The 57,671-nt window shown below is 49.5% G+C and carries 48 protein-coding genes; 17 read left to right on the top strand and 31 right to left on the bottom strand.

From position 1 onward, the window contains the following. Positions 1-114: 114 nt before the first annotated feature. The 4 genes from E0E16_RS08300 to E0E16_RS08285 form a co-directional block, all read right to left on the bottom strand. Positions 115-2,475, bottom strand: a complete 2,361-nt coding sequence (locus E0E16_RS08300; protein ID WP_130829936.1) for a bifunctional dihydroorotate dehydrogenase B NAD binding subunit/NADPH-dependent glutamate synthase — start codon at positions 2,473-2,475, stop codon at positions 115-117. A gap of 98 nt (positions 2,476-2,573) precedes the next feature. Then, positions 2,574-3,860 carry a serine--tRNA ligase gene (gene serS / locus E0E16_RS08295; RefSeq protein WP_130829935.1) on the bottom strand — a complete coding sequence of 429 codons (1,287 nt, stop codon included), beginning with the start codon at positions 3,858-3,860 and terminating at the stop codon, positions 2,574-2,576. A 282-nt stretch (positions 3,861-4,142) separates the two neighbouring features. Beyond that, positions 4,143-4,796, bottom strand: a complete 654-nt coding sequence (rbr, locus tag E0E16_RS08290; protein ID WP_130829934.1) for a rubrerythrin — start codon at positions 4,794-4,796, stop codon at positions 4,143-4,145. 888 nt (positions 4,797-5,684) lie between these two features. Next, a complete protein-coding gene (locus E0E16_RS08285; RefSeq protein WP_130829933.1) occupies positions 5,685-6,482 on the bottom strand; it encodes a YaaA family protein in 798 nt (265 codons plus the stop codon). A 607-nt stretch (positions 6,483-7,089) separates the two neighbouring features. On the opposite strand from E0E16_RS08285, the gene E0E16_RS08280 reads away from it, so the two are divergent. After that, positions 7,090-9,897, top strand: coding sequence for a TonB-dependent receptor (locus E0E16_RS08280; protein WP_130829932.1), 2,808 nt, complete (start codon positions 7,090-7,092; stop codon positions 9,895-9,897). Positions 9,898-9,993: 96 nt separating this feature from the next. After that, positions 9,994-11,511 (top strand): beta-helix domain-containing protein, encoded by a 1,518-nt coding sequence (locus E0E16_RS08275; protein WP_130829931.1) that lies wholly within the window; start codon positions 9,994-9,996, stop codon positions 11,509-11,511. Between the two features lie 76 nt (positions 11,512-11,587). Here the strand turns inward: E0E16_RS08275 and E0E16_RS08270 are convergent, their stop codons facing one another. The 5 genes from E0E16_RS08270 to E0E16_RS08250 all read right to left on the bottom strand — a co-directional run bounded on the left by E0E16_RS08270 (position 11,588) and on the right by E0E16_RS08250 (position 15,857). Beyond that, positions 11,588-11,854: a hypothetical protein gene (locus E0E16_RS08270; protein WP_130829930.1), complete on the bottom strand. Its 267-nt coding sequence runs from the start codon at positions 11,852-11,854 to the stop codon at positions 11,588-11,590. 56 nt (positions 11,855-11,910) lie between these two features. After that, the gene (locus tag E0E16_RS08265; RefSeq protein WP_130829929.1) at positions 11,911-12,645 is read right to left on the bottom strand and encodes a hypothetical protein; all 735 of its coding nucleotides are present in this window, start codon (positions 12,643-12,645) and stop codon (positions 11,911-11,913) included. Between the two features lie 271 nt (positions 12,646-12,916). Then, positions 12,917-14,197 carry a serine hydroxymethyltransferase gene (gene glyA, locus E0E16_RS08260; RefSeq protein ID WP_130829928.1) on the bottom strand — a complete coding sequence of 427 codons (1,281 nt, stop codon included), beginning with the start codon at positions 14,195-14,197 and terminating at the stop codon, positions 12,917-12,919. A 226-nt stretch (positions 14,198-14,423) separates the two neighbouring features. Beyond that, complete coding sequence (locus tag E0E16_RS08255; protein ID WP_130829927.1) at positions 14,424-14,630, bottom strand: hypothetical protein; 207 nt, start codon at positions 14,628-14,630, stop codon at positions 14,424-14,426. A gap of 123 nt (positions 14,631-14,753) precedes the next feature. Then, positions 14,754-15,857, bottom strand: a complete 1,104-nt coding sequence (locus E0E16_RS08250; RefSeq protein WP_130829926.1) for an Mrp/NBP35 family ATP-binding protein — start codon at positions 15,855-15,857, stop codon at positions 14,754-14,756. Between the two features lie 351 nt (positions 15,858-16,208). Here E0E16_RS08250 and E0E16_RS08245 point away from each other — a divergent pair, with 351 nt between their 5' ends. Next, positions 16,209-19,124 carry a C10 family peptidase gene (locus E0E16_RS08245; RefSeq protein ID WP_130829925.1) on the top strand — a complete coding sequence of 972 codons (2,916 nt, stop codon included), beginning with the start codon at positions 16,209-16,211 and terminating at the stop codon, positions 19,122-19,124. Between the two features lie 546 nt (positions 19,125-19,670). After that, positions 19,671-20,639 carry a glucosaminidase domain-containing protein gene (locus tag E0E16_RS08240; RefSeq protein ID WP_130829924.1) on the top strand — a complete coding sequence of 323 codons (969 nt, stop codon included), beginning with the start codon at positions 19,671-19,673 and terminating at the stop codon, positions 20,637-20,639. Between the two features lie 27 nt (positions 20,640-20,666). Here the strand turns inward: E0E16_RS08240 and E0E16_RS08235 are convergent, their stop codons facing one another. Then, positions 20,667-21,368 carry a peptidylprolyl isomerase gene (locus E0E16_RS08235; RefSeq protein WP_130829923.1) on the bottom strand — a complete coding sequence of 234 codons (702 nt, stop codon included), beginning with the start codon at positions 21,366-21,368 and terminating at the stop codon, positions 20,667-20,669. Positions 21,369-21,518: 150 nt separating this feature from the next. Here E0E16_RS08235 and E0E16_RS08230 point away from each other — a divergent pair, with 150 nt between their 5' ends. The 5 genes from E0E16_RS08230 (at position 21,519) to E0E16_RS08210 (ending at position 26,743) form a co-directional block, all read left to right on the top strand. Further along, positions 21,519-22,028, top strand: coding sequence for a gamma carbonic anhydrase family protein (locus E0E16_RS08230; protein WP_130829922.1), 510 nt, complete (start codon positions 21,519-21,521; stop codon positions 22,026-22,028). A gap of 154 nt (positions 22,029-22,182) precedes the next feature. After that, the gene (locus tag E0E16_RS08225; RefSeq protein ID WP_130829921.1) at positions 22,183-22,962 is read left to right on the top strand and encodes a ZIP family metal transporter; all 780 of its coding nucleotides are present in this window, start codon (positions 22,183-22,185) and stop codon (positions 22,960-22,962) included. Positions 22,963-23,232: 270 nt separating this feature from the next. Then, positions 23,233-24,597 carry a dipeptidase gene (locus E0E16_RS08220; protein WP_130829920.1) on the top strand — a complete coding sequence of 455 codons (1,365 nt, stop codon included), beginning with the start codon at positions 23,233-23,235 and terminating at the stop codon, positions 24,595-24,597. Positions 24,598-24,745: 148 nt separating this feature from the next. Further along, positions 24,746-25,657 (top strand): nucleotidyltransferase family protein, encoded by a 912-nt coding sequence (locus tag E0E16_RS08215; protein ID WP_130829919.1) that lies wholly within the window; start codon positions 24,746-24,748, stop codon positions 25,655-25,657. Between the two features lie 48 nt (positions 25,658-25,705). Next, entirely contained in the window at positions 25,706-26,743 is a 1,038-nt protein-coding gene (locus E0E16_RS08210; protein WP_130829918.1) for a DHH family phosphoesterase, read from the top strand. Positions 26,744-27,529: 786 nt separating this feature from the next. Here the strand turns inward: E0E16_RS08210 and mnmE are convergent. The 5 genes from mnmE to bamK form a co-directional block, all read right to left on the bottom strand. Then, positions 27,530-28,942, bottom strand: coding sequence for a tRNA uridine-5-carboxymethylaminomethyl(34) synthesis GTPase MnmE (gene mnmE / locus E0E16_RS08205; RefSeq protein WP_130829917.1), 1,413 nt, complete (start codon positions 28,940-28,942; stop codon positions 27,530-27,532). Between the two features lie 64 nt (positions 28,943-29,006). Further along, positions 29,007-29,879: a nucleoside phosphorylase gene (locus E0E16_RS08200; protein WP_130829916.1), complete on the bottom strand. Its 873-nt coding sequence runs from the start codon at positions 29,877-29,879 to the stop codon at positions 29,007-29,009. A gap of 180 nt (positions 29,880-30,059) precedes the next feature. Continuing rightward, complete coding sequence (locus tag E0E16_RS08195; protein WP_130829915.1) at positions 30,060-30,668, bottom strand: HAD family hydrolase; 609 nt, start codon at positions 30,666-30,668, stop codon at positions 30,060-30,062. Positions 30,669-30,836: 168 nt separating this feature from the next. After that, complete coding sequence (glmM, locus tag E0E16_RS08190; RefSeq protein WP_130829914.1) at positions 30,837-32,228, bottom strand: phosphoglucosamine mutase; 1,392 nt, start codon at positions 32,226-32,228, stop codon at positions 30,837-30,839. 27 nt (positions 32,229-32,255) lie between these two features. Then, complete coding sequence (gene bamK / locus E0E16_RS08185) at positions 32,256-32,894, bottom strand: BamK family beta-barrel-assembly machinery protein (protein ID WP_130829913.1); 639 nt, start codon at positions 32,892-32,894, stop codon at positions 32,256-32,258. A gap of 202 nt (positions 32,895-33,096) precedes the next feature. Between bamK and E0E16_RS13955 the strand changes: the two genes are divergently transcribed. After that, complete coding sequence (locus tag E0E16_RS13955; protein ID WP_223177188.1) at positions 33,097-33,246, top strand: hypothetical protein; 150 nt, start codon at positions 33,097-33,099, stop codon at positions 33,244-33,246. A 179-nt stretch (positions 33,247-33,425) separates the two neighbouring features. Here E0E16_RS13955 and E0E16_RS08180 read toward each other — a convergent pair whose 3' ends face one another. From E0E16_RS08180 to E0E16_RS08150, 7 genes are all read right to left on the bottom strand, one after another. Next, a complete protein-coding gene (locus E0E16_RS08180) occupies positions 33,426-34,154 on the bottom strand; it encodes a nitroreductase family protein (RefSeq protein ID WP_130829912.1) in 729 nt (242 codons plus the stop codon). Positions 34,155-34,186: 32 nt separating this feature from the next. Next, positions 34,187-35,434, bottom strand: coding sequence for a phosphoserine phosphatase SerB (serB, locus tag E0E16_RS08175; protein ID WP_130829911.1), 1,248 nt, complete (start codon positions 35,432-35,434; stop codon positions 34,187-34,189). A gap of 147 nt (positions 35,435-35,581) precedes the next feature. Then, on the bottom strand, positions 35,582-36,613 hold the full coding sequence (locus E0E16_RS08170) for a YeiH family protein (protein WP_130829910.1): 1,032 nt from the start codon (positions 36,611-36,613) through the stop codon (positions 35,582-35,584). A gap of 29 nt (positions 36,614-36,642) precedes the next feature. After that, positions 36,643-37,983, bottom strand: a complete 1,341-nt coding sequence (locus E0E16_RS08165; RefSeq protein ID WP_130829909.1) for an ABC transporter permease — start codon at positions 37,981-37,983, stop codon at positions 36,643-36,645. Between the two features lie 3 nt (positions 37,984-37,986). Continuing rightward, the gene (locus E0E16_RS08160) at positions 37,987-39,150 is read right to left on the bottom strand and encodes an ABC transporter permease (RefSeq protein ID WP_130829908.1); all 1,164 of its coding nucleotides are present in this window, start codon (positions 39,148-39,150) and stop codon (positions 37,987-37,989) included. A 21-nt stretch (positions 39,151-39,171) separates the two neighbouring features. Beyond that, positions 39,172-40,155 carry an HlyD family secretion protein gene (locus tag E0E16_RS08155; protein ID WP_130829907.1) on the bottom strand — a complete coding sequence of 328 codons (984 nt, stop codon included), beginning with the start codon at positions 40,153-40,155 and terminating at the stop codon, positions 39,172-39,174. A gap of 63 nt (positions 40,156-40,218) precedes the next feature. After that, positions 40,219-41,706 carry a TolC family protein gene (locus E0E16_RS08150; RefSeq protein ID WP_255418151.1) on the bottom strand — a complete coding sequence of 496 codons (1,488 nt, stop codon included), beginning with the start codon at positions 41,704-41,706 and terminating at the stop codon, positions 40,219-40,221. Positions 41,707-41,772: 66 nt separating this feature from the next. Between E0E16_RS08150 and E0E16_RS08145 the strand changes: the two genes are divergently transcribed. Next, a complete protein-coding gene (locus E0E16_RS08145) occupies positions 41,773-42,171 on the top strand; it encodes a hypothetical protein (protein WP_130829905.1) in 399 nt (132 codons plus the stop codon). A 74-nt stretch (positions 42,172-42,245) separates the two neighbouring features. On the opposite strand, the gene E0E16_RS08140 is transcribed toward E0E16_RS08145, so the two are convergent. Beyond that, positions 42,246-44,534: an NADP-dependent malic enzyme gene (locus E0E16_RS08140; RefSeq protein WP_130829904.1), complete on the bottom strand. Its 2,289-nt coding sequence runs from the start codon at positions 44,532-44,534 to the stop codon at positions 42,246-42,248. Between the two features lie 142 nt (positions 44,535-44,676). Here E0E16_RS08140 and E0E16_RS08135 point away from each other — a divergent pair, with 142 nt between their 5' ends. From E0E16_RS08135 to E0E16_RS14360, 4 genes are all read left to right on the top strand, one after another. Then, entirely contained in the window at positions 44,677-45,297 is a 621-nt protein-coding gene (locus tag E0E16_RS08135) for a TetR/AcrR family transcriptional regulator (RefSeq protein ID WP_130829903.1), read from the top strand. Between the two features lie 80 nt (positions 45,298-45,377). Then, positions 45,378-46,772: a GDSL-type esterase/lipase family protein gene (locus tag E0E16_RS08130; RefSeq protein ID WP_130829902.1), complete on the top strand. Its 1,395-nt coding sequence runs from the start codon at positions 45,378-45,380 to the stop codon at positions 46,770-46,772. A gap of 17 nt (positions 46,773-46,789) precedes the next feature. Further along, complete coding sequence (locus E0E16_RS08125) at positions 46,790-48,325, top strand: MBOAT family O-acyltransferase (RefSeq protein ID WP_130829901.1); 1,536 nt, start codon at positions 46,790-46,792, stop codon at positions 48,323-48,325. A 137-nt stretch (positions 48,326-48,462) separates the two neighbouring features. Continuing rightward, positions 48,463-48,585 carry a hypothetical protein gene (locus E0E16_RS14360; RefSeq protein ID WP_255418150.1) on the top strand — a complete coding sequence of 41 codons (123 nt, stop codon included), beginning with the start codon at positions 48,463-48,465 and terminating at the stop codon, positions 48,583-48,585. Positions 48,586-48,799: 214 nt separating this feature from the next. Here the strand turns inward: E0E16_RS14360 and E0E16_RS08120 are convergent, their stop codons facing one another. The 8 genes from E0E16_RS08120 to E0E16_RS14750 form a co-directional block, all read right to left on the bottom strand. After that, entirely contained in the window at positions 48,800-49,180 is a 381-nt protein-coding gene (locus E0E16_RS08120; protein WP_130829900.1) for a hypothetical protein, read from the bottom strand. A 61-nt stretch (positions 49,181-49,241) separates the two neighbouring features. Further along, entirely contained in the window at positions 49,242-49,718 is a 477-nt protein-coding gene (gene ribH / locus E0E16_RS08115; RefSeq protein ID WP_130829899.1) for a 6,7-dimethyl-8-ribityllumazine synthase, read from the bottom strand. 2 nt (positions 49,719-49,720) lie between these two features. Then, positions 49,721-50,395 carry a tetratricopeptide repeat protein gene (locus E0E16_RS08110; protein ID WP_130829898.1) on the bottom strand — a complete coding sequence of 225 codons (675 nt, stop codon included), beginning with the start codon at positions 50,393-50,395 and terminating at the stop codon, positions 49,721-49,723. Positions 50,396-50,504: 109 nt separating this feature from the next. Then, a complete protein-coding gene (locus tag E0E16_RS14645; RefSeq protein WP_317131322.1) occupies positions 50,505-51,530 on the bottom strand; it encodes a 2-amino-4-hydroxy-6-hydroxymethyldihydropteridine diphosphokinase in 1,026 nt (341 codons plus the stop codon). 827 nt (positions 51,531-52,357) lie between these two features. Further along, positions 52,358-53,116 carry an SDR family oxidoreductase gene (locus E0E16_RS08100; RefSeq protein WP_130829897.1) on the bottom strand — a complete coding sequence of 253 codons (759 nt, stop codon included), beginning with the start codon at positions 53,114-53,116 and terminating at the stop codon, positions 52,358-52,360. A gap of 20 nt (positions 53,117-53,136) precedes the next feature. After that, a complete protein-coding gene (gene trxA, locus E0E16_RS08095; RefSeq protein WP_130829896.1) occupies positions 53,137-53,625 on the bottom strand; it encodes a thioredoxin in 489 nt (162 codons plus the stop codon). A gap of 269 nt (positions 53,626-53,894) precedes the next feature. Further along, on the bottom strand, positions 53,895-54,410 hold the full coding sequence (locus E0E16_RS15090; RefSeq protein ID WP_130829895.1) for a DUF6377 domain-containing protein: 516 nt from the start codon (positions 54,408-54,410) through the stop codon (positions 53,895-53,897). A 15-nt stretch (positions 54,411-54,425) separates the two neighbouring features. Beyond that, positions 54,426-55,520, bottom strand: a complete 1,095-nt coding sequence (locus E0E16_RS14750) for a SusR-related protein (RefSeq protein WP_130829894.1) — start codon at positions 55,518-55,520, stop codon at positions 54,426-54,428. A gap of 732 nt (positions 55,521-56,252) precedes the next feature. On the opposite strand from E0E16_RS14750, the gene E0E16_RS14345 reads away from it, so the two are divergent. Beyond that, entirely contained in the window at positions 56,253-56,633 is a 381-nt protein-coding gene (locus E0E16_RS14345; protein WP_130828438.1) for a hypothetical protein, read from the top strand. A gap of 32 nt (positions 56,634-56,665) precedes the next feature. Then, entirely contained in the window at positions 56,666-57,511 is an 846-nt protein-coding gene (locus tag E0E16_RS08075) for an IS3 family transposase (RefSeq protein WP_240048166.1), read from the top strand. The last annotated feature ends 160 nt before the right edge of the window (positions 57,512-57,671 follow it).

Here is a 57,671-nt window from a genome sequence, read left to right as displayed (position 1 = left end):
AAGCAGCAGTATATAACGAAGAAACGAGCGGACGCAATGCGCCTGCTCGTTTCTTTTGAGGAATGATGGCAGGGAGAATCGCCTGCCATCGTATGTTTGCCAATCGGCTTTTGCCTATTTTCCTTTTTGCAGAAGGCTTTCCGCCATGTTCTTCGCTGCGCGTCTGCCATCGCCCATGGCAAGGATGACGGTGGCACCGCCACGCACGATGTCTCCACCGGCATAGATGTCGGCTTGCGAACTCTGCATGCTCTCGTTCACGACGATAGTGTTCTTTCTGCCCAATTCCAAGCCCTTGATGGATTTCGGAACCAGCGGATTGGGCGATACACCCACTGCCACCACCACCTGATCGCAGTCGATGGTAATTGTCTTGCCCGTGGTTTCCGGACGGCGCCGACCACTCTCGTCGGGTTCGCCAAGCTGCATTACGTCGAGGATTGCACCGCTGACGCGCCCATTCTCATCGGCGAGATACTCCTTTGGGTTGTGGAGCGTGAGGAAGTTGATGCCTTCCTCCTGAGCGTGCTTCACCTCTTCGGCTCTTGCCGGCATTTCTTCGATGGAACGGCGATAAACCAGCGTAACGTCGGCACCCAGCCGTTTTGCCGTGCGACAGGAGTCCATGGCGGTGTTGCCACCTCCCACGACGAGCACTTTCTTGCCAATGATGATGGGAGTGTCGGTATCGGGGTTGGCAGCATCCATGAGATTGACACGTGTGAGATATTCGTTGCTCGAAAGAATGTTGATGCTGTTCTCGCCGGGTATGCCCATGAAGTTGGGAAGTCCGGCTCCCGACCCCACGAAAATGCCTTTGAATCCGTTTCGTTCCAATTCCTCCACGCTGATGGTTTTTCCAATGATGGTGTCGGTTTGGAAGTGTACGCCGAGTTTTCTGAGGTTCTCCACCTCCACTTCTACGATTTTGTTGGGCAGTCGGAACTCCGGTATGCCGTATTTCAATACGCCTCCCACCTCGTGGAGTGCCTCGAAGACATATACTTGGAAACCTCTTTTCACCATGTCGCCGGCAAAACTCAGTCCGGCGGGTCCTGACCCGATGACTGCCACTTTGATGCCATTCGATGGTTCAAGATCGGGCAGGGTGATGTTTCCACTCTCGCGTTCGTAGTCGGCAGCGAAACGTTCCAAATAACCTATGGCAACGGCAGGCTCGTTCATCTTCAGGTGGATGCAACGGCTCTCGCACTGTTTCTCCTGCGGACAGACGCGACCGCAGACTGCCGGCAAAGCGGAAGTATCTTTCAGCACACGGGCGGCATTGAGGAACTGTCCGCGCTCAATGTTCTTGATGAAACTTGGGATGTTGATGCTCACCGGGCAACCTTCCATGCAGGTGGGCTTGGCACAATCCAAACAACGTTGAGCCTCGCGCATTGCCATTTCCGTTGTCAGTCCTTTGTTCACCTCCTCGGTGCGTGTCGTGGCGCGATAGATTGGGTCAAGCTCCGGCATTCGCACACGCTCTATTGCTGTTCGCTCCTTGGGTTTCATACTCTTGCGCAGCTCCTTTCGCCATTCAGCATCGCGGTTGGTAAGTTCGGCGAGTGGCACTTTCGTTTCTTCCGCAGGGTGCAAGTTGTCCGTCCCGGCAGGTGCTGCGTTCTCGTCTTTCTTTTCCGTGTGTTCGATGACAGCGGATTTGCGTTCCATCTCTTCGCGTTCCACTCCCTTGAACGTTCCCATTCGTTTGAACATCTCGTCCCAATCCACGAGGTCGCCGTTGAATTCCGGTCCATCTATGCAGACGAATTTCGTCTTTCCGCCAATCGTCAGTCGGCAAGCGCCGCACATTCCCGTTCCGTCCACCATGATGGTGTTGAGCGATACATCGTTGGGGATGCCGTATTTCTTGGCGAGCAGCGATGTGAACTTCATCATCATGGGTGGACCGATGGCAAGCACCTTGTCCACATGCTCGCGTTGTATGACTTCTTCCACACCTACGGTTACGACACCTTTCTTCCCATAAGATCCATCATCTGTCATGATGATGACTTCATCGGAATATTTTGCCACGTCGTCCACCATGATTACCAGTTCTTTGGTGCGTCCGGCGAGTACGGATATGACGCGGTTGCCGGCTTTTTTCAGTGCCGTGAGGATGGGCAGGATGGCTGCGATGCCGATACCTCCGCCTGCACAGACCACGGTACCGTAGTTCTCGATGTGCGAGGCGTTGCCCAACGGACCTACGATGTCGAGTACTTCATCGCCGGGTGCTAATTTACACAACTTGGTGGAGGAGAGTCCCACTTCCTGAATGACCATGGTGAGTGTTCCTTTGTCAGGGTCGGATTTGGCAATGGTGTAAGGCACTCGCTCGCTGTTCTTGTCCACGCGAACGATGATGAAGTTTCCCGGTTTGCAACTTCGTGCAATGAGGGGTGCTTCCACAACGATGCAATACACCTTCTCTGAGAATTGTTCTTTGCTGATAATCTTGTTCATGATATTTTCTTTGTCCTTTTCGCTCCCGGTTGGCATTTTTGGTGCTAATCGTGGAGTGGGGTTGATGTTTTTGTGGAAAGGGAATGTCCTCAGAAGGGTCAGTTCTTGTCGTCAAGCAACTCGAATCCGCAGTAGGGTACGAGTACTTTCGGCACTCGAATGCCTTCAGCTGTCTGGTTGTTCTCAATGATGGCTGCCACGATGCGGGGCAATGCCAATGCCGAACCATTGAGGGTGTGACAGAGTTCTATCTTTTTGTCTGCCGAGCGGCGGTAACGACAGTGCAGGCGGTTGGCCTGATAGTTTTCGAAGTTGGACACGGAACTTACTTCCAGCCAGCGTTCTTGTGCCGCGCTCCATACTTCGAAGTCGTAGCAGATGGCTGAAGTGAAGCTCATGTCGCCGCCGCAAAGTCGCAGGATGTGATAGGGGAGTTCCAATTTTTGGAGCAGTCTTTCCACGTGGTCGAGCATTTCGGCGAGCGATTGGTAGGAATGTTGTGGTGTGTCGATGCGTACAATCTCCACTTTATCGAACTGATGCAGCCTGTTCAGTCCGCGTACGTCTTTGCCGTAGCTACCTGCTTCGCGTCGGAAGCACGACGAATAGGCGCAACGTTTCACGGGAAGCTGTTCTTCTTCGAGGATTTCGTCGCGGAAGATGTTGGTAACGGGTACTTCTGCGGTGGGAATGAGGTAGAGGTCGTCGGTCTGTGCGTGATACATCTGTCCTTCTTTGTCGGGCAATTGTCCCGTGCCGAGTCCTGATGCCTGATTGACGAGTAGCGGGGGTTGTATTTCCAAGTATCCGCTCTTGCGTGCTTCATCGAGGAAGAATGCTTCCAGCGCACGTTGCAGTCGTGCCATCTTACCTATATATATGGGGAATCCCGCTCCGGTGATTTTCACTCCGAGGTCGAAGTCCACGAGATTGAACTTCTTGCACAAGTCCCAGTGGCACAATGCCTTTTCGTTGAAGATGGGTTTTGTGCCTCCTTCTTTCACCACCACGTTGTCGGAAGCGTCTTTTCCCTCCGGTACGTCATCGTTGGGGATGTTCGGAATGGTGAGCAGCACTTCGTTTAGGGCATTTTGTGCCTTTTCCATTTCCTCGCGAAGTGTCTTGTCAGTGGCTTTCAGTTCTGCCACTTTGTTTTTTATTTCTTCTGCTTCGTTTTTCTTTCCTTCCTTCATCAATCCGCCAATCTGCCTTGAGAGTTGGTTTTGTTGTTGTTTTCCGCTGTCGAGTTGTTGTTGGTTGGTGCGACGAAGTCTGTCGAGTTCCAATACTTTTTCTATGGTTTTGCGCGCGTTGGTAAAGTGCTTTTTTTCAAGCCCTTTTATCACACGTTCCGTTTCCTCACTGATGAGCTTTAATGTAAGCATGTTTCTTTTTATGTTATGATTTCCTATTTGGGAAACAAAGTTACGAAAAATATATTTGAAATGCACGAAAATTTCGCGTAATCTTTTTTTCTCGGTTGTCGGACTTTGCGAACCGGGTTAAATTCCGTGTTTCGACGTTGTGTTTTCCGGTACAAGCGGCATTGCGTTTCGGCACTTGATTTCGGGTCATTGCCGTTCGGTGTTGGTTTGTCTGATGAGCGAAAAAAGCCGCGTCCAGACGGGACGCGGCAAGATTGATGTTCATGTTTCAACACTGATGGATTAGAAGTTTTCCGGAGCTACTTGGAAGAAGCTCTGTGGATGGTCGCAAACGGGGCATACTTCCGGTGCTTGTTTGCCCACTACGATATGTCCGCAGTTGATGCACTGCCATACGGCGGAGCCGTCCTTTGCGAATACTGCTTTGTCGGCGATGTTTTTCAACAGTTTGCGGTAGCGTTCCTCATGTTTTCTCTCTATGTCGCCTACCTTTCGGAACTTCACGGCGATTTCGGGGAAGCCTTCTTCCATGGCTTCTTTTGCCATGCGCTCATACATATCGGTCCATTCGTAGTTCTCGCCTGCTGCTGCGTCGCTCAGGTTGCGGTCGGTGGAGGGGATATCGCCCTCGTGCAGGAACTTGAACCAGAGTTTTGCGTGTTCTTTCTCGTTGCGAGCGGTCTCCATGAAGATGTCCGACATCTGTACGTAGCCGTCTTTGCGAGCTTTCGAAGCGTAGTATTGGTATTTGGTGTGAGCCTGACTCTCACCGGCGAATGCTGCTTGGAGGTTGGCTTCTGTCTTTGTTCCTTTCAGGGCAGATGGGTTGAACTCCTTGAACTTGTCTGCCTTAGCGTGGCAAACGGGACATTCTGCGGGTGCTTCGGCACCTTCGTACATGTATCCGCAAGCGGTGCAAATAAATTTTTTCTTCATAATGTTTTTGTATTTGAATGAGTTTGTTGTTTCTTGTTTTTTGCCTTTCTCCTCTCTCGCGGGGAGCGTGGCTTCATTGTTGGGTGATTGTCGGGCGCGCGAGGCGGAGCGATAAATCTGCCTCAGGCAACTTCAGCGTGTTGCGTCTCGATATTTGTAATCTTTACAATGTTTTTTCATCTGCAAATTTACGATATTTCTTTCACATTTCATAATTATTTTGGTTTCTTTTCGGTCTTTCTTCTCAATATAGACGGAAACTAAATAATTTCTTTTTTCTTCCCTTTTCCCGGTTGTGTGCGCTGTGTTCTTTGTGTGGATGCGGAAAAAGAATATGGGAGGACTCGCCGGTTGCGTGTCCTCCCACATTAATTAATCCATATATATGGATGTTTATCTGTCGAAATTGTCCTTCTTTGACATGATGATGACTTCGGCAACTACGGCTGCCAATGTGGTTAAAACTCCAAATGTAAACATGATTGTTGTCCTTTCTTCTTTTCTGTGCGCGTCCCTTTGACACGCGGTTATTTTTTATTCACTTATTAACTCGGTGCAAAGGTAATGAAATAAAGGCAGTCGGGCAATGATTTTGCGTTTGCGCATGGCTGTCATGCTGTTTTTCTTGATGTAGGTCAAATGTATTGACGCACATCAAAAAAACAGTGGTGAAAGGCTGAAAACCGTCTGAAATGCTTGTCGGCAAATCCAATCCGGGCTATCTTTGCGAACGTTTGGAAGAATAAAAAAAAGGAAAAGCAATGGAAAAGTTAATTACCAAGAATCAAGAGGTGGGCACCACGCTCACCCTGCGTTTGCAGCAGATACGCGACACTCGGCGCAAGGCTCTCGAGGCGAAGCGCAAGCAGGCGTAACGTTTCGCGTGGCTCATCCCTGTGCCGTCCACAGCCATTCCACCGGTCCGCTTTTCGGCAGGGTCTCGCCCACGCTGCGTGGCACGATGCGGAAGCCGTTGTATTCAAAGTCGGTGAGTTGTTCCGGCAGTGTGGCGCGATTTCTGATGATGTGGCGCGTCATGGCTCCCCGACAGCTCTTCGCATAGACGGTAATATTCTTCAGTTCGTCGCCTTTTTGCACGTAGAAGCGTGGCTGAACGACACACACCTCGCTCAGCACGCGTTTCCAATCGAAGAGTTGTTGATATTCCGCCGTGGCAAGATGCACCAAGATGCCATCATCGGCTTTCACGTTGTCGATGAGGAAATCGGTGAGCACCGGTTTCCAATATTCAAACATGGTTCTGCCGGCTGACACGCCCGTCATTACCTTTCCTTCCATGCGGTAGGGGTGAATGTGGTTCAGGGGGCGCAACATGCCATAGAGAAAGCTGAGAATCCACAGTCGGCGGTTGGCAAAAAGCAGGTCGTCGGCGTTGAGCGATGCGGCGTCCAGACATTTGTACGCCTGCCCGAAGTAAGCCAACACGGCGGGCAGCCTGCAATTCGGGTTGGGGAACTCCTGATAGCGCAACTTCGTCTCTGCTGCCAATTGGCGGTTGCACTTCAGTTCTGCCTGCAGCTCTTCCACCGACCGTCCTGCCATCTCTTGCGCGAAACGTTCCGCCGCACGCAGGAAAGGCGGTTCCGAGGTGGGTGGCAATGCCCCTTGCTCGTAGCGTTCTTTATCCGGGTTCATAATCTTTGCCGAAGCCAAAATAATCTGCATGGTTCTGTTTTCTGTTGTTTTTACGCTCGTGTGTCATGGAATTTTTCCCTCCCCATGACCATTATGTCCGCGTAGTGGTTATGTTTTGAATTTACAAAGATAATCACATTTTCCGTAAAAATCAGCCGTTCCCGCATTATTTTTTTCATTTCCCCCTTCGCCATCCTTGTCCGTCATGGAGGCAAACCTCTTGTTTTTTTGCCTGTCAAGGAGCAAGTTTGTAAAGAAACTTCCGCAACAACTTGCAAAAGCTAAGCCATTGCCTTCTAAAAGCTAAGCTATCGGCTGTCAAAAGGTGAGCTTTTGCAAGACAAAAGGTAAGCTTTTGCATCCCAATTTTTATGGTTCTGTGTATCAATAAGTTACAAACCATGTAATCAATCCTCGGAAGTAAAATATTTTCATCATGCTTCTTCTTCCGCGTGAACTGCGGAGAAGTTCTGCATTTTATTACAAAAATCAAACGAACACCACGCTTCACAACTTTGTAACGTTTGCAACAAATTCGTAACAAAGACGTAAAAACCTATTCACATCTTGTTAATTTTTCTTTAACACAACGTCCGTACTTTTGCAGCGACAAATTAAAATACGAAAAGCAAAAAAGATGAATTGTATGAAAAGGGGATTTTTCGCGGCACTCTTGCTCCTTATCGGAGTTTTGCGGCTGCAAGCGCAGGAAATCATCGGAAATGTTTACGAGGCGAAGACCAATCTTCCCATCATTGGCGCCACCATAGAAATTGAGGGCGACAAACCGGTGGCAGTTACCGACATCGACGGAAACTTCACCATCACCGACTTGAAAGCGGGAAAATACAACCTCATTGTGAGGTATGTGGGATACAAAACAAAAAAAATTGACGGAGTTGAAACGCAGGCTTCAGGAGCAGATAAGATGTTGAAAGTGGCTCTGGAGACTGACGAGAAACAACTACAGGAAGTATCGGTTACGGCAGTTGCAAGGCGCAACACCGAACAAGCGATGATTCAGGTGGTGAAAAACAGCTCCGTCATAGTGAGCAACATATCGGCACAAGAAATAAGTAGAACTCAGGATTCCAACGCCGGCGAGGTGATAAGACGCATACCGGGCGTGAGCCTCATAGAGGATAAATTCGTCATGGTGCGCGGACTGTCGCAACGCTACAACAACGTGTGGATAAATGGTGGAGCAGTGCCCAGCTCGGAAGCCGACTCAAGGGCTTTCTCGTTCGACATCATCCCAAGTTCGCAAATCGACAACCTCACCATCGTCAAAACACCGGCACCGGAATATCCTGCCGACTACAGCGGAGGATTCATCATCGTCAATACGAAGGAAATCCCAACAGAAAACTCGTTCAGCGCACTTCTCGGCGGAAACTGGAACACCCAGTCGGCTTTTCAGGACTTTAAGTATTACAAAGGGTCGGGCACCGACTTCCTCGGCTTCGACAGTGGGAAACGAATGCTCGGCGGAGGATTCCGGGCACACCTCAACAACTTTGGAAACGAGCGCATCGACCTGATGGGCAACGAACTGAACAACGACTGGACAACACACACCCGACAACCATTCGGCGACCTGAAGATGGCACTGAACTGGAACCACCGCTGGAACCTGGGCGAACACCGCATGGGACTGATTGCAATGATGAACTACAGCAACGAAACGCGCGCTTACAGAGGAATGGAAAACAACCTCTTCGGCATCTACGATGCACAAAACGACCAACAGAACTACTTGCGCCACTCCTTAGACGACCAGTACAACCACAACGTACGACTCGGAGCCATGCTCAACCTCACATTTCTCACTGCCAACGGATTGAACAAGTTTCAGTTCAAGAACATCTTTAACCAAATAGGCAACAGTCGATACACGTGGAGAGAAGGAATCAGCGCACAATCAAACCAAGAACATTCGGCAGAATACTATTACAGAAGTCGTGCAACCTACAACACACAATTCACCGGGAAACACACCATAAAAAACGATGAATTGGACTGGAACGTCGGCTACGCCTACGCCAATCGCATGATTCCCGACCGCCGTCGCTACCTCACCGACGACGCCATAGAAACAGGACGAATGGCACTGACCACGGGAAACGACATATCGAGAGAATGGACAAGACTCAACGAACACATCGTCTCGGCAGGAGTGAACGACAAACACCACTTTGCCTTCGGCAACTTTGAACCCATAGTGCAGGCGGGAGCCTACGCGGAATACCGAACCCGCGACTACGATACCCGCGAGTTCATCTACAACTGGGACGCTTCCGACAACAATATGCCAATGGGATTCCGCTACATGGACATGACAGAACTGCTCAGCAATCCCAACAACTTTGGCAGCGACAAACTCTATCTGCTCGAACAGATGAACATGCGCAACGACTACATCGGACACAATACTTTAGGCGCAGGCTACCTGTCGGTCTCTCTCCCCTTTGGGAAACTCGGTATCTACGCCGGTGTCCGATTTGAACACAACAACATGGAACTCATCTCGAACGCAAAAGACACAGAAGTGAGCCATGTAAGCACATATTACAAGAACAACGACTTCTTCCCATCACTCAACGCCACGTATAAATTCAACGAACAACACCAGTTGAGAGCATCCTACGGAAGAAGCATCAACCGACCCGAATTCAGAGAAGTGTCATCATCCGTATTCTACGACTTCGACCTCGCCTCCAACGTACAAGGTAACGCGAAACTGAAAAACTGCTACGTGGACAACATCGACTTGCGCTACGAGTTCTATCCCGGAAAAAGCGAAATCATATCATTGGCAGCTTTCTACAAACACTTCGATTCGCCAATAGAATGGACCTACACCGTGTCGGGAGGAACAGACCTCATCTATTCCTACAAGAACGCACAATCGGCAAACAGCTACGGAGTGGAACTCGACATCAGAAAAAGACTCGACTTCATGGGACTGCCCGACTTCAGCTGGTCGTTCAACGGCGCACTCATCAAGTCGAAAGTGAACTTCGAAGCAGGAGCAAAAGAAGCAAACCGACCCATGCAGGGACAATCGCCTTACCTCATCAACTCAGGCTTCTTCTACATCAACGAGAAATATGGATGGAACGTTTCGCTGCTCTACAACAGAATAGGAAAACGCATCATAGGAGTGGGACGCAGCGAAGGAACAACTTCGGGCAACGACGTGAACTCTCGCGTACCCGATAGCTACGAAATGCCACGCGACGTCATAGACCTCACGGCATCAAAGAAGTTCGGAAAACACTGGGAACTGAAACTAAGCCTGCGCGACCTGCTCGCACAAAAGGTGAACTACAAACAGTTTGCCGACGTTACCTACGCCGACGGAACCTATCGCAAGGTGGAAGAAGTAACCCGGTCTTACCGACCCGGACACAACATCGGATTCTCTGCCATCTATAAGTTTTAACACAAGAACAACAAAAATAATTTCTAACTTCTTCCCAACAGAAAAACCGACTCATCATCGGCAATAAAGAAGGGAAACAAAATCAACAAAACAGTTATGAACAAGAATTTTAAGTTTTTCGGTTACGCTGCAATGCTGACCCTCACATTGGGTTTCGCAGCATGCAGCAGTGATGACCCCAACCCCAACCCTAATCCCACACCGGGAGAAAAATATGTCTGGGGAACGGACGGCTCAATCAAATCATGCGACCACCTGCTCTTTACCAATGGAATGGAAGACCCAAAAGGAAAGGAAATAGGCAACGGCAATCAGGAATTTGTCTTCACCGGCAAGCAGACACTGAAAAAAGGCACCTACACGCTGAAAGGCTGGATATACATTGCCAACGGAGCAGAACTCACTCTTGAACCGGGAACCATCATCAAGGGCGACAAAACCACCAAAGCGTCAATCATCGCCGAACGTGGAGGCAAACTCATCGCACAGGGAACGGAGAACGAACCCATCGTCTTCACCTCCGCACAACCAAAAGGACAACGCAAACCGGGCGATTGGGGTGGAGTCATACTCTGTGGAAAGGCTAAAACCAATCAAGGAGAACAGCAGATAGAGGGCGGACCACGCACCAAACACGGCGGAAACGACGATGCAGACAACTCGGGCGTGCTCAGTTACGTACGCATCGAATTTGCCGGGTATCCTTTTGAGAAAGACAGAGAAATCAATGGCTTGACATTCGGTTCCGTAGGCTCGGGAACGAAAATCGACCACATCCAGGTTTCATATAGCAACGACGACTCTTACGAGTGGTTCGGAGGTACGGTGAACGCTAAATACCTCATCGCTTACAAGGGATGGGACGACGACTTTGATACCGACAACGGCTACCGCGGAAGCGTGCAGTTTGGACTCGTGGTGCGCGACTCGAAACTTGCCGACACATCGAAGAGCAACGGATTTGAAAGCGATAACAACGCAAGTGGCTCAGATGTCAGTCCATTCACGGCTGCTACTTTCTCGAACATCACTTTCGTAGGTCCGAAGGTGCTCGACCCTAACTTCAAGAACACCACCGACTACATCACAGGCGGAAGCATGAACCCCAACAATGGCGCGGCACTCGGTAAATTTCAGGCTGCAATGCACATCCGTCGCAACTCGCGCATGAATTGCTACAACTCTGTTGCCATGGGCTACCCCATTGGATTGATTCTTGATAATCAGAAGGGCGATACACAGGGTGCAGCCAAAGCCGGGAAAATGAAATTGGAGAACATTTGGTTCGCAGGAATGGACATCATCGGGTCCGACTACAACGGAGTTTACAAGGATGAGTTGTACGATTACAAGACCAATACAACCGATCCGGGCAAACCTTCTTTCACAAGCACCTTCTTTAAGGCACAGAAAGGCAACCTCGTGATGGACTCGTGGAAATCATTGGTGGGAGCTAATGGTTACACACCGGTAGCGGGCAGTGCGTTGCTCACCGGGGCTGTGTTCGATTTCGCGGGCAATTGGTTCGAGAAAGTACCCTTCATCGGGGCATTCGGTGCTACCGACTGGACGAAAGGATGGGCGGAGTTCGACCCACAGAACCGCGATTATTAAGCAAAGTCTGATAAGTGGAAGACAGAGTCGGCGTTGCGCGTTGGCTCATATGAATCGAGTAGGAGGTAAACACCGGTCATAGGGGTTTATCTCCCACTTTTGTGTTCACCGATTGCTCAACCGCCATGCGTGCCTTTCGGCATACGGCGGTTTTTCTTTGCAGCCATTGCAGGAAAATCTGCCACATTCCATCACCGGACAAGGTGGCTGTGAGGCTTCTTCTTGTCAGGTATGGCAGGAGTGTTGCTTTGTGGTTGCAAGTCCCGGGCAAGTTCTTGTTGGTGGGAATTCCTCGGATGTATCGGCGTGAATCTCTCTTTGCTTCCCATTTGTGAATAACCAAAAACCGCGACGCCCCAAAGTCGGAACGTCGCGGAAAAAATGAAAAAAAATTGAAACTTATTTTGCAATGTATTTCGATGTCTCTACAGTGCCGTTCTTGAAGATTGATTTCTTGATGAGTACGCCTCTTGTTTCCTTATTGACTTTCTTTCCGTTGAGGTCGTAATAAATTTCATTGTTGATTTCGCCGTTGTTTTCCTTGTTTGTAACTTTGTCAATGGCAGTTGCTTCTGCATTGAAAGTATATTTGGACATTATATCTGTCGAAACTATCCATTCCTTATTATCGGAGTACCATCCGCTCAATACGCTCGTTAAGTCTTCTTTTGTATTATCCAAACTGATTGTATTGCCGGCAACAGTATAGGTGAAGTTTGGCATATCATTATTGATTTCAAACGACGATCCTTCGGAATTTATTTTCATCATGCCTACTTGTACGCCCCATCCTTCGTTACTCTGATAGATGTATTGACCACACGGAACAGTGATTTTGTTTCCTTCAATGGTACCTTTTACCCATGTGCCTATATCTTCGATGGAAAGGGGATCTTTGATGTAGATGGTTTTGTTGTCAGGTGCATAGACAATCGTCATGGTGCCCAGAGTGTCCTGTTTCGCTTTTCCCAGCTTTCCTTTTCCGTCTGCACCTTTGTAGTAATAAAGTGCCGAACCGTCTCTGTCGTAAACTTTCACGGTTCCTTTCGGTTGTTCTGTGATGATTGTTACTTCTTGTGCTGATGCTGCAAGACTGCTGATTGCCACGAGGGCTAAGAGTAGAATTTTTTTCATAAGTTTAGGTATTAACTTGTTAGTAATTACGGTTAGAATATATACCTCATGCGTATGTCGCATGCGACAAAGATACAAAAAGTTTGTGAAAAGTGTTTGTTTTTTCTCTAAAAAATATAAATTATTTCATTTTTCTTAATATTTTTCCTTTTTTCGGATGAGGAATGTGAGTGAGAGGGGGTGAAAAAGAGGATGTCCGTTCCCCGAAGAGAGCGGACATCCGAACATAAAATATAATTTCAAAAATCTTCTTTTTTTCTTTGCTTGTCGATTAGTAAGCGAACAAAGGATAATCCTTCATGGTAGCGTTTACTTTCTCGCGCACGCTGGTGATGACCTTGTCGTCTTCCGGAGCCGTGAGCACGGTGTCAATCAGTTCGGCGATGAGGTGCATCATGTCTTCTTTCGCACCACGTGTGGTCATTGCCGCCGTACCCAGGCGGATGCCGCTGGTTTGGAATGCGGAACGGCTGTCGAACGGAACCATGTTTTTGTTCACGGTGATGTCGGCTGCCACGAGTGCGTTCTCAGCCACCTTACCTGTGAGGTCGGGGAATTTGCTGCGCAAATCCACGAGCATGGAGTGGTTGTCCGTACCGCCGCTGACGATGTCGAAGCCACGATCGATTAATGCCTGTGCCAGTGTGGAAGCGTTTTTCTTCACCTGTGTGGCGTATTCTTTCCAACTTGGTTCGAGGTTTTCGCCAAAAGCCACTGCCTTGGCAGCGATGACGTGCTCGAGTGGTCCTCCTTGGTTGCCCGGGAAGACGGCTGAGTTGAGCACGGCTGACATTTTCTTGAGGTTGCCGTTCTTGAGTCTGATGCCCCATGGGTTGTCGAAGTCCTTGCCCATGAGGATGACACCTCCGCGCGGACCGCGCAGTGTTTTGTGTGTGGTTGTGGTAACGATGTGTGCGTATTTCACCGGGTTCTCAAGCAGTCCGGCAGCGATTAGTCCGGCAGGGTGAGCCATGTCCACCATGAAGATGGCGCCTACCTCGTCGGCAACTTTGCGTATGCGTGCGTAGTCCCATTCGCGGCTGTATGCCGATGCGCCTGCCACGATGAGTTTTGGTTTGTTTTCGCGTGCGAGTTGCTCAAGGTTCTCATAGTCCACGCGTCCCGTCTCGCGGTTGAGCTTGTAGCCGATGGGGCGGTAGAGGATTCCCGATGTGTTCACGGGGCTTCCATGAGAGAGGTGCCCTCCGTGGTCGAGGTCCATACCCATGAAAGTGTCTCCGGGCTTCAGGCAAGCGAGGAACACTGCCTGGTTGGCTTGTGCTCCGGAGTGGGGCTGAACGTTGGCATATTCTGCGCCAAAGATTTTCTTGATGCGCTCGATGGCAACCGTTTCCACTACGTCAACTACCTGACAGCCACCGTAATATCTTTTACCGGGGTAGCCTTCGGCATACTTGTTGGTAAGGTAGGAACCCATTGCCTGCATTACCTCTTCACTTACGAAATTCTCCGATGCAATCAGCTCCATTCCTTTCAGCTGGCGCTGGTGCTCTTTCTCGATAAGATCAAAAATCTCAAGATCTCTTCTCATGTTGTATAATGTATTAAGTGTCTTTTCAAGCGGTTTTGTTTGGTTAGGCTCTCGAAGACATAGGTTATGTTTTTAATTGTTTGCAAATATAATGAAATTCCGCAAATCGAACAAATAATTGTGAAAAAATATTCAGTATCAGTTCCCGAAAGCTCATCTTTTGCCGTGTAAAAGATGAGCTTTCGGCAATCAAAAGGTAAGCTTTTGCACTGCAAAAGGTAAGCTTTTAAAAGCTGTTTTTTAATCTGTTGTCTTTCAGTGTGTTGCGAGTGTCGGGACAATCCTTCCGAATGTAAAATTTTTTCGTCATGTTTCGATTTCCGGATGAGCTGTTGAAAAACCGGTCGGAACCACATTCCCTATCGTGGTTCAGCCCTATCCAAAAATGTTCGGAAACGCGTCTGTCGCCGTGTGGTTCAATGGTTCGCAACACGCATGTCCGCCGATGGCAAATGACCGGTTGGCGAATGAGCGGAGATTTGCGTACCGCCTATATATATAAGGTGTGGGGGAGGGAGGAGCGTACAGCCCTGCCACGGCAATTCTGTTGCCTTTTTTATTTTCTTGTAACGTTGATAATCTTTGTGGGGGCTTGCGCCTTGTTGCGCCGATTGACCACCGTTACAACGGCTTGCGCCAGATTGATGAATGCCTGTCCCGTCAGTGTGTCTGTCCGTATGGCAGAAGGTTCCCCCTTGTCGCCATTCTCGCAGATGCTTTGCACGATGGGAATTTGTGCCAACAGCGGGCAACCTGTCTCCTTTGCCAATTGTTTCGCACCCTCTTTGCCAAAGATGTAATATTTGTTGTCGGGCAGTTCGGCAGGTGTAAACCATGCCATGTTCTCCACCAGTCCGAGAATGGGCACGTTCACTTTTTCGTTGCGATACATGTCTATGCCTTTGCGCGCGTCTGCCAATGCCACGTTTTGCGGTGTTGAGACGATGACAGCCCCGGTGATGGCAAGTGTCTGCAACAACGTCAGGTGAATATCGCTTGTTCCGGGCGGTGTGTCGAGAATGAAGTAATCCAAATCGCCCCAGTCGCCATCGGCGATGAGTTGTTTCAGGGCGTTCGATGCCATGCTGCCACGCCAGAGCGTTGCCGTGTCGGGATGTACGAAGAAGCCCACGGAGAGCAGTTTCACCCCATATTTCTCTATCGGTTCGATGAGTTGTCTGCCGTCCTTCTCCACTGCATAAGGGTGTTCGTTCTCCACGCCGAACATCTTGGGCATGCTTGGTCCGAAGATGTCGGTGTCGAGCAGTCCCACCTTATAGCCCAATCGTGCCAAGGCGATGGCGAGATTGGCTGAAACGGTGCTTTTCCCCACACCGCCCTTTCCCGAACTTACGGCGATGATGTTCTTCACGTTGGGCAGCAGCTTGCCCACTTCCGGGCGCGGAGCCGACTTGAACTCAGTTTTTATTTCCACCTCCATCGCTTTGTCTATGGAATAATGTATCTGGGCTTCAGCCGCTTTCAACGTAGATTTCATGAAAGGGTCGGTCTGGCGGGGGAAAATGAGCGTAAAACTCACCTTCATGCCGTCTATTCGGATGTCGTCAGCCACCATCTCGCTCTCCACGAGATTCTTCTTCGTACCGGGATAAATCACCTTCGACAAAGCGTCGGTGATGAGTTTCGGATATAATGTCATTTCTTCGCTTTTTTTATTTTTGTATGGAACGATTGCAAAGATAAACAAAAACAACGAGAAACGCTCCCCTTCAATCAATATATTTCTTAACTTTCCGAAGCGGAAGAAGCAACTTCGGACGCGAATTTCCACAGCATCGACATTCCGCCGGTTGGTTACAGAACACTTTATAATGTTAAGTTGTGTTATAAGTTGTGAAATAACGAAAGGTAAGTCCCTTAGTCTTGAATAATTACTCTAAATTTGTGCACTTAGTTTTTTATTTAGGTAAAAGATTGGAGGTTGGCGAACCCTCCTCATTCAGGATATGAAAAACAGAATATTCAGTTAAACTTTAATAGAAATCAACAAATGAGAAAAACATTACAACTTTTACTGTTGTTTACGTTGCTTGCTTTGCCATCGTTCGCAGAGAAAGTAACGAAAGCGCAGGCACAGCAAATCGCCCGGAAATTCATGGCGGGGCAGCTACACCGTGGAGCAAAGGCACGCTATGCCGCCATTCCTGCCAAACTGCGATTGAGCAAGAGCACTGACAGAGATTACGAACCTTTCTATGTATATAACGCCGATGGCAATCGCGGATTCGTGATTGTCTCTGGCGACGATGCCGTGGGAACAATCCTCGGCTATTCCGACTCAGGCTCTTTCGACATGGAGAATGCACCCGACAACGTGGTAGCCATGTTGCAAATGTTTGCCCGCGTGGTGGAGAACGCTTCCGCACGCAAGGCACCGCACGTTGGCGATGCAGTGCCCTCTAAGGGAAAAGTGGTGGTAGCACCGCTGCTCGACAAAGACGGTATTCAATGGGGACAGGACGCGCCATTCAACGGCATGATGCCCACCTACACCGCCGAAGCTAACACAAAGCATTATTTCGTGGGTTGCGTGGCAACGGCAATGGCACAAATTATGCGCTACCATCGTTGGCCCGAACAAGGCATTGGCGAACTAACCTATAAGAGTAATATCGGACAAGACCTCACCGCCAACTTCGGCACAACCACCTACGATTGGAACAACATGCCGGGATGGCTCGAAAAAGACAATGCCAATGCTGAACAGAACAAACAGGTGGCAACGCTCAGCTATCAGGCTGCCGTATCGGTTCACATGTCGTTCGCACCGGCAGGCAGTGGCGCTTTCTCGCAAGCCGTTACGGGCGCACTCGTCAATTACTTCGGCTACGACAAAGCCATTGCCTACAAGAAACGCGAATATTTCAGCACCAAAGAGTGGATGGACATGATTAAGGCAGAACTCAACGCAAAACGCCCCGTGTTCTACAGTGCCTCAAATGAGGACGGACAGGGCGGACACGCCTACGTTTGCGATGGTTACGACGACCAAGACTACGTGCACATCAACTGGGGATGGTATGGCAAGAGCAACGGCTACTTCCTCGTGAACGCGCTGAACCCCTACGACCTCGGCATCGGTGCCAACGGCGGAGGTTACAATCTGCAACAGGAAATCATCACGGGCATACAGAAACCCGTGGAGGGTAGCAAACGCTCATGGGACATCTATTGCGATACGCGTTTCACAGCAACACTCCTTCCCACCGGCATACAGTGCATGTCCATCATCAGCAACCACGATTGCGACGACTTCGACGGTGTCATCGCCGCAGTGCTCATCGACAAAGATGGAAAGATTGTTGCCAACCTCAAGGAGCAACCCCTTAACGTAAAGGGCGTGAACCTCGACAAGAAGCCGCTGACCAATGGCGGATGGACTACGATGCAGGATTGCTCGGTCAATGTACCCGGTGTGGCTGACGGCAATGACTATAAGATAATCTATGCGGTGAAAGCCAAAGGAACGGAGGATTGGAACATTGTCCTTGCACCGAACAGCCTCCCCAACTATGCCGTCGCAACGGTGAAGGACGGCAGAATCACTGCCGTAACTACGCACCAACCTGTGCCCGACGTAACGCTGCTCGAGAAGATAACACCCGACGGAACGCTTTATGCCGGAGGAAGTGGCTGTTTCAAAGTGCACATCCGCAACAATTCAACCGATTATTACGTTACACGCGTATGGTTGAAGTTCACTTCCATCGACGACCCCTCGAAGGTTTACTATCTGCACGAGGCTGATGAGAAACTCAATAACGTATATGACAGTAGCGAAAAAGAACTCAGCCTGCTCATCAATCTTCCGGCAGACATGCCCGAAGGCAAGTATAAGGTCATCGCTTTCGATAAAGCAAAGCCAAAAGACCCGGCAGGTGCCGACTTCGAACAACATCCGTTCAAGGAAGACATCGCGGGCGAAACCATCCTTGAAGTGAAGAAAACTGCCCAAATACCGATTATCCGCCAATTGGGGAACTTTGCATGGCTCAGCAGCGGTGCAAACGAGAACGAAATTGTGCAGGGCGACAAAGTGCTCTTCACACACCCCGTCCGCAACTATGGATTGGAAGGAACGGTGAACCTCTTGCTCAAGGTGCAGAATATAGAGAACGAGGAGGAAACTCGCGACTTCATCCGTCTCGATGCAGAAACATTCAAACAGCAGGAACGTCAGGATCCGAAGTATTATGTCCGCACGGATTTGAAACCGGGCAAATACAAGTTGCTGCCCTATTTCGTATATAAGGACACGGAATACCCGATGGAAGGTACTTTCGAGGATTGCATCATTGAAGTGAAAGAAAACAATGCCCTGCCACTTGCCGCAACCACATTCGAAGTTCCGAGCATCGAATGGAAACAAGGAACAAGCGTGAAGAACATCAAGTTTACGCTGAAAGCAAACCAAGCCACTAAGGGAATGTTATACATCCGTTTCCGCCCAGCTTCCTACCGAGCAGGCCAACTTGCCAACATGCAGTCTGTCAGCATGGCAGCAGGCGAGACAAAAGACTTTGTCTTCGATTATAAGCCTTCCGCCACACTCGCCAACGGAGCTTACCTCCTCTATATGGAATATCGTCCGCAAGGCAAAAAGAGTGGCGAAGAAATCACCGTGAGTGGCGAAAACACGAAGGTTATCTACCTGGGCATTACGGCAGGCATCGACGATGCGCAAACCACGACACAATCGGCAGAGTTTACCATCAATGGCAACGAACTGCGCTTTGGCAACGCCGGAAACATCCGTCGCGTGGAACTCTACGGCATTTCCGGAGCCAAGGTCTTCTCTGCGACAGCCGTTGGCTCTTCTCTCCAACTGCCTGCAACAGCCGGTGTCTATATTCTGCGCGTAGTAACGCCACAAGGCACGGTCAGCAAGAAGATTGTGCTGAAATAAAAGGTATCAGAAACATTAAATAAAATTGTTTTTTAAATCATGGGGGCACATCTTTTGGGATGTGCCCCTTTTTAATAATGTCCTGAATATTCTTCATTCGTTTATCCAAAGCTTAGCTTTCGTGTTCCAAAAGGTAAGCTTTTGCAATGCAAAAGGTCATGAATTGGCGTGCAAAAGCTAAGCTTTTAAATAGCAATTCGTATTATTCTGATTATCAATGGATTACGAAACGCGTCCCGGATGCGGTTTTTGTAATATAATTTCGTGGTGCCGGATGGGTAGAATGTTCGCTGTCAAGAGCCTTTTTGCCATTGCCCGAATTACGATTTGGAGGATGAGGAGGCATGTGTCATTCGCCATTGAAACAAAATACATCAAGTCTCATGATTTGATGAAACCTTGCGTGGGACACAAAACCATTTCGGACACTATCGCCCCCCTGTTCCTTATATTTCGTGTTTTTGCGTTTTTTAAGAGTAAATATTTTGAATTGGTCGTTAAATTATTTAACTTTGCGAAAATAACGCAAGCATTATCATCAGCCTCATGAAACGATACGTTCTGTTGGTTTTTGGTTTATTGTTCTTTCTTGGTTCTGCATTTGGTACACCGAAAATCAAATGGAATCAAGCCTATCAATCCTATTTTATCAAATATAAGGACATCGCCATCCGGGAGATGTTGCGTTATGGCATACCGGCAAGCATCACCTTGGCGCAGGGAGTGCTGGAGAGCGGGGCAGGGCGGAGCAGACTCGCCACGGAAGCAAACAACCATTTCGGCATCAAGTGCCATGACTGGACGGGGCGCACCGTCTCGCACAACGATGATCTTGACGGAGAGTGTTTCAGAGCATACAACTCGGCACTCGAAAGCTATGAAGACCACTCGAAGTTTCTCACCGGCAGACAACGTTACAACAGTTTGTTCCTGCTCCCGCGCACGGATTATCGCGCATGGGCATACGGATTGAAACGAGCGGGCTATGCCACCAATCCCAATTATGCCAACAGCCTGATTTCCATCATCGAGCTTTATCAGCTTTACAGATATGACAACGCAACGTCGTACAACGCTTTCCCGGATAATGTGTTCATCGCCGGGAAAGATAGCGAAAAGCCTTCGCCGGGAGCTTCGCGCCAACCACCGACGGCCGGCAATGCCTCGGCCATGCACTCGCTCCGCGCCTACAACAGCAACTGCTATCTCGTGGTGAGACGTGGCGACACATTCAAGAGTATAGGCAGAGAGACCGGCATCAGCGGTAGGAAACTGGCACGATACAACGAGCGGAAATATAAGGACACGCTCAGAGAAGGCGAAATTGTATGGCTCGGAAAGAAACGCAAACGCGCTCCGAAGGAGTTCAAGAAGCGGCAGCACATCGTGGGCAACTCGGAGAGCTTGTACGACATAGCACAGAAGTATGGCATAAGACTGAAGAGTCTGGTAAAGAAAAATCGCCAACTCGCCGAAGATGGCGTGCGAGTGGGCGATAAGGTGCGGATTTATTGATTTTCTCTCACGTGCTTTTGTTCGCGGCTATTGCCTGACGAGCATCGCTTTGCGAATGTGTATGTCGGCGATGGGGCGGTCGTTGGCATCCGTTTCGGCACGCCGGATGCGTTCCACTACGTCCAAACCCTCCACCACCTCGCCAAAAACGGTGTAGGAACCATCAAGATGGGGCGTTCCGCCGATGTTCTTATAAATATCGCGCGTGGCAGGCGACATCTGTACGGTGCTGTCGGTGGCACGATTGAGTCGCTCCTGCACCTTGTCGAGCCCGTCGTCGGTGAATTTTCTTCCCCAAACAATGTAGAACTGCGTGGAAGAGGAAGCCCGCTCCGGGTTCACCTCGTCCGATTCGCGCGCCGCTGCCACTGCCCCACGTTTATGGATGAGTCGCGGATAACGAAATTCCGCCGGCACAGAGTAAGCCTCCGGCGTGTCGCCCAACGGCTGTCCCGGCAGCGCGGTCTTAGAGCCAAGGTCGCCGGTCTGAACCATGAAGTCGCTGATGACACGATGAAAGAGCACCCCGTCGTAAGCACCACTCTCCACCTGTCGGATGAAGTTGTCGCGGTGCAAGGGCGTTTCGTCGTAGAGCCGGATGCGAATGTTGCCACTGTCGGTCTCCAATAAGATTTCGGTTTGCTTTTGCTCGTTTTGCCCCTGTGCCGAGAGCGATGCGAAGAGCAAAAGCAGAGACGAGAGGATGAGTTTCATTCTGTTTGTTTCCATAAATCAATAAGTGTGTAAATGTTCCTTTATTAATAGGTGGATATAACTCCGCTTTCGGTTTATCCGGCAACAAATTTACGAAAAACATCGCGAAAACTCCCGGTTTTTTCGTAACTTTGCTTGAAAATTCAAGAAAAAACGTTATTCATCATGGCAACAATAAAAACCGTAAAAGGAAAGTCTCCCACATGGGGAAAACGATGTTACATCGCCGAGAACGCCACTTTGGCAGGCGACATCATCATGGGCAACGACTGCTCGGTGTGGTTCGGAGCCGTTATCCGCGCCGACGTGGCGGAAGTGCGCATCGGCAACGAGGTGAATATACAGGATTTAGCTTGCGTACACCAGTCGGCTGGCATGCCGGTGGTGCTGGAAGACGGTGTCAGCGTGGGACATGGTGCCGTGGTTCATGCCTGCACGGTACGGTGTGGCGCGCTCATCGGCATGAATGCCACGGTACTTGATGGGGCAGAAGTGGGCGAAAACTCGGTGGTGGCTGCCGGAGCGGTGGTGCTTGCAGGGACAAAGATTCCCGCCAACGAGATATGGGGCGGCATTCCCGCGAGACGATTGAAAGAAACAAGCCCCCATCAGGCGCGAACCTTTGCCGACAACTATCTGAGGACAAAGAAATGGTATGAGGAGGAAACGAGCTGATTGCTCCACCGCTTTCCCGACAGAAGCAAAAGACTTTCCATGACGGTATTGTTTTTGAAAAAATATACGTAACTTTGTGGCGAGAAAATTACCCTGAACACCACAAAACCGGCACAATGAAGGTTTTGCGATAAAAAAACAAAAAGACAACAACATGCAAGATATCATCCTCGGACTCCTCATCCCTCTCTTCGGAACAGTGCTGGGCTCGGCTTTCGTTTTCTTCATGCGCAAAGAAATGTCCGCAAGTTTGCAGAAAGCATTGCTGGGATTTGCCTCAGGCGTCATGGTGGCAGCCTCCATCTGGTCGCTCATCATTCCCTCAATGGAAATGTGGGACGATGCAGGAAAAGCACGCATCATCCCCGCCGTAACGGGATTTCTCATCGGTATAGCTTTCCTGCTCTTCATCGACTTCATCACACCTCACCTCCATCTTGGCAGCAATACACCGGAAGGACCCAAGTCGCACTTGAGCCGGACGGCAATGCTCACCTTCGCCGTTACCATCCACAATCTTCCGGAAGGAATGGCTGTGGGCGTGGTGCTGGCAGGTGCGATGCAGGCAAGCACCGACATTACCATGGCGGGCGCCTTGGCAATGGCTGTGGGCATAGCCATACAGAACATTCCGGAGGGAGCTATCATCTCCATGCCAATGCGCGAAGCCGGCAATTCCAAACTCAAATCGTTCGTCATCGGATCGCTCAGTGGCGTGGTGGAACCCATCGGCGCCGTACTCGTCATCCTGCTTGCCGGCATCATAGAACCTGCCTTACCTTATCTCCTGAGCTTTGCGGCGGGTGCCATGTTCTATGTGGTAGTGGAAGAACTCATACCCGAAGCCTCCGAAGGAGAGCACTCCAACTTGTCCACCATCGGCTTTGCCGTGGGCTTTGCACTAATGATGACCCTTGATGTGGTAGCCGGGTAAGGACAGAAGGCACATTCCCGACCGGGTTTTAATGTTTTTACCCCCTCTTCCACCGTGACATCACACGCCACGAAAATCTGACAGGACTGTGTTTTAATGTTTTTTATAATCCCCGTTCCTCCTTTTCCTTGCGTAATCCGTAAAAATTACGTAAGTTTGCAACAAGAAGCGGATGCCCCCCGAAGCACCCATGAAGAGGCTGTGGCAGTGGCATGAAACCCTATTCGGTATCTGCTCCCTTTGGAAAATAATTCACTTAATACCAAGAATATGATAAAAGAATATATCCAAGAAAACCAAGAGCGCATGCTCGAAGAGTTGTTCAGCCTGATACGCATTCCCAGTGTGAGTGCGCAGCCCGAGAAGCACGGCAAGGACATGATACGCTGTGCGGAAAGATGGAAAGAACTGTTGCTCGCCGCCGGAGCCGATAAGGTGGAAGTGATGCCCACAGAGGGCAATCCGGTGGTGTATGGCGAAAAAATCATCGACCCAAAAGCCAAGACGGTTTTGATATACGGTCATTATGACGTAATGCCGGCAGAACCTTTCGAACTATGGAAGAGCGAACCCTTTGAGCCGGAAATACGCGACGGACACATTTGGGCGCGCGGTGCCGACGATGACAAGGGGCAATCCTTCATTCAGGCAAAAGCCTTTGAATACGTGGTGAAGCACAATCTGCTGAAACACAACGTGAAGTTCATTCTCGAAGGTGAGGAGGAAGTAGGCTCACCCAGTTTGAGCACATTCTGTTCCACCCACAAGGACTTGCTCAAGAGCGATGTTATCTTGGTGTCGGACACCAGCATGCTCTCAAAAGACCTCCCTTCACTCACCACCGGGCTGCGTGGGCTTGCCTACTGGCAGATAGAGGTAACAGGTCCGAACCACGACCTGCACTCCGGGCATTTCGGAGGTGCGGTAGCCAATCCCATCAATGTGCTTTGCAAACTGATTTCCGACGTTACAAATGCCGACGGCAAGATAACCATTCCCCATTTCTATGACGATGTGGAGGATGTACCGGCGGAAGAGCGCAAGATGGTGGAGCAAATACCCTTCGATATCGAGGCTTACAAACGTTCGCTCGATGTGGAGGAACTTTTCGGTGAGAAAGGTTACAGCACCATCGAACGCAATGGTTTCCGACCCTCGTTCGATGTCTGTGGCATTTGGGGCGGCTATCAGGGCGAAGGCTCCAAGACCGTCATTCCATCGAAAGCGTATGCCAAACTCTCTTGTCGGTTGGTGCCTCACCAAGACCATGAGAAAATAGGGCAGATGGTCGTTGAATATTTCCAAAAAGTAGCCCCGCGGAGCGTGAAAGTGAACATCCGGTCGCTCCATGGGGGGCAGGGCTACGTCTGTCCCATCAACCTCCCCGCCTACAAAGCAGCCGAAAAGGGTTTCGAGAAAGCCTTCGGCAAACGCCCTTTGGCAGTTCGACGCGGCGGAAGCATCCCCATTATTGCCACTTTCGAACAGATACTCGGTGTGAAGACCGTGCTGATGGGCTTCGGATTGGAATCAAACAGCATCCACTCGCCCAACGAGAACATTCCGCTCGACATGCTGTGGAAGGGCATGGAGGCGGTGGCAACCTTCCATTTGGAATACGATAAGGCGGAATAGAACAAATCCGCGAAGACATAATCAACGGAGAAGACAAATGCCATATGGAAATAAAGCATTCGTCTTCTCCGTTTTTTCATTGTTTTTTATTACCTTTGCAAGTCGAAAACCGAGTTTTCGCATAAAGGAAATAAAAAACATCACTCGCATGAAACCAACTTTGTTATTGCTCGCCGCCGGGATGGGAAGTCGCTACGGTGGCTTGAAACAGCTCGACGGCTTAGGTCCCAATGGCGAGACCATTATGGACTATTCCATTTACGATGCCATACAAGCAGGCTTTGGTAAAATCGTCTTCGTCATCAGAAAAGACTTTGAACAGCAATTCCGCCGCCAGGTGCTCTCAAAATACGAGGGGCACATCCCGGCAGAACTGGTTTTCCAAGGCATCGACACCCTCCCCGAAGGCTTCACCGTGCCCGAAGGCAGAGAGAAACCATGGGGAACCAACCACGCCGTACTCATGGCGAAGAACGTCATCAATGAACCCTTCTGCGTCATCAACTGCGACGACTTCTACAACCGCGACTGTTTCAAAGTCATAGGCAAATATCTTTCCGATCTCCCACAAGGAGCGAAGAACCGCTATGCCATGGTGGGCTTCCGCGTGGGCAACACCCTGAGCGAGAACGGTACCGTGTCGCGCGGACTCTGTTCCACCGATGCCGCCGGCAACCTCACCACCGTGGTGGAACGCACGAAGATAGAACGACACGAAGGCAAAGTGCAGTATCTCGATGACAACGAAAAATGGATTACGGTGGACGACAACACGCCCACGTCCATGAACGTTTGGGGCTTCACACCCGACTATCTGCAATACAGCGAGGACTATTTCAAGGTCTTCCTTTCCGATCCGAAGAACATGGAAAATAAAAAATCGGAATACTTCATCCCCATGATGGTGAACAAACTCATCAACGACGGAACGGCAACCGTGAAAGTACTCGACACCACAAGCACGTGGTTTGGCGTTACCTATCCCGAAGACCGCGATGGAGTGGTGGCGCGCATCAGCCGACTCGTAGCCGACGGAATCTATCCCAACCGCCTGTTCTGACACGACCACCGGCACACCAAGCCTCACTCTTACATCAAATCAAAGCGAATGAACATCAATATCTTAGACAACGAACGTTTGGGACAACTGCGCACGCTCATCGACGAAGCGCACCACATCGTCATCTGCGCCCACAAATCACCCGACGGCGATGCAATGGGCTCTTCGCTGGCGTGGAAATCCTATCTGAAACAAATTGGGAAAGACGACGTTTCCGTCTGCGTGCCGGATGCCTTCCCCGACTTTCTGCAATGGCTGCCGGGCTCAAACGAAGTGTTGCGATACGACAAACGAGCCGACGACGTGAGAAAAGCCTTCGAAAACGCCGACCTCGTTTGCTGTCTCGACTTCAACCAATCCATGCGAGTGGAGGACATGCAGCCGCTGCTCGACGAAAGCAAGGCAAAACGATTGCTCATAGACCACCACCTCGAACCCGACACCAACAACCGGCTCACCATTTCACACCCCGAACTCTCGAGTACCTCAGAGATTGTCTTCTCGCTGATATGGCAACTCGGTGGCTATGAGGGCATGACAAGAGATTGCGCGCGCTGCATTTATTGTGGCATGATGACCGACACGGGAGGATTTGCCTATAACTCCACACGCCCGGAAATCTATTTCATCATCACGCAACTGCTCGAAAAAAAGGTGGATAAGGACAAAATCTACAACCGAGTTTACCACAATTATTCCTCACACGCCATGAAACTGCGCGGACACCTCATCCTCAACAAGCTCGAGGTGGTGGAACAGCTCCACGCCTCCTACTTCGTCGTAACAAAAGAGGAGATGAAACGCTTTAAATTCATTAAAGGCGACCTCGAGGGATTAGTGAACATACCATTGCAAATCAAGGGATTAAAACTAAGCATCTCCCTTCGCGAAGACACCGATAAACCCAACACCGTGCTCGTCAGTCTGCGCTCCGCCAACGGCTTTCATTGTCAGCCCATGGCAACGAGGTTCTTCAATGGTGGGGGGCACGCGGATGCCGCAGGCGGAAAGCTTCATTGCTCCATTGATGAAGCCGGACAAATAGCACTGAAAGCCATCCTTGCATATAAAGATGAACTAAGATGATACAACCACCTTATTTACAGCTAACTATATGTAGCTGATTAAAGTTCTGCAATATGTTCCGCCAACTTCCGGAAGTTCAAATACAAACCGAGAAACTACCGACAATCAAGCCCACACAGCCCACGTACAGATAACGCCACGCGGGCATTTTTTTCCTGATTTTTAGCCATGAAGTTCTGTAGTCGAACTGTTGTTACACAAAAGCTTAGCTATTGCAATCTAAAAGCTTAGCTATTGCAATCTAAAAGCTTAGCTATTGGAGCCTAAAAGCTAAGCTTTTGGAAGTCTGTTCATAATCTTCTGATTATCAACAGAATACATTGCCCTAAATTTTGTCTGTCAATTCCAATCTCAGCCATGTTCTTGCAGAGAGTCGCATCGACAAAATCGCCGATGAAATCAACAATTTTTCCCAATGCCGTAAACAATTTTTTCCGATGGATGGGTGGATTTATAATGATGGGAACTTCAATTTACCTCAGTAAAAAAGATGATTTACTTCTATGGATAGATGAATTTATAACTAAGAGAATTTCAATTTACTTCGATGAAATCGATATTTTATTTTGATAGAATAATGATATATCCCGATGAAATCGATGATTTTTTTAAGCGGAATGGATAATCCTTTTTGCGAACAATAATGTTTTTTTCAGTTCCAATAAATCCATATTAATCAGTTCTGCGGTCTGCGTTCAGACAAAATCAGATACCTTATTTACCATAATACTGATTAAGAAAATAATAATGGTAGCAGTTTTGCTGTCGTATTTGCAACATTTAAACTCATTTGCCGATGCAGAAATGTTTAAAGATGTTATGGAGGGTTTCGGTGCTGCTGATTTGCGTGCCGGTGATGGTGCCGAGTTCCTCGATAACGAGTTTCAAGTCTTCTGCCACAAGGTCGCCACTGAGTCCGAGGTTGATGGATTGTGCTACGGCGAGCAATGCCTGATGTGCTTTTGTGAGGGCTTCGTAGTGGCGTGCGCTCGTTACGATGACCGAGTTTTCGGTGAGTTCGGGCAATTCGGCTGCGTGATAGATGATTTGTTCGAGTTTGTCGATTCCCAAGTTTTGTTTTGCTGATATGGAAATGACGTTCTTATCGTTGTTGTTGTGAGGGTGTCGGTTCCCGCTCAGTATTGCCTCTTGTTTATTCCGTACGATGATGAGTTGTTTTTCGCGACATCGTTGTTCCATCTCCGTGGTCTCTTCGTTTGTGGGTTCTTCGTCAATAACCCACAGTACGATTTGTGCTTTGTCGATTTGCCGATAGGTGCGTTCTATGCCCAGTTGTTCTATTTTGTCGTTGGTTTTTCGGATGCCGGCGGTGTCGATGAAGAGAAATTCAATGCCGTTGATGGACATGGTGTCTTCTATCACGTCGCGCGTCGTTCCGTGAATATTGCTTACGATGGCACGGTTGTCGCGTATGAGTCGGTTGAGTAGTGTCGATTTTCCCACATTTGTTTTTCCCACAATAGCCACCGGTATGCCTCTTTTCAGGGCTTGTCCCATTTTGAATGATTGTGCGAGTCCGATTACTTTTTCATCTATTTCTGTTGCCAATGCTTTGAGTTCGGATCGGTCGGCAAACTCCAATTCTTCATGGTCGGCGAAGTCGAGTTCCAGTTCGATGAGTGAGGTCATCTTAAGCAGTTGTTCGCGTAGTTTTGCGAGTTCTCCCGAGAAGTGTCCCTTGAGTTGCGACATTGCCATTTTGTGGGAGGCTTTATTAGCCGATGCGATGAGTTCGGCTACGGCTTCTGCCTGCGACAGGTCGAGTTTTCCGTTGAGATAAGCTCTTTGTGTGTATTCTCCGGGTTCGGCTTGTCGGCATCCTTTTTCTATGAGTCGTTGGAGCACTTTGTTGAGAATGTAGGTGGAGCCGTGGCACGATATTTCTGTGGTGTCTTCTCCGGTGTAGGAATGTGGTGCTCGCCAAACTGCCACTACGGTCTCGTCGATGGTTTCCCCTTTCGCGTTGGTTATTTCTCCGTGGTGTAATGAGTTTGCGGGTGCGTTCAGTATGTTTTTTGAAAAGATGCTGTTTACGATGTCGATGGCTTTCGGTCCGGACACTCGAATAACGCCGAGTGCTCCTCCCGGTGGTGTTGCCATTGCGCAGATAGTGCCACTCCCGTCCCCTCTCCGTTTGGTGAGGTAGGAATTGTCATGAAGCGATTGCGTTTTATTCATAATTAAAAAACGGGAGGGCTCTATCTTTTTGCGTTATCGCGGTGTGAAGGTTTGTCCACTTCTGTTAGATTCTTTCCAGCACTTCTTTGATGAGTCCGTCAATGGTGTTTTTGTATCCCGCGTTTGCTTCTTTCTGTCTTCTGTTGGCTATTACCATGCAGCAAGTCAGGGCTTTGTGTCCCATGAGGTATGCCAATCCGGCGAGTGCGGATGATTCCATCTCGAAGTTGGTTATTTTGTGTCCTTTGTATTCAAAGTCCTCTATTTTCCTGTTCAAGTCCGGGTCGGCGAGTGGCAATCGCAATCTTCTTCCTTGTGGTCCGAAGAAGCCTCCGCAGGCAATGGTTACGCCTCTTACCATGTCGTCTTGCGCTATTCTGTTCAATAGTTCCGGGTCGGCGTTGGCAACGTATGGGTTTCCTAATTGCTGCATCCATTTTACTTGTTTTTTGAACTCTGCTTCAAATTCTCCGTCGAGCTTTTCTCTTCCTTCGTAGAAGTTGAGCAAGCCATCGAAACCGATGCTTTTTTCCGATGCCACGAAAGTGCCGATGGGCGTGTGGGGTTGTAGTCCGCCACAGGTTCCGATGCGCACGAGGGTGAGTTGTCGTTTTTCGGTTTTCTCTCTGCGTGTTTCAAAGTCGATGTTTGCCAACGCGTCGAGTTCGTTCACGACAATGTCGATGTTGTCGCATCCTATTCCGGTGCTGAGCACGGTGATGCGTTTTCCTTTGTAGGTTCCCGTTACTGTGCGAAACTCTCTGTTGCTTACTTCACATTCGGCATCGTCGAAATGTGATGCCACGAGTGCCACGCGTCCCGGGTCGCCAACGAGGATAACTTTGTCGGCGAGGTTTTTTGGTTTCAGGTGTAAATGGAATATGCTGCCGTCCTCATTGATGATGAGTTCTGATGGCGCAAAGTAGTTTTCGGTCATGTTCTTATTTTTTTGTGAATCATTATGTCATGTTGTTCCACAAAGATAATTATTTTTTGATGGTTCAACGAATTTTTTATTGTTTTTCTGTCGTGGAGCGGTTATTTTGCTGAATTTTCTTTAGGGGTGGTCGGGTTGTTCCTTTCCCATCTTAGTTTTTGGTGTTTGTTTTTGCGTTTTTTAAAATAGTTGTAGCCAGTCGTTGAACTCTTTGTTTTGAAAGGTGTGCAATCCCTGTCGCTTTGCCGCTTGGCAGTTTTCCTTTAGGTCGTCAATGAATAGTGTTTCTTCAGGGTTGATGCCCGTTTCGGCTATGACGGTTTGGAAGATTTCGTCATCGGGTTTCTTTTTGTGCATCACTTGTGAGAGGAACATTCGTTCGAAATAGTCGTCCACGGTATGTTTGCCCATGGGAAAGAGTTGTTGCTTACAATATTGCCAATGCAGGTCGATGGTGTTGCTCAACAGGTAGGTGTGATAGCCTTGTTTCCTGATTTCCAATAGTTTGCGTTTTTTCTCTTCGGGAACATAGAGCAGCATTGCATTCACGGCTTTGGTTATCTCGTGGTCGGCGAGGTCGCGGTGTGTAATGCGCCGCACGGCATCGAAGAATGTTTCGTTGGACACCGTCCCTATCCCCATTCCTCTTATCAGGTCTGCCACTTCGTCGTGTTCGGTCTGTGCTTTGTCGTGTCCCAATCCAAGTGCCGCAAATTGTTTCATTGTGGCTTCCTCGTCGAGTTTCACGAGCACGTTGCCCATATCGAAAATGATGTTTTTATAATCCATGTCGCAAATTTACACATTTTTTTATATACCATTGCCACCATTTCAACGAAAAGTTTATGGCTTTGGGCTGTTCGGGTAATGGGTTGCAACGGATGAATGTCGGCGGTGGAATGGAATTGCACCGCCGTGTGCGGACCGACATGGTGTTTGTCCGCACTTCCCAATGGTTTATTGCATATCGTACACCACTTGCATGAGTTTTTTGCCTAAGGCATCTGCTTCTGCCATGCTGCCTGCCTCGCTGTAAACGCGGATGATGGGTTCGGTGTTCGATTTGCGGAGGTGTACCCACGATGAGGGGAAATCGAGTTTCACGCCGTCGATGTCGGTTATCTGTACGTTGTTTTCCCTGCCATAGAGTTCTTTTACCTTTTCGAGGATGGCATTGACATCTGTTTCGGGGGTGAGGTCGATGCGGTTTTTTGCGATGAAATATTCGGGATAGGTTTGGCGCAGTTCGCTTGCGGTGAGTCCTTTTTGTGCCAATGAGCTGAGGAAGAGTACGATGCCCACGAGTGCGTCGCGTCCGTAGTGGCTTTCGGGATAGATTACTCCCCCATTGCCTTCTCCTCCGATGACGGCGTTCACGGCTTTCATTTTTGTGGTAACGTTTACTTCGCCCACGGCGGCGGCATAGTATTTTCCGCCATGTCGTTCGGTAATGTCTCGCAGGGCGCGTGTGGATGAGAGGTTGCTGACGGTGTTTCCTTTCACGTGGTCGAGGATGTAATCCGCCACGCTGACGAGGGTGTATTCTTCGCCAAACATGATGCCGTCTTCACGGATGAATGCCAAGCGATCGACGTCCGGATCGACGACGATGCCAAGGTCGTAGCCGCCGTGTTTCATTTCGTTCATGATGCCTTCGAGGTTTTTCTCGATGGGTTCCGGGTTGTGGGCGAAATCGCCTGTTGGTTCTCCGTTGAGCAAGGTGTAATCCACGCCCAACTCATCGAAGAGCAGGGGGAGGATGATGCCTCCCACCGAGTTGATGGTGTCTGCGCATACGCGGAATTTTCGTTTTCGGATGGCGTCGAGGTCGGCAAGTCGGAGTGTGGTTACGGCTTCCACGTGCTTTTGGTTGTAGGAGTGTTCTTCCGTGTAGGTGCCCAAAGCGTCCACGTCGGCATAGTTGAAGTCTTCTCGTTCGGCGATGTCGAGCACGGCTGCTCCTTCTTCTGCGGTGAGAAACTCTCCTTCGTTGTTGAGCAGTTTCAATGCGTTCCATTGGCGTGGGTTGTGCGATGCGGTGATGATGATGCCTCCGTCGGCTTCTGCCATGCGCACTGCAAGTTCTGTTGTGGGTGTGGTGGCAAGTCCGATGTTCACTACGTCGGCTCCTATTCCCATGAGGGTGCCGCACACGACGTTCTTCACCATTTCTCCGGATATGCGTGCGTCTCGTCCGACAATGATTTTTAGTTTTTTTCCGGGGTTCTTTTTTGCCATGAATGTGGCGTAAGCCGAGGTGAATTTCACGATGTCGAGCGGGTTCAGTGTGTCGCCTGTTTGTCCGCCTATTGTTCCGCGGATTCCTGAGATAGACTTTATGAGTGTCATGTTTTTTTTGTTATGCGTTTTTTATGTTTACAATCCTCGTCCGTAGGTGATGTCGTAGAAGCAAGCGTACACGTTTTGGCTTGCGTTTTGGTGTCCTTGCGTCGAGGGTACGATGATGCGCACGTGAGCCAGTGAGTCGGTGGCGCTTTTTATTCGTCCTATTTTGATGTAGGCGAGTGGTGCAAGCCATCCGGGGGGCACCGATGCGCTTTTGTAGGTTCGGAACATCAGGCTGGAGCTTTTGTCGAACGAGGCGGTGAAAGTGCCGCTGGTGTTGGTTACTGACATCTTGTCCACTATTCCGCTCCAATGGAGTGAGCGGTTGGTGAGTTGCAGCGAGTCTTCCATGACGTTGAACTCGTCGAAGCGGCAGAGCACGGTGGCAGTTTCGCCTTTCCGGAGTTTCTCGCCTGTTCCTTCATGGAGTATTTGCATATAGACTCCGGTGTTGTTGAATCTTACGAATTCGTTTTTGGTGATGTCGGTGCTGAAGTTTTGTCGTTCAAATTGGTCTTCGGATATGACTTTGATTCCGTGTTTCACGATGTACTCGTTCACGGAATTGCGTTCACGCTCAATCTGTTCGGCATAGGTGTCGTTGCCATTGCAGGCGGCGAATGTCGCGATTGCTGTCAGGATGGCGAGCAGGATGGATATTTTTTTCATGTTTTATTGTTCGGTTTCGTTTCGTGCAAAGGTAAGAAAAGTATTTTGGATAGAGTGTATCGAGAGTGAGAAATAATCAAAAAAAATGTTGCTTTAAGGCAATGGTGTTCTAAATAATTCCATAAAGTTCGCACAAGGTTGCATCCGGTCGTGCGATTTAACGTGTTTTCTTCCAAATGCTGAACGGCACCTGCGTTTTCTTATGTCGTCAATTCGTATTCGCGTGGTGTCAAATGGCTTCGTGGCGCAGAAGATTCTGCCTGCCGACATCTGCAAAACCGCATGGAAAACCAGTGGTCAATATGCGGTTTGTAACCTATTGATAATCAGGGCGATACTGCTTGCGATTTAAAAGCTTAGCTTTTGCAACGCAATACATGACCTTTTGCAATGCAAAAGCTTAGCTTTTGGAAGGCAAAAGGTTAGCTTTTGGAAATGCAGGGGTTGGGCTTTGTCTCGACAGGGTGAAATTTATTGGGTAAATTATTAGTGTTCCAAGGTGATAATTTGCCCACGCGCATGAGCGAAATGCTATCCTCTGTAGTGATAGGTTTCGGAGAATGGCACTCGGAAGCGGTCGCCCCAGACGCCGTCGGGAAGTCGGATGCCACAGGTGATAATCATGTTGATTTCGCAATCGCGGGGCAGTCCGAGGGCGCGTTTCACGAGACGGCTGTCGAAGCCTTCGAGCGGACAGGTGTCGTAGCCCGCCTCGCTCATGGCGAGCATGAAGGTCTGCACCGCCAAGGCGCAACTCTTGTGCACCACCACTCGCATGTCTGCTTCGGAAACTTGTCGGACAATGGGTCGGGACAGTCCGATGAGTTGTGCGAGGAGTTTGCGCAGCAGTCCCCACACGCCGAGGAATCGGGAATAGACGAAGGGCATGAGTTTGCCATAGTAAAGGTTCCATTTCTTCACGCGTTTTGCTTGTTTCTCTTCCGGGCTGTGGCGGCGGGTGTTTCCCGCCTCAAATTCCATCACTGCCTTAGCGTGAGCCTTGTATCGGTCTTGTCGTGTTACGAATACTACCATCTGTTGTGCCGATTTGGCGGTGAGCTGTCCCAAACAGGCGTGTGTCAGTTTTGCCATCAGCGTTTTGTCGGTAACGTGGTAGCACTCCCAGAGTTGCATGTTTGAACTTGTGGGTGCGAGGGTTGCCATTTTCAGACATTCCTTCACTCGCTCGGTGTCGAGTGGTTTTTCAGAATCGAAATGGCGGATTGCCCTTCGGTGTTCCAATATCTCGGTCAGGGTCATGATTTTTATGTTTTTTAAGTTGTTTCTCCCTCTTAGAATTTCCCCTCATCGCCCAAGTAGCTGTCCTTGAATCCGAGGAAATAGAGCACTCCGTCGAGTCCGATGGTGTTGAGGTTTTGTTCTGCTGTTTCTCTCACGCGTGGTTTGGCATGGAAGGCGATGCCGAGTCCGGCTTCCGAAATCATCGGCAGGTCGTTTGCTCCGTCGCCCACGGCGATGGTCTGTGCGAGGTTCACTTTCTCCACTTGTGCGATGAGTTTCAGCAGTTCTGCTTTTCTTCTGCCATCCACTATTTCTCCGAGGTAGCGTCCTGTGAGTTTGTTGTCGGCATCTATCTCTAACTCGTTGGCATAGACGTAGTCGATGCCGTATTTATGTTGCAGATATTCTCCGAAATAGGTAAATCCGCCGCTGAGGATGGCAATTTTGTAACCACAGTTTTTCAACACGCGCATGAGTCTGTCCACGCCTTCGGTGATGGGCATGCGTTCGGCAATGCCCTGCATCACTCCGGCATCGAGTCCCTTGAGCAGTGCCACGCGTTGTTTGAAGCTTTCGCGGAAATCTATCTCGCCTCGCATGGCGCGTTCGGTTATCTCTGCCACTTCTTTCCCCACCCCGGCGCATTTCGCCAGTTCGTCGATACATTCGGTCTGTATGAGTGTGGAGTCCATATCGAAGCAAATCAGTCGGCGCATGCGGCGGTACATGTTGTCTTTTTGGAAGGAGAAGTCGATGCCTTGTTCGTGGCTCATCTCCATGAGGTGTGCCTGCATCCGGTCGTAGTCGGTGGGTGTGCCGCGCACGGAAAATTCCACACATGCCCTTACGTTTGCGTTTTGTCGGCGCAGGCTGGGACGTCCCGTCAGTCGGCGTATGGAATCGATGTTCATGTCTTGTTCGGCGAGAGTCGCCGTTGCCGCCTGAATGCTTTTGGCTGTGAGTTTGCGCCCTATGATGGTGAGAATGTAGCGATTTTTCCCTTGTTTTTCCACCCATTCCTCATATTCATCGTCGGGGATGGGCGAAAACCCTATGTTGATATTCAGTTCGGTGGCTTTGAAGAGCAGTTCTTTCATTACCTTTCCGGAGTTTTCCTCTGTCGTGCGGATGAGGATACCGAGCGAGAGTGTGGAGTGGATATCCGCCTGTCCCACGTCAAGTATTTGCGCATCGTAGCGTGCCAATATTGCCATGATGGAGGCTGTGAGTCCCGGTCGGTCTTGTCCGGTGATGCGAATGAGAATTTGTTCTTCCTGAATCATTGTTTTTTCCTTCATAAATAATCGGTATTATAACACTGCAAATTTACGAACTTCCGTTGAAGTGGGCAAGTTTTTCCGGGCGGAAAGCTCACCGTGGGCAATGGAATGGCTTTAGGGCGGGGATTTTTACAATTGCTTCTTGAACTTCGCGAGCTTCGCGCTTTACATCATGATGGGGACGAGATATTTCGCCATGCAGTAGCCACCGCCAATGAGCCACAGCCAAAGGAGGAAGGCAAGGAGGAAGGGTTTGAAGCCGGCTTTCTTGAATTTGTCGATGCTGGTCTCTGCTCCGAGTGCCGTCATTGCCATGGTGAGCAGGAAGGTGTCGAGGGTGTTGATGAAGGAAACCACGCTTTCGGGCAGCAGATTGAGCGAATTGAACCCGATGACGACAAGGAAGAGAATGGCAAACCATGGAACGGTGATGTTGCTTTTTCCGCCTTCCGGACGGTCTGCCACGTCCTTTGCCACGAAGAATGCAATGACGAGGAGCACCGGGACGAGCATCATCACTCGAATCATCTTCACGATGATGGCATTGTCGCTCACGGCTCCGCCCATGGCGTTGCCCGCTCCTACCACGTGTGCCACCTCATGGATGGTGCTGCCGGCAAAGATGCCCATCTGTGAGAGGGGGAGATCGAAGATGCCGGCGCGGAAAAGGATGGGATAAAGGAACATGGAGAGTGTGCCGAAGATAACTACCGTAGCCACTGCCACTGCCGTTTTGTAAGGCTTGGGCTTGATGGCTCCATCGACACCCATCACCGCCGCCGCTCCGCAAATCGCACTACCGCTTGCCGTGAGCAGGGCAATGGAACGATCCATCTTCAGCAGTTTGCCGAGCACGATGCCCAAAAGGATGGTCGCGGTTACGACAATGGCATCGATGACGATGGCAGGCAGACCAACGGCAATGACATCTTGAAAGCTGAGTTTGAATCCATAGAGGATGATACCAAAGCGGAGGATGCGTTTGCCGGTGAAAGCGATGCCCGGAACCCATGTTTCGGGAAGTTGGTTGCGCAGGCTGTTGGCATAAATCATTCCGAGTATGATTCCCACAACCAGCGGACTGAATGATAGTGCTTTCACCCATTGCATATCAGCAATGTAGAAAGCGGAGCAGGCAAAGAGTGCCATGAGGAGCACGCCGTTGAGCATACTGGCTCGTTCTTCTGAAATTTTCATTTGTTTTCTTATGTTTTTTCTTTGTTGGTTTATTCTGATTCTTTCCCTTCTGCGTTCTCGCGCAACAGCCGTTCTTTCCTTATCTTGTCCTGAATATCCCTGACGTGGGCGATGGCGTGTCGGCGTGCCCTGATGATTTGGTATCGATAAACAAGACAGGTGCTAAGGAAGTAGCAGCCGGCGAGAACCCATAGCGCGATGTGTTCCGTGTGGACGTCCTGAAGTGTCGCACCCATTGAGGAAATTCCGAGGAAACCTTGCACTCCGAAGGTGGAGGGAATGAGCAGGCTGATGCCTTTCCACACTCCGGAAATGTTGCTCTCGGGCCAGCTCAATCCGGTGAGAAAGAGGAAGGGAACGGAAGTGAAGACGGCGAGCAGGATGACGTTCTCGCGATAGCGTATCATGCAGGAGAGCGTCATTCCGAAGAAGATGGTGGCAAGCAGATAAGGCAGCAACAGCCCAAAGAGGTCGGATGGACTTGAGAGAGTGGTGAAGCCGAACATCTTTGGCACCACCAATGTCAGATAGGCTGCCATGACGCTGTATATCATGAAGTAGCAGAACGATTTGCCCAATACGATTTTCAGTATTCCGTTGTAGTGTTTGCTGATGGGAACGAGGTCTTGATAACGGTTGTTCTCTCGTGCCGTTCCCGCCGATAATCCTATTCCGAGCAACAAGGTTTGCTGCAAAATGATGATGAGCACTCCGGGCAGTATGGCGTTTCCATAACCTCCGGTGGTGTTGAAGATGGGCTGTTCCTCGATAATCATGGGCTGCGTGGCTATCTCCTCATCGCGAGTGGTGATGTTGCCTCCTCTCTCCTTTTGTATATCGGAGTTCATGTCGATGGAAACGAGCACGGACGACAGGTATAAGGCTTTGTAGGCAAGCATCAAGGTCATGTCGCAAAACACGCTGACCTGAACTTGTTCGCCTCTTTGGAGCTTTCGCCGGAAGTCCTCCGGGAAGTAGATAAATCCCTTCACGTCCTGTTTTGCCATGAGGTTTCGGGCTTCCTGCATGTTCCGACATCGGTAAGCCACATGAACATCGGGAGAGGCGTCGAGGCGTCGGATGAACTCTCTTGAATCGATGGAGTTGTCGTTGTCGATTACTGCCACGGGAACGTCGCGTACCACCTCATTGTTGTAAATCCAAGAGTAGAGCAACGGATATGCCAGTGGAACGAGAATGAAGAAGATGAGCACTCCTTCGTCCTTGATGGAGTTCTTCATCTCCAGCCACCATATATAGCAGATTGATGCCAGCAGTCCCGGTTGGTTGTTGTCGCGTCGGGAATGGTCGGGCAATCTGTATTCGTTCTGCCGTTTGTATGTTGATTGTTCTGTTGTTTTCTCTGCCATTGCTCAGGGTATATATACGTATTCCAACATGGCTTTCCTGATGTTTCTCGCCGTGAGAAGTGGAAGAAGCGTGAAGAGGGTCAGTACCGAGAAATTCCACCATGCATTGATGAGCGGATAGCCGTGGAAGATAGTCATTTGCTGTATCATGTAATAATGGCGCAGGGGGATAAGTTCCGCCACCGCTTCTATCATCGGATCCATGGCGAAAGTGGGATAGGTGGCTCCGGCTGCCGAGAATCCGACGACTGCCCATAGTGAACAGACGCTCATTGAGAGGCGCAGCGAGGGCATGAGTCCGAAGAAGAAGATGCCCAATCCTTGTGATGAGATAACGATAAGGATGCCCAGCAGGAAGATGATGGGCAGTCCGCCCGGGTGTGGGAAGCCGAGATGACCGTAGATGTACCATTCATAGGAGGTGAAGACGGTGAAGAAGATGAGGAATTGGGGCAGCATTTTCCCAGTAAGTGCCACGAAAATGTTTTTCCCTGCCATCTGCATCCACTCGCGCGACCTGTCGAATTTCAGTTCCGTTCCTATGGAATAGGCGGTGATGAGCAGGATGAAGAGAATGAAGATGCCCGGCACCATGACGTTGGTGAGGTAGATGTTGTAGTTCATGTATGGGTTTTCGGGCATGTGGGCATCGATGACGATGGGTTGCAGTGTGGCTTTTATTTCCTTGTCGGTCTTTCCGAGCATTTGCAATTTGGCTTGTCCCATGGCTGCGGAGCCAAGTGTGGTGATGGTTTTGAGGTCTTTGAAGAGCATGGAGCCCGCCAAGAGTGTAACGTTGCTGTAATAGAAGGAAACGGTGGGTTGGCGTCCCGAGACGAGTTTTTCGGTTGTTCCGTTGGGTATGTAGAGGAAACCGTAGATTTCGTTGCATTGAATGGCTCGTCTTGCCTCATTGGGATTGTTGAAGTGTGTGGTTACTTTTGTGTTTTGGAAGGCGTCAAGCTGTCGGATGAGTGCGCGGCTGACGGTTGTTTTGTCGTTATCCACCACGCCGCAGGGCATGTTCCCGGGTTGTCCTTCTCCGAGTAGGGATGTGAAGAAGATGACGACGATAATCGGGAAGATTACCATGGAGAAGAGGTAGATGGGCGTTCGTGCCATTATGCCCGTCTCTCGTGCTGCTATGTTGAATATCCGGCGTATCATGACGTCTGCCCTTGTGGATGGCTACTTGATGACGAGCGACATGCCGGGTCGCAGTCCGTCTATTTTCCGAATGGGTTTGGCTTTCACTTCAAAGGTTTTGAGGTCGTATTGTCCTTTTGATTTTGTGGCTTTCCACACGGCGTAGGATCCTTGGTCTTTGATATGGGTAACGCGCATTTCAATGGTTTTGCCGAATGCCGGAATGAAGGCTTTGAACTTTGTGCCTATCTTCATGCCGTTGAGTTGGTCTTCGCGTATGTTGAATGTTCCCCAGATATCGTCCATGGTGGAGATGCTCATGATGGGGCTGCCGAGTCCCACGAGTTCTCCTTCTTTGGGATAGATGGTTGATACCTCTCCGTTTCGGGTGGCTCTTTGTACGGTTTCTTTGAGTACCGATTTCACCACGTCCACTGCCGAGCGTGCTGCCTGTGCTTGTTTGCGTGCTGCTCGTTTCGATTCTTCTCTGCTGCCGCTCATTGCCAGTTCCCATTGCGATTTTGCCACTTTCACGGCGGCTTGTGTGGTTTGGAAGGCTCCCAATGCTTCGTCGCGTTTTTGTGCCGATACCACACCTTCGTCGTAGAGTCGGCTCATGCGTCCGTAAGTCTTTTCTGCCACGTCGTTGGCTGCCACTGCTTGTTGATACACTTGATAGGCACTCTCGATGATTTCTTTCCGGTTGGGAGCGTCGGTGAGGTCGCTCAGTGCCTCGGAGGCATTGGCTGCTGCTTCCATCACTTTCTCTTGTGCGCTTGCTTCGGGCAGTTCGAGCACGGCGAGCACGTCTCCTTTGCGCACATAGTCGCCCTCGCGCACTTTTATTTCGCGTATGCGTCCGGGGAATTTGCACGACACGCGGTATTCTCCCACTTCCACTTCGCCTTGTATGATGTCTTCTTCCCGGTCGAATGCGAAATAGCCGATGACGCCAACTATCGCGATGACGGTGGTGAGTCCGAGTATGGCGAGGAGGATGTTGTTATGTTGTGATTTTGCTGACATGATATGGTGTATGTTTTTATTGTTGTTTCCTTTCTTTTTGTTTTTCTGTTGTTTGTCGTGGCATCAATAGATTTTTCCCAATGCTTTTCTCAGTCCCACCTGTGCGGTGCGCACGGCTATTTCTGCATCGAGCACTGCGGTGCGGGCGGCGAGCCATGCTGTTTGTGCGGCCATCACGTCGGTAACGGTCATGACGCCTTCACGGAAGCCTATGTCTGCCGTTCTGAGGTTTTCATTGGCTGATGCCATGTTCTTGTGTGCCGTTGCTAGTCGCTCGTTGGCATTGTCCAGTCTGAAGCGGTTTTGTTCCGTCTCGAGTCTTATTTTATTGCGCACATCGCTGAGTTCCATTTCTGCGAGTGTGGTGGCAGTCTTGGCAGCCCTTACCTTGTATTTTCCTTCGCCCCAGTTCCATAATGGGACGTGCACGATGATGCCCACGTTCCACATATCGGCAAATTTCTGTTCAAATCCGTTGAAGGAGTTGGGGTTCGACAGGTTGTAACCTGCTGTCAATACCACGTGGGGGAGGAAGAGCGAGCGTATGAGTTTGGTGTTTTGGCGTTGCAGTTCGACGGAGTTTTGCAGCAGTCGCACTTCCGGTCGTGCGTTGTACGTGGTGTCGGCTGCATTATAGTTCACGGTTTCCACTGCCGAGAGTTCGTCGGAGTCTTCATCGGCGAGTCGTGGGTTGGTATTCAGGTCGAGTCCGCAGAGTTCGCAGAGTGCCATCTTTGCCAGTGCGATGCCGTTTTGCAGTTCGGCGATTTGCAGTTCGGCCGTGTTCACTGCCACCTCCACTTTCAGTCGGTCGGCTTTGGTTGCCACGCCTTCCCTGTACATTTTGGAAACGTCGCCGGAGAGGTGTTTTGTGAGGTCGCAATATTGCATGGCGAGGCGTTCTTTCTTCTTCAGCGAGACGATGAGCCAATAGGCGTTATCCACGGCGTAGAGCACCGTTTGTTGTTTCAGTGCGATGTCGTTTCGTGCCATTTCTTCACCGATGGCAGCCATGTCGTTGGCGGCTTTGATGGCTCCACCCATGTAGATGGGTTGCATCAGCATGACTCCTCCGGCGTAGATGTTTTTCGAGTTGGTGCGCAGGTCTTGTCGGAGTGCCTCTCCGATGTTGTTGCCCGCTTGGGCGAGTGGTGTGGTAATGTTTCCCAATGCCTTGCCGAGGTCTTGTGCCGTCTGTGGCGATATAAGTCCTTGTTGTGCCCATTGGGCGATGTTTTTTCCTATTTCGCCGCTGATTTTTCCCACCGAGTTGGTGCCGAGGTTCGACAGAGTGTTCTTCTGTTCGTCGCTGAGCAGCGATATTTCGCGCGACAGGTGTTCATAGCCGGCGAGTGCGGTGAGTCGCGGCAGGTATTTTGTTTTGGCAACTTTGTGCACGTCCTCCGCGATGCTTGTCGTTAATTTCGATATTTTCAGTTGTCGGTTATTCTCCAATGCCATGTCTCTGCACCGTTGCAGCGTGAACGTGCTTTGTGCCGACACCGCTGTTGCCATGCCGATGAGTACCGTACAGATAATCGACTTTTTCATGTTTCTTCTCATCCTGTTGAAAACTATTTGCAAATTTATGGTTATTTGTGGATAACACCAAGCGAAATGTTGCCTATTTTATTTATTTTGGTGTATTTGATTGAATTTTTCGGAAAAAATCATCAATTTTTCGTTGCCGAGCCATTGCGATTGCCGGTTTTTCTCTTGCATGTAACGATGGTGCATCTCGCTCCGATTGCCAATGCGCACATCTTCCGCAGGGGGCAGACCTCGTGTTTGTCCGCACGCCAAAGATGCGCAAAAGGAGCATCGACCGACTGCTTTTTTTCATTCCGCGGGCGGACAAATCCGGGGGTTGCGGCACGTAGAGAATGTGGTTTTGTAATTGATTGTAATTCAGTATTTTACAAAGGCATTATAAAAGGTAAGCTTTTGCATTGCAAAAGCTTACCTTTTGGGGTGCGAAAGCTTACCTTTTGCAATGCAAAAGCTCACCTTTTATAATTGGCATGCTAAACATCAACGACAGATTGCTGTTTTTCCGCATGAAACAGTCCCGACTTTTGATGCGCGGATGGTTATTTTCGGTGTTTTATCTTCTCCACGTAGGCATCGATTACTGCCACGGCAGTGATGTTCACGATGTCGCGAACGGAGCTTTCAAAGTCGGTGAAGTGGATGGGTTTGTTCAGTCCCATCTGTATCGGACCGATGACTTCCGTGTCGGGACTCAACGCCTGCAGCAGCTTGTATCCGCTGTTGGCTGAGGAGAGGTTCGGGAAGACGAGTGTATTGACATCCTTTCCCTTCAGTCGGGTGAAGGGATATTTCTCATCGCGCAACTCCTTGTTGAGTGCGAAGTTCACTTGCATTTCCCCATCAATGGCGAGGTCGGGATATTCTCGCTGCATTCGTTCCACCGCCTCATGCACGTAGCGAGGCGTTCCGTCGGGGTCGGTTCCGAAATTGGAATAAGAGAGCATGGCAATCTTCGGTGTGTCGTTGAAGAACTTCACCGAGTGCGCTGCCAGCTTTGCTATGTCGGTGAGTGCATCGGCATCGGGATGTCGGTTGATGAGCGTGTCGGCGATGTAGAACACTCCTCGTTTTGTGTTCAGGATGTGCATGGTGAGGAAGTGGTTGTATTCCGGTCGGATGCCGATGACCTCTTTCGCCACGCGAATGGTGTTGCTATATTTCGTGTAGAGCCCGGTGATGAAGGCATCGGCATCGCCGTTTTCCACCATGGACATTCCGAAATAGTTGCGTTCGTACATCTTATCATACGATTCTTCAAAGGTGTAGCCTTCCCGCGCCCTTTTTTCGGCGAGATGTTTGGCATAGGTGGCTCTGTGTCCCTGTTCCTTGTCGGCGCGCATGTCCACGATTTCGATGTCGGAGAGGTCGAGTTTCAATCGGTTTGCCACACGTCTGAGTCGGTCGGGATTCCCCAACAGGATGGGTTGGCATATTCCCTCTTGCTTCGCCTGTACGGCAGCCTTTATCATGTTCGGGTGTCCTCCTTCGGCAAAGACGACACGTTGCGGATGTTGTGCAGCCGTGGCGTGCAGATAGCGCATGAGTTTCGTTTCCTGTCCGAGCAGTTGCCGCAGTTTGCCTTTGTATGCATCGAAGTCGCGGATGGGTGTTCGCGCCACGCCGCTCTCCATGGCAGCCTTTGCCACTGCGGGGCTGACTTCCGTGATGAGTCTGGGATCAACCGGTTTGGGTATGAAATATTTTGGTCCGAAGGTGAGATCGTTCACCCTATACACCTCGTTCACCACATCGGGGACAGGCTTTTTGGCGAGTTCCGCTATGGCATGAACCGCCGCCAGTTTCATTTCCTCGTTGATGGCTTTGGCATGTACATCCAGTGCGCCGCGGAAGATGAACGGGAAGCCAATGACGTTGTTGATTTGGTTGGGATAGTCGGAGCGTCCCGTGGACATGATGACCTCCGGGCGTGCTGCGATGGCATCCTCGTAGGATATTTCCGGCACGGGGTTGGCAAGGGCGAAGACGATGGGATGTTCGTTCATCGAACGTATCATGTCCTGCGTGAGGATGTTGCCTTTGGAGAGTCCCACGAAAACGTCGCTGCCCCGCATTGCCTCTTCGAGCGTCCTGACGTCGCGCCGGTCAGTGGCAAAGAGTGCTTTCTGCGGGGTGAGGTCGGTGCGGTCGGTGGTGATGACCCCTTTGGAGTCGAGCATGAGGATGTTTTCCTTTCTGGCGCCGAGTGCCATGTAGAGTTTCGTGCAGGAAATGGCTGCCGCTCCGGCTCCGTTGATGACCAACCTGACGTCGGCGATGTTCTTTCCTGCCACTTCGAGGGCGTTCTTCAGTCCGGCAGCCGAGATAATGGCTGTTCCATGCTGGTCGTCGTGCATGACGGGGATGTCGAGCGTGCGCTTCAGTCGTTCCTCAATGGCGAAACATTCGGGTGCCTTGATGTCCTCAAGGTTGATGCCGCCGAAGGTGGGGGCAATCTTTTCCACTGCCTCACAGAACTTTTCGGGGTCGGTCTCGTCCACTTCTATGTCGAAAACGTCGATGCCTCCGTAAATCTTGAATAAGAGTCCCTTTCCCTCCATGACGGGTTTTCCGCTCATTGCGCCGATGTTTCCCAGTCCGAGCACCGCCGTTCCGTTGGTGATGACTGCCACAAGGTTGCCCTTGTCGGTATATTTGTAAACGTCGTCGGGGTTTTGTTGTATTTCCAAACAGGGGTATGCCACTCCCGGCGAATAAGCCAAACTGAGGTCGGTCTGGGTGCTGTAGGGCTTGGTGGGAGTTACTTCAATCTTTCCCGGGCGACCTTCGCTGTGATATTCCAATGCCGCCTCTTTCGTAATCTTTGCCATAATCTAATATCCTAAACAATCTGTCATTTTCGCACAGATATATGTTCTTTGTGCAAAGTTAAGAAATTATACCCGAAAAAATATCGGAATACCAAAGATTTTTTATAATTTTGCGCTTAAATTCAATCTTTATCCATCGGGGATGATTAACAGCGAGAACACTTATCGGTCGGAATTGCGGGAGAGAATACTTGCCATCGCCACGCAGATGTTCACTACACGGGGCATCCGCAAGGTGAAGATGGACGATATTGCCAACCGTCTGAAGATATCGAAACGCACCTTGTACGAAGTGTACCAAAACAAGGAGGACTTGGTGCTGGAGGTGCTGCAAAGAAACGATGAGGAGAAACGGAAAAGACTGAAACAGTTCGACCGCCCGGGAAGCACCGTCATCGACATCATCACGCGCTTTCTGCGACAGAAAACCGAAGAGTCGAGCAAGGTAAACCCCGAGTTCATGGAGGACATGGAGCGTTATCCGAAACTCAGGAACTTTCTCAGGGAGAAGCTGAAGCTCCACAGCGCACAGACCATGGACTTCATGAGAAGAGGCATCCGGGAAGGATATTTCATGCCGGACATCAACTACGAGCTCGTGATACAGCTGATTGACACCTCCGTCTATCACGTCATGAATCACTATTCAAAAGAGAAATACGACCTAAGAGACCTCCTGCGCACGTTCACGTGCCTATATATAAGGAGCGTATGCACACCAAAGGGAGTGGAGCTGCTTGACAAGTCGATGAAGAAGATTTAAGAAAAAAAGAGAAAGAAGCCCCCGGCCCGGAACGGGGAACGACAAGAGAGACTGCCAATAATTACTATTTAAACAAAAAGATGGGTAACAACACATACAAAACACTGTTGCTGACAGTGCTGACTATCATATGCTTGATTTTCTTACATTTCCTTCCGCCGATGAAGGTGGGAGGAACTGAACTGCGCCGGATTGACATTCTTGCCGATCTGACCGCCCGAAAGAACACAGCCGGTCTGCTGCCACCGGCTCAGGCACATCGCGCCGAACGCGTTTACAGAGACAGCAATGGAAAGAAGGTGAACTTCAAGGAACATTGGAAGAAGGGAACAGAACCCATTACCGACTTCGCGGAGGGGCAGGCTGGCGGACCGGACGCGTTCTATGAGAAACTCACCCGATTGGCAGAAGGAAAGAAAAACGGAAGACCGGTGAGAATAGCCTATTACGGCGACTCTTACATCGAAGTGGACATCCTCGTGGAACACCTGCGCGAAGCACTGCAAAAGCATTATGGAGGAAAGGGAGCGGGATGGCTCGATGCAGGCAACGACCTCAACCGATACAGACACACCGTAACCTTTGACTTCAACGGGATGACGGAACACATGGCACGCAAACGCAACAGCTACGACATCACAAAAGCAGGCCCGGCAGAACGATACTACACCGCAAACGGCAAAGCAAAGATAAGCATGGCTCCGTTCATGCTGCCCGAATTTCCCCGAACCATGCAATGGGACGTTACACAACTCTACCTGAGGGCGGACGCGGGCGCAAAAATCACGATGACACTCGACAACAACGTGAGTCGAAGTTTCCGCCTGCCACCATCCAAACTGCCACAAAAGGTGGAAACATCATCGCCCACCCGACACGCGACAATAGGCGTAGAAGGGAAGAACCTGCTGCTCTACGCCGTGGCACAGGAGGGACACGAGGGCATTGTCATCGACAACTTCAGCATGAGGGGCACAGCCGGACAATCGTTGCGCAAGCTGCCGCGCCCCATGTTGCGCCGATTCGCCACACTGAGACCCTACGACCTCATCGTGTTACAATACGGCGTGAACGTCGTCGGTGAGAAAACCGAAGCGTTACATCTGAAACGGTACATGGAACAAATGAAACAAGTGGTGGAGAACTTCCGAGCTGCCTACCCGAAGGCGGGAATACTCATCATTGGAGCACCCGACCGGGGGTCGAAATCAGCACCCGACGGAACAATGCCGCAACTGAAAGCACTCGTGGGATACCAGGAAAAACTTGCAGCGGAATGCAAGGTGGGATTTTACAACCTCTTCAATGCCATGGGGGGAGCCGGCACAATGAAACGCATTGTGGAAACTGAGAACATGGGTTCGAAGGACTATATACACATCAACCACAAGGGAGGAAAATACATTGCGGAACGAATGGTGAAGTCGTTCATCGAAGGACAACAAAATTACGCACGCCGCAGGAACTATAAATAAGGATGATTGCTTCAACAATGGATTTCAACACGCTCATGGATAACTTGGCAAACTTCATCGCAAGGATGGGAGAATATTTCGCATCAGCGGATTGCAGCCGCGCCATCGAACTGCTAAAATACAACCCGCAGGAGCCGTTGCTCTTCTCATCGGGACTGTTCCTCTTCCTTTTCGCGGCGTTCATGCTCGGCTACGTGCTGCTGAGCAAACGCAATGAGGCACGCATGCTCTTCGTAACGCTCTTCTCCTATTATTTTTTCTATAAGAGCAGCGGATTCTATTTCGCACTGCTCGCCGCGGTAACGCTCATCGACTTCCTCGCGGCAAGGCGCATCCCCGACAGCAAACATCCGCGATGGTGGCTCGCACTGAGTTTGTTGGCAGACCTCGGCATGTTGGGCTATTTCAAATATACCAACTTCTTCGCGGGAATGGTGAGCCAAATGCTCGAATTCAACTTCCAACCATGGGACATCTTCCTACCCGTGGGCATCAGCTTCTACACTTTCAAGAGCCTCTCCTACGTCATCGACGTCTATCGAGGCAAGATAAAACCCATGAATAGTCTGCTCGACTATGCCTTCTACGTGAGTTACTTCCCCACGTTGCTGGCAGGACCCATCGAACGAGCCGACCACTTCCATCCGCAAACACGCCAACCACTTCGCATCAGCTCGGAGATGTTCTCCCTCGGGGTGTATTTCGTGCTCGCGGGACTGATGAAAAAGGTGGTGATATCCGATTACATTGCACAAAACTTCGTAGATCGCGTCTTCGACAATCCGCTCCTCTTCTCCGGAGGCGAAGTGCTCTTGGCAATGTACGGCTACTGCATACAAATCTACAGCGACTTTTCGGGCTATTCCGACATGGCAATCGGTATATCACTGCTGCTGGGCTTCCGCCTGAAAATGAACTTCGATGCGCCATTCAAAGCCGACTCGATGAGCGACTTCTGGCGTCGCTGGCACATTTCGCTCTCCACATGGATACGCGACTACGTCTATATCTCCTTGGGGGGCAACCGCCACGGAAAGGTGCGGATGTATCTGAACCAAATGATTGCCATGACGGCTTGCGGACTGTGGCACGGAGCATCGCTCAACTTCGTGGTTTGGGGCGCACTCCACGGCTTCTTGGTCTGTCTGCATAAGTTTTGGTCGCAAACCATCATGGGACACGACCGCCATTACCACCCCATGGGAATAAGGCGGTTCTTCTCCGTGTTCATCACTTTCCACGTTGTGTGCTTCTCATGGCTGTTTTTCCGTTGCAGAGACTTCGATGGCGTCGCGCAAATGCTGAGACAACTCATCGGAAAATTCAATCCCGGAGTGTTGCCCGATGTGCTCGTGAGCTATAAATACGTGTTCCTGCTCATGGCAACTGCCCTCATCGCGCATTGGCTGCCCAAGGGGTGGCAAGACGGTTGCGTCGGTTTGTTACGCAAGACGGGCGTAGTGGGAGCCGCAGTGGTTGCCACGGTGGTGATATTCCTTGTCATGCAGGTGAAGAGTTCCGACATCCAGCCTTTCATCTATTTCCAATTCTGAGGGAAACATCGAAGAACAGCAACCGGAAACATTATCCATCCCTCCCCCACTCGCTTCATTCTTGCATCATGAAACATTGCAAACCGGCGGGCATCGGTACGCGATGGAAAGAAAGGTAACAAAAAACGGGATGAGAATTGGCAAAAAAAATGTATTTGAGCGATGCCAAACAGATGCCGGATAGCGGACATTCCATCCGCCCTGCACCACGAAATTACATTACAAAAAGACTATCCGGGAAGCACTCCGTAACTTATTGATAATCAGTATAGTATTGATGGTGATTTAAAAGCTAAGCTTTTGCACTGCAATTCATGACCTTTTGCACTGCAAAAGGTAAGCTTTTGGAAAACAAAAGCTAAGCTTTGACCGGATGAATGAAGAATATTTAGGACATTATTGCAACAAACGGAATGAAAGTCAGCAACAAGTGGGATGAAAGTTGCCGACCGAAAGTTGTGGATTGAGAGATGGTTAGCGAATGATGGATTCGAAATCGGAAATGAAAGATTTGGGGTGTTTTCCTATCAGAACGGTGTTGAGCAGGCAGTTGGCTGTTATCTCCGCATCGGTGAGGTCCACCGGCTGGTCTTTCTTCACTTCCTTTCCCACAATCACGTCCCACGGTGCCTTGAAATTATTGTCGTCGGCACCACAAAAAACCTCCTGCGTATCCGGATCTTGCATGAGTTGATAGCGGATTACTTTCTTCGATGCCACCGGTTTTATCTCTTTCAGCAGTTCGTAGGCATGCCGGAATTGCGCGCGTTGATGTCTTGCCTTGGGGAACATGAGTCCGATGAGCGGATAAATTTCCTCAAAATCGTAAGCCAGAAAATATTGTTGCAGTTTCATAGTTATTGTTCCTCGGCGAATGGCTTGCTTCCTTTCCCGATTGTTTGCGTTCTTCGGAGTTTCAGAACTTCGCCATTTTTATGGCAACAACAGCACACTCATCCCCTTTGTTTCCGTGTTTTCCACCGCTCCTGTCCTTTGCTTGTTGCAAGTCGTTGGTCGTGAGCAATCCGTAAACCACGGGTATCTCGCAAGTAGCGTTGATGCGTGCTATTCCATAGGTAACGCCCTGACAGATATAATCGAAGTGTGGCGTCTCTCCCCTGATGACACTGCCTAAGACTATGATGGCATCATAGCCCCCGTTGAGTGTCATTTGGTGGGCACCATAGACGAGTTCAAAGCTTCCGGGAACCGTTTTCACGTGTATGTTCTCCGGAATTGCTCCGTGTTTCTCGAGTGTCTTTACCGCTCCTTCCAATAATGCTCCCGTAATTTCCTTATTCCATTCCGAAACAACGATTCCGAAACACATATTGCTTGCGTCGGGAACGTTTTCAGTATTGTAATCGGAGAGATTGTGCAGTGCTGTAGCCATTGTTAGTTGCCTGCCCTTTCTATGTATTTATCTATGTCTTGGTAAGCCGGCGAGTTGAGATAAGTCTTCTTGATGTCTTTGTAGATGGCGAGGGCTTCTTGCTTTTTACCTTGACTTTCGAGGAGTATTCCTGCTTTCTTCAGTGCCATGGGGGCGATGCTGTTGCTGGTTTTGTCGAATGCCTGTGCGTTCGCCATGTCTGCCGCCTTCTTGAAGGCTTCTATAGCCTTGTCGTTTTGGTTGTTGTTGGCGTAGATGTCGCCGAGTGCCATCTGCGAAGCCGGACTGATGATTTGGTCTTTTCCGGTGCTGTATTTCTGTATGTTCTCCAATGCCTTTGCCCAATTGGGTTTTGGTTGATGGGCGTAGCACAGGGCTACATAAAGGTTGGCGAGGTTGCCTGCATCGGTTCCGCTGTAGTCGGCTTGCACTTTTTGAAATCCCTTCAATGCTTGGTCGTACTGTTGGGTATTGAAGAGTGTCTGACTTTTTGCCAATTCGGTTGAAGCCTCGTTCTCGCGTGGTTCTGAAATGTAGTTCTTATACACGATGATGCCTGCCACCACGAGCACGATTGCGGCGATAATCATGAGTGCGGGTTTTCTGTATTTCAAGAAGAAAGCTTCCGACTTGTTGAGGGTTTCTTCGTATGTTCCCTCTGTTTTTTTGTTTGCCATTTTATGTTTGTTCTTTTTATTGTTATCGGTTGTAAGGTTGTTTACCTGCATTTGGCGACAAAATTACTTAAATTCTCTCAGATATTGAAATTTTATCGTGTATTTTTTTTCATTCTGATTGGTTTCCGTTGTTTGCGGACTGCTGCCTTGGGGTGTTTTGTTGTGGTTGTTCTGCTTTTCCAATCATTTTCCTACAGCCCTGTTCCATTCGTTGTGCTTGTGCCATTCGTGCTTTGACGTTATCGGATTGTTGGAAACACCGGAAATGGTTTTGTGCTCTGCCGAAGTAGTCGGCAGCCCTTTGCCACTCTTCTTGGAACATGGCGCAGCACCCCAGCCGATAGTAGATTTCCCCTTTCTCGTTTTCGGCGCAGAGGCTGAGAGCGTTTTCATAATATTGGGTTGCCTGTTGGTATTGTTGCATGAGGAAATGGCTTTCCGCCGCCGCGAAAGCATAGACGGAACGTTCTCGCGGGGCGAGTGTTTGCAGCCGGGGCAGCGTGGCATCGAAGGTCTTGGCGGCGTTCGGATAGTCCCAATCGTGATAGTAGCACAGTGCGATGTATGCCCTGAAGCGGTCGTTGAGTTTGTATTTCTCATCGAGTTTCCGAAAGATGAGCAGTGCTTCGTGATATTTCCCCGACGTGAAGTATTCCAATGCCTTGTCCAGTTCCACGGCATCGCTTTTCGTTGCTTGCGCCGCGGTGGGTTGCAGACAGCTGAGACAGAGCAAGATGCCGATGATGGTTCGCCAAATGATGTCTTTCAATTTTGTGTTGCCATACTGAATAAGGTCGATGTCGATGTGTACACACCCGCGCTGATGATTTTCGTGTGTATCGCCCATGTCGCTTTCCACCTTTTTAAAAAAGCAACGCAGTTCTTTTGCTTTGAGCGTTGTGGAGAAACGTCCGATGCAATTGAGATATTTGTCCGATTCCACCCCTACGGGTTCCGTCCATTCCTCGTCGGTGAAGCGAATGTCGGGGAAGCGTTCCCGCAATATTTCCTTGGCTTTCAGGATGTTTTCTGTCTGCCGGATGTTGGAGCCGAGTGTGATGACAATTTCCATGACAGGTGCAAAGGTAAGGAATCGTTTTCGATGGATGAAGGAAATTGCGCGAAAGTTGTTCACATTCGGTCCGAAGGAGGGTTTGATAAGCAGGGCGGCAGCACGTGAAAGGGAAAATTATCGGTGTGTTCGCAAACGTGAAAGAATATGAAAAAAATTAGAGGAAAAATTTGGATGGTTCAAAAAAAGGAATTATCTTTGCAATCGTTATCCTGAAAACAATCTTTTTACCTTAAATGACTAATACCCTATTAGGTTATAAAGCGATCACCTGTGAAGGTCATCGCTTTTTTTGTTTCCTCCACGTTCATTCTCCGGCTTTTGGTTCGATGCACTGTTTATTCCAAACCGGTCATGAGAAACGATACGGGAAAAGTGCAATAATGTCTTGATTTTTCTGCGAGCATCTGTCAAAAGCTAAGCTTTTTACTTCCAAAAGGTAAGCTTTTGCACTGCAAAAGGTCATGAATTGGAGGGCAAAAGCTTAGCTTTTAAATCACCATCAATATCATGCTGATTATCAATGGGTTGCGGAGCGTGTCTCAAACGTGGATTTTGTAATGTAATTTCGTTGTGCCGGGCGGATGGAATGTTCGCTGTCCGGCGTCTGTTTGCCATCGCCCGAATACGCGTTGGCGGCATGAGGCGATGGGTGTTATCCGGCATTGGAACAAAATACGTTCCGATCGCATGATTTGACACGACCTTGCATGGGGGCTAAAAAAATCATTTGGGAAACGATAGGAAGAAGATAAAGGATTTCCCGCCGGCATGCGACATCGGGAAATTCCAATGGCTGATTCGGGGTTATGGTTCAGCAGAAACGCCATTGCCAATGGCAGGACAACCATTGGCAATGGACGGAAACTTTATTTCTTCGGTGGGGCGATTTACTTGCGAACCACCACAGAGCCGCTTGCCTGATGGGTGGCAAGGATAAGCACTTCTGCTATCTGAACGTGAGCAGGTGCGGAGGCAGCATAGAACGCCACATCGGCAATGTCCGCACCCGTCAGTGGTTGGATGCCCTCATAAACGCTCTCTGCCTTCTTGTCGTCGCCATGGAAACGAACGTTGGAGAAGTTGGTTTGAACCAATCCCGGCTTCAAGTTCGTTACTCGGACGGAAGACGCTGCCACGTCAATGCGTAACCCATCGGCGAGAGCTTTCACGGCAGCTTTTGTGGCACAATACACATTGCCGTTGGCATAGGCGGCATCGCCTGCCACCGACCCGATGTTGATTACGTGTCCGCTGTCGCGACTCACCATGCCGGGCACGATGAAGCGTGTCATGTTCAGCAGTCCCTTGATGTTCGTGTCAATCATTGTGTCCCAATCTTCAAAGTCGCCCTCATATTCTTTGTCGAGCCCGAGTGCGAGTCCGGCATTGTTGATGAGCACGTCTATGTTTTTCCATTCTCCGGAAAGACTTTCCACCGCAGCTTTGGCGGCATCGCGTTGTCGAACGTCGAACGTGAGCGCGAGCACTTTCGCGCCCGTCTTCTCCAATTCCGCCTTCAGCGATTCTAATTTCTCGGCGCGTCGTCCGGTGATGATGACGTTGTAACCGCCCCCGGCAAATTTCCTTGCGCACGCCTCTCCGATGCCGCTTGTGGCACCTGTTACCATTACGATTTTCTTTACCATGATTTTTTGAATGTTTTATCTTACTTCTTCAACAGATATTGTTCAATCATTTTCTCAAACTCCGGTTTCGTCATTGCCCCCACCGAGGTTACGGGATTGCCCTCTTCGGGGATGAAAAGCAAGGTGGGGATGGTTCGGATGTCGAACCATCCCGCGAGTTCCTCGTTCTTATCCACATCCACCTTGTACACGTCAATCTGCCCATCGTATTCCTCCGCTATCTCTTCCACGACGGGTGCCGTTGCTTTGCAGGGTCCGCACCACGTGGCGTAGAAGTCGATGATGGCAGGTTTGTCGCCTTTGAACTCCCACTTGTCGGTGTTCGCAAGGTTGGCTATCTTCTCTTGGAACATCGCTTTATTCATTTCCGTTACTTTCATGTGTTTTTTCTCCTTTGTTTTGTTTGCCTGTGTGGTCTGCATTGTCATGGGTGCGTTGTTGTTTCGCTTCTTCGAGCAACTCCCCAACGTGAGTGCGAGGACGATACAGGCAAATAATATTTTCTTCATCTTACTTTTTTCTTGCGTTTCCGGTGGCGTTGTTCGTGGCAAAGGGTTATTTCCCATTTGCCGAAGAGCGCGCTCCTTAACCTCCCACAAAGATATTATTTGTGGTTGTTATCAACAAATTTCCGTCCGTCTCGTCCTTGAGTTATAACACGCTTTAACGCCATGGAGCTTTACTTAACAATCTTTGCACATTCTTTTCATGGCGGGAATGTTCGTTCCCCTTGTGCGGATTGAAACCACAACAGGACTGAATTGCCGCGCGATGCGTGCTATCTCTCCGCCTCCAATGTGCCGATGCGCGCCACTTGCTGTTCAAAATTGTCGCGATCTTTGGCACGTGCCTTGAGTTTGGAGCGATAGGTGTAAATGGTGGTAAGCCTTGAACGCAGGATGGAGGCTATCTTGGCATTGTCGTTGATGCCAAGACGGATAAGAGCAAGGACGCGCAACTCGGTGGTGAGGTGTTCTTTCTTTTTCTGTTCCAGAGGTTGGTCGGGCAATAAGAGGGCGTTTACCTTGTCCACGAAATCGGGATAGATGTTCAGAAAGGCAGCGTCGAAATTAAGATAGAACATCCGGGTAAGTTCCTGCAAATACTCCGCCGATTTCAAGTCGCGAACCAGCTCTGCCATTTTCTTTTCTCTTGCCAACCGATTGTGCAACTTGTTTCTCGCATCGGCATGGTCGATGATGGTGGAAGATAGGTCGAGAAATCTGCCGATGTACTCATCCTTCAGTCGGTTGCCTTCGCTCATGTGCAAATTAGCATGTTTCAGATTGCGCACAGCATCGTTAAGCAGTCAATTTACGTCTTCCACCCGGGTGTTGGCAGTTCTGTAGCGCCTGATTAACAGCCGGTTGCGAGCAATCGTTACGATGAGCAATACTGCCACGATGCTGATGACGAGCAGCAGAGCGAGAATTTGCGTGCGTTCCTTTTGCAGATGTTCTGAATGAACTCGCTGAATTTGAGGAATGAGGTGCGTGTCCTGCATGTTGCGTATGCGGGTTCCGAAGAAGTTCGCATCGCCCACTGCCACGGAGAGATATTTGTAGGCGCGCTCCACGTCGCCTTCGTTGAAGAGCAGTGTGGCAAGTTGGCGCAGCGAAGTATTCTCCTTGATGACTCCTCGAAAGTCTGCCATTGCACTTTCCACGAGGTAGTGGCGTTGATTCTCGCTATCGCCCAGCTGCCCGAAACATTCCGCGATGATGTTGGTGTACATGGCATATTCGTGTCCATTCCTGTTGATTCTGCCCAAATGGCTTTGCAGCAGTGCAATGGCTTGCCGTTGTCGGTGGAATCGGCACAACTCCGTGGCCTTGTTGATAATGTATAGAAACGAATCCTTTGGTGCAAGGGCAAGCATGAGTTCCAAATAGCGTTGTGCCTTCTTCACGTATTCGTCGTGAAGCGATGTGCCACGACAATATTCCGAGAGCAGTTCGGAAAAGACGTAGCACTCATGATAATAACGCAATCTGAGATTCGAATCGAGCGTTTCCGGTCGGATGTCGTCGAGGATGTGCTTTGAAAGGAAGAAGAAGCCTGCCAAACTGTGAATGTGTGCCTTTTGGAGCAGTGCTTCCTGCACCTTCCGGCTGTCGTTGAGTTGTCGGGCGTAGTGAAGAACTCGGTCGGCATAGACGGCTGCCGAGTCGAAACGGAAGCACTCGTATTCGCTGTATAGTTTCTTGCATATATCGAGTCGCTGTTCGGGTTGCAGATGGGGATCCGCGAGTTGTTGGCGGATGCTGTCGATGCGGCGTTCCTTTGCCTCGGTGGTTTGGGTTCGCTGCGCAATGAGCCTGTCCAACTCGTTGTAGTCGTATCGGGATGCCGGCACGGAGATTTGCAAGGTGAGGGCAATGAGCAATGGTAATAATCTTCGCATATTGTTTGGGTGTACGCTCTGTTGTTGTGTGTCTCCTTATTATATATATGTAATCGGGAGAAAGATGTAAATCGAACGAGCCATCGTTGCACGAACAAAAGTATAAAAAAAATCCGATGCGACAAAATAAAGCAAACAAAATTTGAGCGCACTCAGACTCACGTCTAAATGCGCTCGGTTTAGCTTACTGTTGATTGAGAAAATGTTATGCCCATTGTCAAAAAATCTACAACAGGCAAACAATTTATTCAGTGATTTTTACTTCCACCCCGTGTTAAAGGGGTTTCTGATACACCCACCGGCAATCACGTAATTATCATCTATGAACGATGCAAAGATAGTTAAAAAATAGCAGGAAAAATAACTATCAAGTAAAAATCAAGGTTTCAAAAAAGGAAATATATTCATATATTATTGATATTCTGATTGTTAATAGTTTATAGAATAAAAATTAATTGATATGAAATCTAAGTTTTACTATCTCATTTCTCCAATAATTTCGCAGAATAATGAGGATGGACCGGACTATTTGCAACAAATTGAAAGCTGTTTTTTCAGGAAACAAAGAAAAATTTAATTCCATATAGGGACAAGTCATATTCATATCCTTACATGGGGGAAAATGGACGAATAATTCCAAACCGATCATTCCGAAACAATGCAATAAGTTGTCGTCCTGTCTTATACGGATTTAGCTTGTCACAATTCTGACTATAAAAAAAGTAAGAAATTATGACAAAACGTAAAACCCCGCGCGAATTTTCGTATTCGTTCAAGCTGCAAGTGTTAATCGATTATTATTCTAGCGGTGCTTCTCAAGCGTCCATATTGCGTAAGTGGAATGTGTCTAGTGGTTCAATGTTCCAATGGCTGAAACGTTGGCCCGTTGATTCAAAATCGTTATCTTTGCCCTCGGAAGTAATCCAGAGGTATCGTATGGCTCATAAAGAAACGAATTTGACAGACAATGAGATATTGCGCCAGAAGATAGTGAACCTCCAACACGCATTGTCTTTGGAGAAGATGCGCAGCCGTGCCTATGAGAAACTCATAGAGATAGCCGAATCCGAGGAGGGTATCAGCATCTTAAAAAAAGATGGTGCCAAACAGTAACGGCGCTGCGTGAGGAGTTTCCCGGTGTATCCGTGGAATTCCTCTGTGGGCTGTTTGGCAAGAAACGCCAGTGGTATTACGCAAGCAGCAAGCTTGTGATTTCTGAGCGGCAAAGGCGTAAACTGATAGTTGACAATGTACTCTACTATCGTGCCTGCTGTCCCGGGATAGGCGGTGTGAAACTGCACGTCCTCCTCAAGTCGGAGCTAGGTGAAGATGTTACTCATGGTCGCGACTCCTTCTTAAAACTACTTGCTTCAGAAGGACTTATGCTTCCCAAGAACAAGCGAAGACGTACAACGGACTCCAATCATCCTTATAGGAAGTATCCTAATCTTGTACAAGGTGTTACGGCAATGTATGCTAACCACATTTGGGCAGCCGACATAACCTACGTTTGGATTTACGGCAACGTCCTGTACCTCCATCTCATTACAGATGTTTACTCACATGCTGTCATAGGCTGGTGCTTATCCGAAACCATGGAGGCTATAAATACGAAGGAGGCATTGCTAATGGCAGTTAAGGCAGCCGGAGGAGGCAACCTCTGCGGAACGATACACCACTCTGACAGAGGTTCGCAATACGCCTGCCACCTATATGTTGAAACTCTTATGTGCCACCATATCAGGGTTAGTATGACAGAACGGTACAATCCTACGGACAATCCTGTGGCGGAAAGGACGAATGGAACCTTTAAGGTTGAGTGGATTTACCAGCAGGAGATGTACCGAGATTATGACCAGGCCAACATGGAAATCTCCAAGGCAATAGCCTTCTACAACTACAGACGACCGCATATGAGCATAGGAATGAAATGTCCGATGGATGTCTATAGAGGCGAACAGCCCGGGAGAAATCTTTGGAAAAAGAGATAAATGCTTGCAAAAAAGAAAAATATAAAGTATCTTTGGAACGCCGAAAATATGGCGAACGACGGTCTTATGCCATCTTCACCAAAGGTCCCAGGGGGCATCGAGCCCCCTAAGACCTTGCCGAAAATATGACGGAACTTAGGTGTTGTCCATCTTCTTTTAT

The sequence above is a fragment of the Prevotella rectalis genome, assembly GCF_900607215.1.
In the GTDB taxonomy this organism is placed as follows: domain Bacteria; phylum Bacteroidota; class Bacteroidia; order Bacteroidales; family Bacteroidaceae; genus Prevotella; species Prevotella brunnea.
This window is presented reverse-complemented; position numbering and strand designations above follow the sequence as displayed.

Coding starts and splice junctions, on each gene's coding strand:
- E0E16_RS08145 (WP_130829905.1), top strand. CDS start 41,773: ATGTTGCCTATTTTATTTATTTTGGTGTATTTGATTGAATTTTTCGGA.
- E0E16_RS08155 (WP_130829907.1), bottom strand. CDS start 40,155: ATGTCAGCAAAATCACAACATAACAACATCCTCCTCGCCATACTCGGA.
- E0E16_RS08245 (WP_130829925.1), top strand. CDS start 16,209: ATGAGAAAAACATTACAACTTTTACTGTTGTTTACGTTGCTTGCTTTG.
- E0E16_RS08125 (WP_130829901.1), top strand. CDS start 46,790: ATGGATTTCAACACGCTCATGGATAACTTGGCAAACTTCATCGCAAGG.
- E0E16_RS08230 (WP_130829922.1), top strand. CDS start 21,519: ATGGCAACAATAAAAACCGTAAAAGGAAAGTCTCCCACATGGGGAAAA.
- E0E16_RS08275 (WP_130829931.1), top strand. CDS start 9,994: ATGAACAAGAATTTTAAGTTTTTCGGTTACGCTGCAATGCTGACCCTC.
- E0E16_RS08195 (WP_130829915.1), bottom strand. CDS start 30,668: ATGGATTATAAAAACATCATTTTCGATATGGGCAACGTGCTCGTGAAA.
- E0E16_RS08180 (WP_130829912.1), bottom strand. CDS start 34,154: ATGACCCTGACCGAGATATTGGAACACCGAAGGGCAATCCGCCATTTC.
- ribH (WP_130829899.1), bottom strand. CDS start 49,718: ATGGCTACAGCACTGCACAATCTCTCCGATTACAATACTGAAAACGTT.
- E0E16_RS08235 (WP_130829923.1), bottom strand. CDS start 21,368: ATGGAAACAAACAGAATGAAACTCATCCTCTCGTCTCTGCTTTTGCTC.
- E0E16_RS08240 (WP_130829924.1), top strand. CDS start 19,671: ATGAAACGATACGTTCTGTTGGTTTTTGGTTTATTGTTCTTTCTTGGT.
- E0E16_RS08160 (WP_130829908.1), bottom strand. CDS start 39,150: ATGATACGCCGGATATTCAACATAGCAGCACGAGAGACGGGCATAATG.
- E0E16_RS08215 (WP_130829919.1), top strand. CDS start 24,746: ATGAAACCAACTTTGTTATTGCTCGCCGCCGGGATGGGAAGTCGCTAC.
- E0E16_RS08130 (WP_130829902.1), top strand. CDS start 45,378: ATGGGTAACAACACATACAAAACACTGTTGCTGACAGTGCTGACTATC.
- trxA (WP_130829896.1), bottom strand. CDS start 53,625: ATGAAGAAAATATTATTTGCCTGTATCGTCCTCGCACTCACGTTGGGG.
- serB (WP_130829911.1), bottom strand. CDS start 35,434: ATGAAGGAAAAAACAATGATTCAGGAAGAACAAATTCTCATTCGCATC.
- E0E16_RS08100 (WP_130829897.1), bottom strand. CDS start 53,116: ATGGTAAAGAAAATCGTAATGGTAACAGGTGCCACAAGCGGCATCGGA.
- E0E16_RS08165 (WP_130829909.1), bottom strand. CDS start 37,983: ATGGCAGAGAAAACAACAGAACAATCAACATACAAACGGCAGAACGAA.
- rbr (WP_130829934.1), bottom strand. CDS start 4,796: ATGAAGAAAAAATTTATTTGCACCGCTTGCGGATACATGTACGAAGGT.
- E0E16_RS08280 (WP_130829932.1), top strand. CDS start 7,090: ATGAATTGTATGAAAAGGGGATTTTTCGCGGCACTCTTGCTCCTTATC.
- E0E16_RS08220 (WP_130829920.1), top strand. CDS start 23,233: ATGATAAAAGAATATATCCAAGAAAACCAAGAGCGCATGCTCGAAGAG.
- E0E16_RS08200 (WP_130829916.1), bottom strand. CDS start 29,879: ATGACCGAAAACTACTTTGCGCCATCAGAACTCATCATCAATGAGGAC.
- bamK (WP_130829913.1), bottom strand. CDS start 32,894: ATGAAAAAAATATCCATCCTGCTCGCCATCCTGACAGCAATCGCGACA.
- E0E16_RS08135 (WP_130829903.1), top strand. CDS start 44,677: ATGATTAACAGCGAGAACACTTATCGGTCGGAATTGCGGGAGAGAATA.
- E0E16_RS08300 (WP_130829936.1), bottom strand. CDS start 2,475: ATGAACAAGATTATCAGCAAAGAACAATTCTCAGAGAAGGTGTATTGC.
- E0E16_RS08150 (WP_255418151.1), bottom strand. CDS start 41,706: ATGAAAAAGTCGATTATCTGTACGGTACTCATCGGCATGGCAACAGCG.
- glyA (WP_130829928.1), bottom strand. CDS start 14,197: ATGAGAAGAGATCTTGAGATTTTTGATCTTATCGAGAAAGAGCACCAG.
- serS (WP_130829935.1), bottom strand. CDS start 3,860: ATGCTTACATTAAAGCTCATCAGTGAGGAAACGGAACGTGTGATAAAA.
- E0E16_RS14345 (WP_130828438.1), top strand. CDS start 56,253: ATGACAAAACGTAAAACCCCGCGCGAATTTTCGTATTCGTTCAAGCTG.
- E0E16_RS08285 (WP_130829933.1), bottom strand. CDS start 6,482: ATGCAGATTATTTTGGCTTCGGCAAAGATTATGAACCCGGATAAAGAA.
- E0E16_RS08210 (WP_130829918.1), top strand. CDS start 25,706: ATGAACATCAATATCTTAGACAACGAACGTTTGGGACAACTGCGCACG.
- E0E16_RS08170 (WP_130829910.1), bottom strand. CDS start 36,613: ATGAAAATTTCAGAAGAACGAGCCAGTATGCTCAACGGCGTGCTCCTC.
- E0E16_RS08120 (WP_130829900.1), bottom strand. CDS start 49,180: ATGAAACTGCAACAATATTTTCTGGCTTACGATTTTGAGGAAATTTAT.
- E0E16_RS08250 (WP_130829926.1), bottom strand. CDS start 15,857: ATGACATTATATCCGAAACTCATCACCGACGCTTTGTCGAAGGTGATT.
- E0E16_RS08140 (WP_130829904.1), bottom strand. CDS start 44,534: ATGGCAAAGATTACGAAAGAGGCGGCATTGGAATATCACAGCGAAGGT.
- glmM (WP_130829914.1), bottom strand. CDS start 32,228: ATGACACTCATAAAGTCTATCTCAGGAATCCGCGGAACAATAGGCGGA.
- E0E16_RS14750 (WP_130829894.1), bottom strand. CDS start 55,520: ATGCGAAGATTATTACCATTGCTCATTGCCCTCACCTTGCAAATCTCC.
- mnmE (WP_130829917.1), bottom strand. CDS start 28,942: ATGAATAAAACGCAATCGCTTCATGACAATTCCTACCTCACCAAACGG.
- E0E16_RS08110 (WP_130829898.1), bottom strand. CDS start 50,395: ATGGCAAACAAAAAAACAGAGGGAACATACGAAGAAACCCTCAACAAG.
- E0E16_RS13955 (WP_223177188.1), top strand. CDS start 33,097: ATGTCGTCAATTCGTATTCGCGTGGTGTCAAATGGCTTCGTGGCGCAG.
- E0E16_RS08225 (WP_130829921.1), top strand. CDS start 22,183: ATGCAAGATATCATCCTCGGACTCCTCATCCCTCTCTTCGGAACAGTG.
- E0E16_RS08265 (WP_130829929.1), bottom strand. CDS start 12,645: ATGAAAAAAATTCTACTCTTAGCCCTCGTGGCAATCAGCAGTCTTGCA.